Here is a 56,556-nt window from a genome sequence, read left to right as displayed (position 1 = left end):
GCGTGCCCCTCGGGTCGAACAGCCGCTTCACCTGGCGCATCGCCTCGTACAGCTCGTCGCCGAAGATCTCACGGTTGAACTCGCTGCGCGCGAGGCCGTCGCCGTGCTCACTGGAGTTCACGCCGCCGTACGCGGTCACGAGGTCCTTGACCTCCTCGGCCACCGCGCGCATCTTCTCCACCCCGCCGGGCTCGGTGAGGTCGACGAACGGGCGGATGTGCAGGCAGCCGACGGAACAGTGCCCGTAGAACCCGGCCTCCATCTCGTGCCGGTCGAGGATCTCCTTGAACTTGGTGGTGTACTCCGGCAGGTGCTTCGGGTCCACGGCGGTGTCCTCGACGAACGCCAGCGGCCTGCGAGCCCCGACACTCGCGGCCATGAGCAGGCCCAGGCTGGACTTGCGGACCTTGAGCAGCGAAGCCTGCTGCTGCGGGGTCACGGCCTCCAGCGTGTGGTAGCCGTGCCCGTGCTTGCGCCACGCCGCGGTCAGCCGCCGCAGCCTGCCCACGAGCTCGTCGAGGTCGTCGCCGGTGAAGCTCACGAAGAGGAGCGCGTCGGGATCGCCCTCCAGGATCGAGCCGAGCGAGGCGTACTCGATCTTCTGGCGGGACAGGTCGAGGATCGTGCGGTCCATCAGCTCGACCGCGGAGGGGTCGCAGGCGAGCGCGTCCTCGGTGGCCGCGATCGCCGCGGGCGTCGAGACGAAGTGCCCCACCGCGATCACCGTGTGCTTCGGCTTGGGCACGAGGTCGACGAGCGCACTGGTCCCCACCACGAGCGTGCCCTCGGCGCCCACCACGAATTTCGCGAGGTCGAACGGCGTCGGGTCGGCGAGCCGGTCGAGCCGGTAGCCGGTGGCCCGCCTCCAGAACTCGGGGAAACCACTGGCGATCGCGTCGCGGTTCTCCTCGACGATCTTCGGCAGCTCGCGGTAGAGCGCGCCCTCGAGCGTCGGTGCCGCGGCCCTGCGCGCCAGCTCCGCCTCGTCCACCGGCCCAAAGTGCGCCGTGGTGGCGTCGGAGAGGACGACGTCGAGCTCGCGAACGTGGTCGATCGTCATGCCGTAGCGCACCGAGCCGCTGCCGGCGGAGTTGTTGCCGATCATGCCGCCGAGCGTCGCGCGGTTGCTGGTGGAGGTGTCGGGTCCGAACATCAGCCCGTGCTGCGCCGCCGCGCGGTTGAGCTGGTCCTGCACCACACCCAGCTCCACGCGGGCGGTGCGCGCCTCCGGATCCAGTTCCAGGATGCGGTTGCAGTGCCGGGAAAGGTCGAGCACGATGCCGGGCCCGACGGTCTGGCCCGCGAGACTCGTGCCCGCGCCCCGGGGCACCACCGGGACATCGTGGTCGCGCGCGGCGGCCACCGCGGCGGCGACGTCGTCGGCGCCACGGGGGAACACCACGCCCAGCGGGCGGATGGAGTACATGCTCGCGTCGCGCGAGAAGAGGTGCCGAGTGTAGTCGTCGAAGGCCACCTCGCCCGCGAGGTCCGCGGCGAGGCGCCGTTCCAGCTCGCTCGTCATGCGCCCGCCTTCCCGGTCAGTACCCGCAGGGCCGCCGCGACACCGCCCTGGTCGATCGGCACGCCCGCCAGTTCGAGGCCCATCTGCACGCCGGAAAGCGTTCCGGCCAGCGCGACGTCGTTGAAGTGCCCGAGGTGCCCGATGCGGAAGACGGTGCCCTTGAGCTTGCCGAGGCCCGCGCCCAGCGACATGTTGAACGAGTCGAGGATCAGCTCGCGGATCTTGTCGGCGTCGTGGCCGTCCGGCACCACCACGGCCGTCAGCGCGGCGGAGTGCTCGCGCTCGTCGAGGCACAGCACCTCCAGTCCCCACGCGCGCACCGCCGCGCGGGTCGCCTCGGCGTGCCGCAGATGGCGGGCGTACACGTTGGACAGCCCCTCCTCGTCGAGCAGGCGCAGCGCCTCGCGCAGGCCGTAGAGCAGGTTCGTCGCCGGAGTGCTGTGGAAGAAGCCGCGCCGGTTGGCCTCCAGTATCGCCTTCCAGTCCCAATAGGACCGTCGCAGGCCAGCGGTCTCGCTCACCCGCAGCGCCTTCTCGCTGACGGCGTTGAAGCCCAGTCCCGGCGGGAGCATCAGGCCCTTCTGCGAGCACGAGATCGTGACGTCGACTCCCCACTCGTCGTGCCGGTAGTCGATGGAGCCCAGCGAGGAGATGGTGTCCACCAGCAGCAGAGCGGGATGCCCCGCGTCGTCGAGCGCGCGCCGGATCTCGGCGATCCGGCTGGTCACGCCGGTCGAGGTCTCGTTGTGCACCACGCAGACGGCCTTGATCCGGTGCTCACGGTCGGCGGCGAGCCGATCGGCCGCGGCCTCGGGGTCGGCGCCGTGCCGCCAGTCGCCGGGGACGAATTCCACCTCGAGGCCCAGGTTCTCGGCCATCTCCCGCCACAGCGTGGCGAAGTGGCCGGTCTCGAACGCGAGCACGCGGTCGCCAGGGCTGAGGGTGTTCACGAGCGCGGCCTCCCACGCTCCGGTGCCCGACGACGGGTAGATGACGACCGGTCCCGTGGTCCCGAAAACGGGCTTCACCGCCTCGAGCAGATCGAGCGTCAGGCTTGCGAACTCGGGGCCGCGGTGGTCGATCGTGGGCGCGGACATCGCGCGCAGCACCTGCTCGGGAACGTTGGTGGGGCCGGGAATTTGCAGGAAGTGCCGGCCGATCGGCTGTGCCATCGGATTCTCCATCGGTCTATTCAGGACTCTTGACGGTCAAAAGTGTCGCGCGCCATACTTCCTCGGTGCGAGACCACGCTTTCGCATTGCGGAATCACTGAATTCCGTCGCGGCCGCGAGCCAACGCCTGCCTCGAGGAGCCACATGTCCATAGAGATTTATTCGATCATCGGCCTGGTTCTCATTTTTCTCCTCGCGACTCTGCGATCGGTGAACATGGGAGCGGTGGCCTTTCTCGGTGCCTTCCTGATCGGTACCTTCATTTACGACGAGTCCGCGGACGATCTGTTCTCCGGCTTTCCCGGCGACCTTTTCGTCGTGCTGGTCGGCGTGACCCTGTTGTTCGCCATCGCCAAGGGGAACGGCACAGTCGACTGGCTCATCCACGCCGGCGTCCGCGCCGTGAAGGGAAGAATCGCGCTCATCCCGTGGGTGATGTTCCTGGTCACGAGCCTGCTGACCATGGTGGGCGCCGTGGTGCCCGGCGCGGTCGCCATCATGGCGCCGATCGGGCTGAACTTCGCGACGCGCTACCGCATCAACCCGATGCTCATGGGCCTGCTCATCATCAACGGCGCCAGCGCGGGTGGTTTCTCGCCCATCAGCATTTTCGGCAGCATCACCAACGGTGTCGTGGAACGCAGCGGCCTTCCCGGGAACCCGGTTCTGCTGTGGGTGAGCTCGTTCCTGTTCAACGCATTGCTGAGCGTCGTGGTGTTCTTCCTCTTCGGTGGCAAGCAGTTGCTGCGCCGGCGAGTCACCACCGACGAGGAGGGCGGCGCGCCCGTCGACGAGCCGGGCGGCGCCGGCGAGCCCGTGGGCGGCGGCGGTGGCGGCGGCGCCACGACGGCGACGCGCACGAGCACCCAGCCCGTCACCCAGGTGACGACTCTCAACGCCCAGCGCACGGTGACCCTGGTCGGCCTGGTGGTGCTCGCGGTCGGCGCGCTGGCGCTGGAGTTCGACGTGGGCCTGCTGGCACTGAGCATCGCCACCGTCATCTGCCTGCTGTCGCCGAAGGAGACCAAGACCTGCTTCGGCGAGGTCGCGTGGCCCACCGTGCTGCTGATCTGCGGCGTGGTGACCTACGTGGGCCTGATGGAGCGCGTGGGCACCATCGAGTTCCTCGGCGACAGCGTCGCCGGCATCGGCGTGCCACTGCTGGCCGCGTTCGTGATCTGTCTCATCGGCGGCGCGGTGTCGGCGTTCGCGTCCACGACCGGCATCCTCGGCGCGCTCATCCCGCTGGCGGTGCCGTTCCTGCAGACCGGTCAGGTCGGCGCGGTCGGCATGATCATCGCGCTGGCGCTCTCCTCGTCGATCGTCGACTCGTCGCCGTTCTCCACCAGCGGCGCCCTCGTCGTGGCGAGCACGCCGCAGGAGCACCGGGACACGATGTTCCGGCGTCTGATGATCTGGGGCATGAGCATGATCGCCGTCGCGCCGGTGGTCACCTGCCTGATCTTCGTGGTGCCCGGCTGGCTGTGAGCCGTGGGGAGCCCGCCGGTGTCGGCGGGCTCCCTCCGCTCCATTGGCGGTTAGACTTCGGTCATGAGTGAGGGAATGCGCACCGTCCTCTCCGCCTTCCGCGTGCTGGAGGAGGTCGCGTACACGCAGCCGGTCGGGGTCGGCGAGCTGGCCCGCAGGCTGCGCCTGCCCAAGAGCACCGTGCAGCGCGCCCTCCGGACACTGTGGACAGCGGGCTGGATCTGCCCCGACGGCGCCGAGGTGACGCGCTGGGTCCTCACCACGCGGGCGCTGCACATCGGCCAGCGCGCGATCGCCGACCTCAGCGTGCGCGACGCCGCGACGGCGATCATGCACGAGCTGCGCAAGGAGACCGGCGAGACCTCGCACCTGATGGTGCGCGAGGGCGACCGCGCCGTGCTCATCGAGCGCGTCGAGACCGAGCACCCGATCCGCGCGGTGATCCCCCTCGGCAGCGCCGTGCCCCTGCACGGATCCTCCAACGGCAAGGCCATGCTGGCGTCCCTGCCGCGGGAACAGGTGCGCGAGATCCTCGGCGGGAAGCTGGAACGCTACACGGGCAGGACGATCGTCGACTGGGACGAGTTCTTCGCCGAGCTCGACCGCGTGGCCAAGCGCGGCTACGCCTCGAACGTCGGTGAGTGGCGCACCGACATCACGGCCGTCGCCTCGCCGATCTTCGACCACGACGGGACGCCCGTCGCGAGCATCTCGATCTCGGCGCCGGGCAGCAGGATGACCGAGGACCTCAGGGAGGGCTACGGCGAGCTCGTGATCGAGGCCGCGCAGCGGATCAGCGCCACGCTCGGCTACCGGCTTCCGGTGTGAGCCGCGCACGGCCCGTCACCGGCCACGCCACTGCGGGGTGCGCTTCTCGGTGAACGCGGCGACGCCCTCCTGGAAGTCCTCGCTGCCGTAGCACATCGCGATCAGGTCGTCGCCGGGCGGCAGCGCGTGCTCGCGCAGCCGCCGCAGCGCGATCTTCGCGGCCAGCATGGTGAGCGGCGCCTGCGTGGCGAGCTGCTCGCACAGCGCGGTCACGCGATCGTCCAGTTCGGACTCGGCGACCAGCTCCGAGACGAGCCCGGCCCGCTCTGCGTCCTGCGCGCCGACGAAGCCCGCGGTGTAGACGAGATGGATGGCCCGCGTCGCGCCGACGAGCTGCGCGAGGCGCGCGTAGCTGCCCATCGAGAGGCAGTTGCCGACCGTGCGGGCGATGGGCAGTCCGAACTTGGCCTTCGGCGTGGCGATGCGCAGGTCGCAAGCCGCCGCGATCGACAGCCCGCCGCCGGTGGCGTAGCCGTCGATTGCGGCGATCGTCGGCACCCGCACCCGCTCCAGGCGCGACAGCACGCCCTCGATGCGATTCTCGTAGGCGAGCCCGTCGTCGGCGCCCCGGAACTCCCGGAACTGCGCGATGTCGGTGCCCGCGACGAACGCCTTGCCGCCCGCGCCGCGCAGCACGGCCACGCGCGCGTCCTCGTCGGCGTCGACGCGTTCGCAGAACTCGACGAGCGCGTCGTACATCTCCCACGTCATCGCGTTGCGCGCCTCGGGGCGGTTGAACGTCGCGACCGCCACCGGGCCGCGGAACTCGGTCAGTACCTGGTCGGTCATCCCACGGCTCCCTCGGCTCGCAGCGTGGCGATCTCTTCGTCGGTCCAGCCGGCCGCGCGCAGCAACTCGTCGGTGTGCTCGCCCAGCGCGGGCGCGACGCGGCGGATGCTGCCAGGGGTCCCGCTGAGCTTCACCGGGATCCCGAGCGAACGAACCTTCCCCTCCGTGGGGTGGTCCAGCTCCACGACCATCTCCCTGGCGAGCGTGTGCGGATCCGAGCACGACTGCGCGTAGTCCCGGATCGGCCCGGCGGGCACGCCGGCCTCGAGCAGCGCGTCCACCCACTCGTCGGTGTCGCGCTCCTTGAGCGTCGTGCTCAGCTCGGCGGCGAGCTCCTCGCGGTGCCGCACGCGGTCGGTGTTGCCGGCGAAGCGCTCGTCGGCCAGCAGGTCCTCCCGGCCGAGCACGGCGCACATCCGCTGCCAGAGCCGGTCGTTGTTGGCGCCGACGGTGAGGTGGCCGTCGCGCGTCGGCAGCGCCTGGTACGGCGCGTTGACCCGGTGCGCGGAGCCGAGGCGTCCCGGCGCCTCACCGGTGGCCCACAGCTCGGAGGTCTCCCAGATCGACAGGGCCAGCGCGGCGTCGTAGAGGGAGGTGTCGATGGCCTGGCCCTGGCCGGTCACCTCGCGGGAGAGGCACGCGCTGAGGATGCCGACCGCGCAGAACAGGCCCGCGGACATGTCGGCGACGGGCACGCCACTCTTCACCGGGTCGCCGCCCGCGTCGCCGGTGACGCTCATGACGCCCGACATCGCCTGCGCGATCAGGTCGTAGCCGGGGCGGCCCGCGTAGGGGCCGGTCTGGCCGAACCCGGAGATCGACGCGTAGACGATCCGCTCGTTGACCGCCTTCAGCGAGGGGTAGTCGACCCCGAGCTTCGCCGCGACGCCGGGCCGGAAGCTCTCCACCACGACGTCGGCGTCGCGCACCAGGCGGTAGAACGCCTCGCGGCCACGGTCGCTCTTCAGGTCCAGCGCGATGCTGCGCTTGTTCCGGTTCACGGCGAGGAAGGCCGCGCTCTCACCGTGCGGCAACCGGTGGCCGGTCGCCTGGCGGGTGGCGTCGCCCTTGCCGACGGGTTCGACCTTGACGACGTCGGCGCCGAGGTCGCCGAGGAGCTGACAACAGTACGGGCCGGCCATGACCTGGGTCAGGTCGATGACCTTCAGGTGTCCCAGCGCGAACGCCATAGTCCCTCGCTGACTGTGCCGTGTTACGGCACGGTTGTCGCCTTACGGCACGACTGTACGGTCGTGGCGATCGGCCGGTCAAGGGAGTCGCGTCCCGGCCGCGCGTGCGGCATCGTGGGTGGGCATGACGTTCGAGTCGATGACGAGAAAGCGCCCGATGGCCGGCGCGACCGCGGTGACGCTCGCGGGCAGGCCCGTGCGGCTGCTCGACCGGGCACGGATCTACGCGTGCGGCATCACGCCCTACGAGGTGACCCACCTCGGTCACGCCGCGACGTTCGTGTGGGTCGACACGCTGCGCCGGGTGCTGCGCGTGCTCGGCGTCGAGCCCATCGTGTGCCGCAACGTCACCGACGTCGACGACATTCTCGTGGAGGCGGCGAGGCAGACGGGCGCCCCGTACGACCAGCTCGCGGCGTTCCAGCAGTTCAACTTCGAGGGCGACATGGCCGCGCTCGGCGTGCGCGCGCCGGACTTCGAGCCCAGGGCCCACAGCTACGTCGACGCGGTGCTGCGGCTCGCCGCGGCACTGCTCGACGCGGACGCCGCGTACGAGCGCGGCGGCGGCGTCTACTTCCGGGGCAGGCAGGTCGCCGAGCGTGCGGGGCTCACCGAGGCGGAGGCGCTGCGGCTCGCGGCCGAGTACGGCGGCAGGCCCGACGATCCCGCCAAGGAGCATCCCCTGGACGTCGCCGTGTGGCAGGCGGGCGAGCCCGGCTACCCGGCGTGGGACTCGCCGTGGGGACCGGGACGGCCAGGCTGGCACGCCGAGTGCGTGGCGATGTCGGAGTCGGTGTTCGGCGTTGGCGTGGACTTCCACGCGGGCGGCGCCGACCTGCGGTTCCCGCACCACGCCTACCACGCGGCGATGGCCGAGGCGCTGTCCGGCGTCACCCCGTACGCGCGTGCGTGGCTGCACGTCGGGACGGTGACCGTCGACGGCGTCAAGATGGCCAAGTCCACGGGCAACCTGGTGTTGCTGGAGGACCTCCTCGCGCGGTACCCGGCCTCGGTCGTGCGGCTGGCGATCATCGACCGTCCGTGGGCGCGGAGCTGGGACTACACGCCGGCGGTGCTCGACGCCGCCGCGACGCGGCTGGAGCGGCTACACCGCGCGGCTGGGCGCCCGATCGAGGCGGGCGACGCCGACATCGAGCGCATCCGTGCCCTGCTCGCCGACGACCTCGGCGTCTCGGCGGCCCTCGACGTGGCGATCGAGGCGGGCGGCGGCGCCGCCCGCCTGCTCACCGCCGCCCTAGGCCTGACCTGAGCGAACCGCGACCGCGAGTCCCCCGCCCCGAACGGCGAGTCCCCCGTTCCGGACAGCGAGTCCCCCACTCCGGACAGCGAGTCCCCCGCTCCGAACGGCGAGTTCCGCGTTCCGAACGCACGACTCGCCGTCCCCAACGCAGCACTCGCCGGACCGGGCGGACGACTCGCCGTCCTGAACGCAGAACTCGCCGTCCCGAACGCAGCACTCGCCGTCCTGAACGCAGAACTCGCCATCCCGGGCGGGCAACTCGCCGTCCTGAACGCAGAACTCGCCGTCCCGGGCGGGCGACTCGCGGGCGGGCGTCAGCTCGCCGGCTGGACGTTCGGGATGCCGTTCTGCGGAGGGCCGGCGTGCTGCTCGGTGTACTCCGTGATCTCGGTGTCGCCGTTGCCGGTAACCAGCACCTGGCTGAGGTCCTCCGTGGCGTCGCCCTCGATGCGGACCACCTTCACACCGGCTAGGCCGGCGTGCGAGTCGGCCGAGTACCGGTACGGCACGAAGGCCGGACCACGCAGCTCGCCGCCGATCTCCTCGAGTGCCCGCACGATCCCCTCCCGCGTCGGCTCCGGGCCCGCCGCCTGCAACGCCTGCACGAAGGTGTACGCCTGCGACATGCCGTAGATCCGGTAGTTGGTCAGCTCGCCCCTGCCGCCGTGGGCGTCCCACACCTTCTGCCACAGCCTCGTCCACGGGTTCTCCGGTGCGTCCACGCCCGGCAGGTACTCCGTGGTGATCGCGCCGTCCAGCATCGCCGCGTCGGTCACCTTGCCCTCGGAGAACCGGCTCAGCAGGGACCCGACCAGCGCCGGGTCGGAGCCGACGTTACTGTAGATCCACTGTGGACGGTAGTTGAGCCGCATCGCCGTCAGCTGGCTCAAGGCCGTGTAGGACGGCACGTTGAAGCCGATCACGACGTCGGCGCCGGCCGCCTGCAGCGCGGCGATCTGCGGCGCCACGTCGGTGTTGCCGGGCGCGTACCGCTCCGCCGCCACGATCTGGTCGCCGATGTAGGCCCGCGCGCCCTTCTCGCCGTCATCGCCGAAGTCGTCGTCCTGCAGGAACAGCCCCACCTTCGCGTCCGGCATGTGCTGCTTGACGTACTGGCCGATGATCTTGCCCTCGACCTCGTAGTCGGGCTGCCAGCCGAACGTCTGCGGGTTCTTCCCCGGCTGGTTCCACAGCAGGGAGCCGGACGACACGAACAGGTCCGGCACCCCTTCGCCGTTGAGGAAGTCGAGCACCGCGCTGTGGGTCGGGGTGCCGAGCCCGCCGACCATCGCGAAGATCTCGTCCTGCAGCACCAGCTCGTTCACGACCTGGCTCGTGTTGGTCGGGTTGTACGCGTCGTCGCGGTAGACGTAGTCGATCGTGCGCCCGTGCACGCCCCCATTGGCGTTGACGTAGTCGAAGTACGCCTTCGTCCCGGTGGGGATCTCGCTGTAGCCCGGCGCGGCGACGCCGGTCAGCGGGAAGTGCGCGCCGACCTTGACGCTCTCCGCGGTCACCCCCACGTCGGAGGCGCCACCGCCCTCACCGTCCTCCGGTCGTCCGCCCGCGCCGCACGACGAGATCAGCAGCGCCGCGATCGTCGCCAGGGCCCCGATCGCGAGACCGCGATGTCCCGGTCGCCTCATGTGCTTCCTCCTTGGTTGATTCCCCGACGCCAGAGCCGGCGGAGCAGTCCCATCACCCCGCCGGGAGCGAGCAGCATCACCACCACGAGCACCACGCCGTAGACCAACGGCGCGAGCTGCGCCGCCTGCACGCCGGTCAGGCCCGCACCGGTGCCCAGGTTCGTCACGGCCGGCGGCAGGAACACCAGCAGCGCACTGCCCAGCAACGCGCCCGTGAGGCTGCCGAGCCCGCCCACCACCACGGCGGTCAGCAGCGACAGCGAGAGCACGATCGTGAACCCGCTCGGCGCGGCGAGCCGCACCACCATCGCGAGCACCGAGCCCGCGAGACCCGCGCACGCGGCGCTCACCACGAACGCGAGGATCCTCAGCCCGCCGAGCCGCATGCCGGCGAGCTCGGCGGCCACCTCGTCGTCGCGCACCGCCCGCCACACCCGCCCGTACCGGCCCGCCATCAGGTTCGCCAGCAGGAGCACCACCACGAGCAGCGTGATCCAGCCGACATACGCGAGGTACTTGGCGCCACCGAGCTCGCCCGCGGTGAGGAAGTAGTGCGCGTCGGCGAACCAGTCGGGCGGGCGCGGCGAGCGCACGCTCAGTCCCTGCTCACCACCGAGCAGGCCGTCGAAGTAGATCGCCAGGCCCGGCACTCCCACGGCGAGCGCGAGCGTCGCACCGGCGAGGTACGGCCCGTGCAGGCGGGCGGCCGCCGCGCCCACGACGACACCGGCCACCGCCGTCACCGCGGCCGCCGCGAGCATCGCGAGCGGGAACGGCACGGAGCCGCCCTCCAGCAGCAGGGCGGTGGTGTAGGCGCCGACGGCCATCAGCGCGCCGTGGCCGAGCGAGATCTGCCCGTTGAGTCCGGTGAGGACGGTCAGGCCGGCCGCCGCGATGGCGTAGTAGGACATCGTGGCGAACTGCGAGTTCCGGAACGGGCTCGTGGTCTCCAGCACGAGCACCACGACGACGAGCCCGGCCACCACGCCCAGCAGGTTGCGCAGCAGCAACGACCGGGGCACGAGACGACGCAGGACGGCACGCATCAGACCCTCCTCTCCGCGACGCGGCTGAACAGCCCGCGCGGGCGTACCAGCAGCACCGCCACGAGGATGCCCAGCGCCGCGAGCGTCACCAGCTCGCTGCCGAGGTAACCGCTCACATAGGACAGTGCTAGCCCGGTGATCAGCCCGCCCGCCACGGCACCCCCGGGGCTCTCCAGCCCGCCGAGCACGGCGGCGACGAAGCCGTACACGATCACCGCGTCCATGTACGCGGGATGCACCAGGTTGCCGCCCGCGATGAGCAGCCCGGCGAGCGAGCCGACGACGGCGGCGAACGCCCAGCCGAGCGTGAGCATCCGGCCGACGCGCACTCCGAGTAGCCGCGACACCTCCTGGCTGAACGCCGACGCGCGCATGCGCAGGCCGAGGTCGGTGAACCGGAACAGCGCGGTGAGCGCGAGCATCACCACCAGCACCGAGCCGATGACGAAGACGCTGAACGGCGTGAACGCGATCGTGAACTCCCCGACGGTGAACCCGCGCAGCCCGAACGGCGCGGGGAACGACTGGAACGTCGCGCCGAACAGGATCGCCGCGAGCGCCTGGAACGCGACGAACAGGCCGAGCGTCACGATCACCGCGTTCAGCTCGGGACCGCCCTCCACGGGCCGCATCACGATCCGCTCCACGAGCGCGCCGAGCACCAGCCCGGCCACGAGCGCCGCGGCGAAGCCGACCCAGTAGGACTGCCCGCTCTCGATGAGGGTCAGCGCGAGGTAGGTGGTGAACATGGCCATCGCGCCCTGCGCGAAGTTGATGATCCTGGTCGCCCGCCAGATGAGCACGAGCGCCAGCGCGAAGGCCGCGTAGATGGCCCCCTGGCTGAGCCCGTTCAGCGTGATGTTGACGAACTGCTGCATGGTCTGCGTCGTCCTCCCTGCCAGACGGCTAGAACCCGAGGTAGGCGTGGCGGAGGTCGGCGTCGCCGGCGAGGGAGGCCGCGTCGGCCGCCGCCACGACGCGGCCGAGGTTGAGCACGAAGCCGGTGTCGGCGATGGACAGGGCGCTGCGCGCGTTCTGCTCGACCAGCAGCACCGTGATCCCCTCGCGGTCGACGAGATCACGGATGAGCGCGAAGAGCTGCGCCACGATCCGGGGCGCCAGACCGAGCGACGGCTCGTCCAGCAGCAGCACTTCGGGCGCGGACAGCAGCGCCCGGCCGATCACGAGCATCTGCCGCTCACCGCCGGAGAGCGAGTTGGCCTCCCTGCGCCGCCGCTGTTCCAGCGCGGGGAACATCTCGTACACCGTGTCGAGCCGGTGCTCCCTGCCGCCCTTCCCCCTGCGCGCGGTACCGAGCAGCTCGCCGAGTCGCAGGTTCTCCTCGACGGTGAGCTCGGTGATCACGCCGCGGCCCTCGGGCACGTGCGCGATCCCGGCGCGCGCGATGGTCTCCGCCGACGCGCCGGTGAGGTCGCGCCCGCCGAGGAGCACGCTGCCGTCGGCGCCCTTGACGAGGCCGGAGATCGTGCGCAGCAACGTGGTCTTGCCCGCCCCGTTCGCGCCGAGCACCGCCGTGACCCGCCCCGGCGAGGCGGTGATGTCGACGGCGTCGAGCGCGGTCACCGGGCCGTAGCGGGCGGAGAGTCCCCTGATGTCCAGCGTGCCGCGGGGCTCAGCCATGCCGGGCCTCCTCGCCGAGGTAGGCGTCGATCACCGCGGGGTCGTCGCGAACCTGCGCGGGGCTGCCCTCGGCCACGACCCGGCCGAAGTCGAGCACGGTGATCCGGTCGCAGACGGACATGACGAGGTCCATGTGGTGGTCGACGAGGATCACCGTCATCCGCTCGGTCAGCGCGCGCACGAGCTCGCCGAGCTCGGCCATGTCGTCGGCGCCGAGCCCGCTCGCCGGCTCGTCGAGCAGCAGCAGCTCGGGATCGGCGGCCAGTGCCCGCGCGAGCGCGACACGCTTGCGCACGGGGTAGGGCAGGCTGCCCGGATGGCGGGCCGCGTAGTCCTCCACACCAACCTCGCGCATCGCCGCGGCCGCGCGCTCCCGCAGCCGCCGCTCATCGGCCCCCGCACGGGGCAGCGCGAACAGCGCCGAGGCGAAACCCGTGCGGCGGAAGCGATCCGCGCCCACCATCACGTTCTCCGCCACGGTGAGGCCCGCGAACAGCCCGAGCCCCTGCAGCGTGCGCGCGATGCCCATCCCGGCCAGCTGCGCCGGCCGCAGCGCGGGCACCGGTTCGCCCCGCCACCACAGGGTTCCGGTGTCGGGCCTGACGAACCCGCAGCAGACGTTGAAGAACGTGGTCTTGCCCGCGCCGTTCGGCCCGATCACGCCGTGCACCTCGTGCGGCTGCGCGGCGAGCGACACGTCGTCGAGCGCGACGAGCCCGCCGAACCGCACGGTGACGCCGTCGGCGGCGAACAGTGGTGCCGGGTCGGACCGGGCGCTGGGCAACCTCGTCTCGGATGTTTCCGGCAACGTCACGACTCGCGCCTCCCACCGTTGGGGTTTCGAGGGTCCTAAGGGTGATGCGCGGCGCCCAATCGCGGCCATAGGCGCCGCGCCCAAAGATGTGTCCGATTTATGGGCTGTCCGCCCGGAACGGCTGGACCTCGTGCCGCGGTCCGTGCCAAGGTCGGCGAATGAGATCGTCGGCCGAGGGCACCGGAGCGCTCGACTGCCCCGAACCCGCGAAGGACGCGCTGCACAAACTGAGCCGCGTGCTGCTCGACAACCTCGAGGCGCTCGCGGACCGGCTGACGATCATCGTGCTGCAACGCGAGCCTGCCTACGCGCAGCTCGGCATCGCGGCCCCCGACGAGCTGCGGGAGAACCTGCGCGGCAACATCGAACGTGGCCTGCAGTCGCTGGGCGGCAACGTGCCCACGGGCGAGGACCCGCAGGACACCTCCCGAGAGACCGGCCGCCTGCGCGCCCGGCAGAACGTGCCGCTGGAGGCGGTGCTGCGCGCCTACCGGCTCGGGGGCCGCGTCATCTGGGAGGGACTGCTGCAGACCTCCCGGGAACGGTTCGCCGGGTACTACGACCACGCGCTGCTCGACGCGGCCGGGTACGTGTGGCGCGTGATCGACTCCAGCTCGTCGGCGCTCGTCGACGCCTACCGGCTCGAGGAGGCGCGGCTGCGCAGCCAGGAGCTGAGCAGGCGGCACGCGTTCCTCAACGCGCTGCTGGAGGGCCGCGGTGGCGACCCGGCGCTCGCCGAGGAGGCCGCGACCGCGCTGGGACTGCCCACGAGCGGGCCGATGCTGTGCGTCGTCGCCCCGGTGGACTCCCCGCGGGACGACCCGCTGCGCTCGCCCCGCGACGTGCTGGCGGCACACGGGATCGTCTCGTCGTGGCACGTGCGGCCCTCCGACATCGTGGGCCTGGTCGCGCTGGGCGACCGCTCCCCCGCCGCCGTGCTCGACGCGCTCGGCCCCGCGGTGGCGGGCCGGGCGGGCGCCTCACCGGTGGTGCACCGGCTCGCCGAGGTCGCCGACGCCTACACACTCGCCCAGACCGCGGCGCGCACCCTGCGCGAGCCCGGCGTCGCGTTCCTCGACGACCGGCTTCCGGAGGCGCTGCTCGTCGGCAACCCGCACCTCACCCCCCGGTTGCAGCAGGTGGCCTTCGGCGGCCTGCTCGACCTGCCGGAGCCGGAGCGGGAAACGATGTTCAAGACACTGGAGGCGATGATCGACAGCGGCGGCTCTCCCACGCACGCCGCGCAGCGCCTGTACTGCCACCGCAACACGGTGATCTACCGGCTCCAGCGCATCGAGTCGGCCACCGGGCGCAAGGTCGCCGAGCCTCGCGACCGACTGCTGCTCGCGCTGGGGCTCATGGCGCGCAGGCAGCACTGAGTCCTTGGTCCGGCATCCCTCATCCTGCACACGGAATGAGCCGCACTCGTGTGCACTGTGTCCATGGAGCGTGGTGCCCGCCGCTCCGTAGCTTCGGTGACGACAGCAGACCTACGGCCAGAAGGTGATCACATGACCGAACTGCTATCGCACGCGGAGTTCCGGGCCGCACTCGAGGACGCCATCAAGGGCCGCGAGGCCAAGAACGCGTCGTTCAGCACGGCCTGGGCGGAGGGCAGGCTCGAACGGCACCACTTCGCGCGCTGGGCTGAGAACCACTACCACTACGTCGGACCGTTCGCCGACTACCTCGGCTACATCTACGGCAACACCCCGGACTCGTGCACGGGCGCGAAGGACTTCCTCCTGCAGAACATGTACGAGGAGGAGCTCGCCGACATCCGGCACACAGACCTGCTGATCCGGTTCGCCGAGTCGTGCGGCACCACGCGCGAGCGCATCGAGAACCCGGACAACATGAACGCGGTGACCCGTGGGCTGCAGGCCTGGTGCTACACCGTGTCCATGCGGGAGCACTTCGCCGTCGCCACGGCCGCGCTCGTGGTGGGGCTGGAATCGCAGGTGCCGAGCATCTACAAGAAGCAGATCGTCCCGCTGCGCGAGGTCTACGGCTTCACCGAGGACGAGATCGAGTTCTTCGACCTGCACATCACCTCCGACGAGGTGCACGGCGAGCGCGGGTTCCAGATCGTGCTCGACCACGCCGACACACCGCAGCTGCAACAGCGGTGCCTGCGGTTCGTGCGGTGGGGTGCGGAGATGCGGTTCGCGTACACGAAGTCGCTCTACGACACCTACGTCGCGCCCGACCTCGTCGCGGCCTGACCGATGGCCGCCGGTGAGCGGTGGGTGTATCTCACCGACCTGAGCGAACTGATGCGGCGCAAGAAGAAGCTCGTCGTCGCCGACGGCGAGAGCATCGCGCTGTTCCTTGTGGACGGTGAGGTCTACGCCCTGCACGACGTGTGCGTGCACAAGCAGCGCTCGCTGAGCAAGGGCACGGTGCTGCACGGCCGGGTGGTGTGCCCTGGGCACCAGTGGAAGTTCGACCCGGCGACGGGCAGGGCCGAGGACCAGGAGCTGTGCCAGCCCACGTACGACGTCCGCGTCACCGACGGCCGGGTGTACGTGAACCTGGTGCAGCGTCAGCGAATTCCCGTGGAATCGAGGTAGCAGTGCTGAGAACCGTCGTGGTGGCAGGCGCGGGCCAGGCCGCCGCGGTGGCCGCACGAACGCTGCGCAGGCGCGGCTTCGACGGCCGGATCGAGCTCGTCGGCGACGAGTTCGACCGGCCGTACCAGCGGCCCCCGCTGTCCAAGGAGTACCTGGAGAACACCGTCGAGGAAGGGCTGTGGCTGCTCACCGAGCAGTGGTGCGAGGAGCAGGACGTGCGGCTGCGGCTCGGCACGAGCGCGGTCGCCGTCGAGCCCGGGCTGGTGCGTCTCGCCGACGGAACCGGGCTGCCCGCCGACGCCGTGCTCATCGCCACCGGCGGCAGTCCGCGCACGCTGCCCGGTGTCGCGGGCGAGCACGTGCACACCCTGCGCACGCGGGCCGACGCCGACCGCCTGCGGGAACGGCTCCGGCCCGGTGCGAGGATCGTGATCGCCGGAGCCGGGTTCCTCGGCTCCGAGGTGGCGGCCACGGCGAGGGCGCGCGGCGCGGACGTCGTCGTGCTCGACCCGCTCGAGGCGCCGCTGCTGCGCGTGGTGGGCGCCGAGCTGGGAGGCGTGTGCGCCGAGCTGCACCGGGCGAACGGGGTGCGGCTGCGGCTGGGCGACCCCGTCGAGTCGGTCGCCGAGGGCCGCGACGGCATCGGCGTGCGGACCGCGAGCGGCGAGCGCCTCGAAGCCGACGCGCTGGTGGTCGCGGCCGGCATCGTGCCCGCCACGGAGATCGCCGAGCGGTCGGGAGTCGCCGTGGACAACGGCATCCTCGTCGACCCCTCCGGCCGCACGAGCCTGGCGAACGTCTACGCGGCGGGTGACGTCGCCAACCACGACCACCCGCTCTTCGGTGAGCGCATCCGCGCCGAGCACGTCGAGTCGGCGAACAGGCTGGCGACCGTGGTGGCCGACACGATGCTGGGCAGGCAGGCCGTCTTCGCCGACCCGCACTGGTGCTGGTCGGACCAGTACGGCGTGAACCTGCAGTTCGCTGGGCACGCCGCGGGCTGCGACGAGATCGTCGTGCGCGGCACGCCCGCCGAGCTCGACTTCTGCGCGTTCTTCCTCCGCGCCGGGGTACCGAGGGCGGCCTTCGCCGCCGAGCGCGGCACCGACGTGATGGCAGCAAAGGAACTGATCGCGCAGGCGGCCCCGGTCGACCCTGCCGTGCTGCGCGACGAGGACACCGACCTGTTCGACCTGGCGATGGAAGGGGTCTCGTGACCGCGAACCTGATCGGCGGCGAGTGGACCGGCGCGTCCGGTGGCCGGCTCGTCGAACGGCGCAACCCCGCGGACACCCGGCAGGTCGTGGCCTCCGCACCGGACTCCACGGCGGCCGACGTGCACGACGCCGTGACCGCCGTGGCGGAGGGCTATGACGAGTGGGCGCAGGCGGGCCCCGAGCGCAGGGCCGAGGTGCTGGCCGCCGCCGCGGCCGTGCTGGAGCGCGATCCCGAGAAGCTGGCGGCCGAGCTCGTGGCCGAGGAGGGCAAGACCCTCGCGGAGGCGCTCGGGGAAGTCCGCCGCACGCCGGCGAACCTGCGGTACTACGCGAGCGAGGCGGTGCGCATGACCGGCCGGACCTACCCGGCGGCGCGGGGCCTGGTCTACACCACCCGGCAGCCGGTCGGGGTCGTCGCGGCGATCACGCCGTGGAACTTCCCGCTCAACATCCCGTCTCGCAAGCTCGGTCCCGCACTCGCGGCGGGCAACGGCGTGGTGTTCAAGCCGAGCGAGGTGACGCCGTTGCTGGCGCGGCGGCTGGTGGAGGCGCTGCTGGAGGCGGGTCTGCCGCCGGGTGCGATCGCGCTCGTGCACGGCGGCGCCGAGGCCGGTGCGGCGCTCGTGGCCGACGACCGGGTGGCCGCGGTGACGTTCACCGGGTCCACCGCGGTCGGCGGGCGCATCCACGGCGCCGTGGGTCCGGCCAGGCGCTGTCAGCTCGAGATGGGCGGCAAGAACCCGGTGGTGGTGCTGGAGGACGCCGACCTCGACCGCGCGGCGGGCCTCGTGGTCGCCGGCGCGTTCGGGCTCTCGGGTCAGGCCTGCACCGGCACGAGCAGGGTGATCGCCCACGACGCCGTCCACGACGAGCTGCTTGCCCGGGTCGTGCGCCGCGCCGAGGCGCTGCGGGTCGGCGACGGCATGTCCGAGGGCGTCCACCTGGGGCCGCTCGCCACCCGCGAACAGCTCGCCACGGTCGCGGGGTACGTCGATCTGGCCATGCGCGAGGGGGCGCGGCTGCACACCGGCGGCACGCCGCCCGGGGGTGACGCGGTCGCACACGGGCACTTCTTCCGCCCCACCGTGTTCTCGGCCGTGGAGCCGTCGTCGCGGCTGGCCCGGGAGGAGGTGTTCGGCCCGGTGCTGGCGTTCCTGCGCGCCGGCTCGTTCGACGAGGCCGTCCGGCTGGCCAACGACACCTGCTTCGGGTTGTCGGCCTCGGTCGTCACGCGTGATCTCGGCCGGGCCCTGGAGTTCGCCGAGCGTGTCGACAGTGGACTGGTGAAGGTCAACCAGCCCACCACCGGTATGGCCATGAACGCGCCGTTCGGCGGTGTCAAGGGCTCCAGTACGCAGACGTTCAAGGAACAGGCGGGCGAGACCATGTCGCACTTCTACACCGTCGACAAGACGGTCTACGTCGGCAACGGATGAGGGGAAGAGCCATGGAGTACGTCAGGGTCGCCCGTTCCGGCCAGGTGCCGGACGGCTACGTCCGCCGGTTCTTCGCCGGGGAGCTCGAGATCGCGGTGGCGCGCCTGCGCGGCAAGCCGTACGCGACGTCCAACTACTGCACGCACCTGGACTGCCTGCTCTCGTCGGGCAAGCTCGTCGACGAGGGCATCGGCTGCTCGTGCCACGGCAGCGTGTTCGATCTGGAGACGGGCGAGCCCGTCTGCCCGCCGGCCACCGAGCCGATCCGCACCTACCCGGTGCGGGAGGAGGACGGCGAGATCTTCGTGGGTGTGACCGAGCAGGACGTCGCAGAGGGCGGGCCGCGCAGGCGCAAGGCGGGCCGCTAGTGCCCGCGCGCAACGCGGTACTGGCCGCGAGCCGGATGGTCGTCGCCAGCCACCCCGCGGTCAGCGCGGTGGGCGACCGCGTGCTGGCGGACGGCGGTAACGCGGTGGACGCCACGCTCGCGATGGCGGCGCTGTGCTGGCTGACGTTGCCGGGCCAGTGCGGTGCCGGCGGTGACGCGTTCGCCGTCGTCCGCGAGCCCGACGGTACCGTGTGGACGGTCGGCGGCAGCGGTTTCGGCCCGGACGGAGGCGATCCCGCGTTCTACGCCGAGCACGGCCTCCCGTCCCGGGGTGCCCTTTCGGTCGCCGTTCCCGGCGCGCTCGGCGCGCTGACGGCACTGCACGAGCGCGGGGCGAGCCTGCCGCTGCGGCGGCTGTGGCTGCCCGCGATCACACTCGCCGACCGCGGCACGCCGTGCTCGGCCAAGACCCGGCAGGACGTCCTGGAGCACGAAGCGCTCCTGCGCGCCGATCCTGGCCTCGCCGCGATGTTCCTACGGGGCGGCTCCGTGCCCGCGATCGGTACCCGGCTCACCTTCCCCGACCTGGCGGCGTCGCTGCGCGCACTGGCCGCGGATCCGGGCTCGTTCTACACCGGCGCGATCGCCGAACGGGCCGTGACGGCGCTGCGGCGAGCCGGGGCGCCGTTCTCCGGCGACGAGTGGACCGAGGGCGCCAGCCCGCTCACCGGCCCCGCGATCACCGGTGCCTACGGCGGGCTGACCGTCCACCAGACCCCGCTGCCGACTCCGGGCTGGATGATGCTGCAGCAGGCGGCGCTCTGCGACGGCGTGCTGGCGTCGCTGCCGGCGTTGGGTGCCGAGGCCGTGCACCGGCTCGCGGCGGCGGCGCGGCGGGCCTTCCACGACCGGTTCACCCACTGCGGCGCTGACGACGCCTGGCGCGACCTGCTGGAGCCTGCGGCGGTGAAGGCGGCGCGGGCGGACCTCGCCGCCGGGGTGCTCGCCCCTCCGGCGGGCGCCCGGCCAGACGGCGACACCACCTCGACCGTGGCCGTGGACGCCGAGGGCAGGGCGGTGAGCTTCATCCACTCGCTCGCGTTCACGTTCGGGGCCGGGATCACCGTACCGGGCACCGGGATCGTGTTGAACAACCGGTTCGGCCGCGGCGCCTACCTGCTGCCTGGGCATCCGAACGAGGCCAGGCCACGGCGGCGGCCACTGCACACACTCAACGCGTGGCTCGCCACCGACACGTACGGCAGGCTGCGCTTCGTGGGCAACACGCCCGGCGGCGACGGCCAGGTGCAGTGGAACGTACAGGTGCTCTCCCACCTCGCCGACCACGGGCTCGACCCGCAGCAGGCGGTGTCGGCGCCGAGGTTCACGGTGTATCCCGGCAGCGACGCCGACGCCCTCGGTGCCGAGGCGGAACTGCGTTGCGAGGACCGGCTCGGTCCGGACGTGCTCGCCGGGCTCACCGAGCGAGGACACCGGGTCCGCGCGCTCGGCCCGTGGGAAGCGGGCGGCTCCGCGCTCGTCGTGGGCCTCGACCACGACCGGGGCGTGCTCTCGGGCGGCGCGGACCCGCGCCAGGACGGGGTGGTGCTCGGTGAGTGAGCGGCTCGCGCGGACGATCGCGCAGGGCGACTACCGGCCCGCGATCGTCCACAACGGACTCGCCGTCAGCGCGGGCATGACACCGCGTGTCAACGGCAGGCTGCTGGTGCACGGGCTCGTCGGCCGGGATCTCGGAATACCGAGGGCGAGACAGGCGGCCGCGCTCGCGGCGGGCAACGCCCTGCTGGCCATCGCCGAGGCCGCGGGCGGGCTCGACCGGATCGACCGCTGCCTGCGCCTGACGGTCTACCTCGCGTGCACGCCGGAGTTCACCGAGCACACGGCCGTGGCCGACGGTGCCTCCGGCAGCCTGCGGGCGTGGCTCGGCGAGCGCGGCGCGGTGGTGCGCACCGCCGCCGGGGTCCGGTGCCTGCCCTCCGGCGCGCCGGTGGAGGTGGAGCTCACCGCGGCGGTGCGCTGACCGGTCACGCCACCGGCGTCGCGGCGACGTGCTCGGCGAACGCGCGCAGCGCCGCCGCGCCGACGGCCTTGTCCTGCTCGCCGTTGCCGCCGCTCACGCCGACGGCGCCGACGATCTGGCCCTCGTACTCGACGGGAAACCCGCCGACGAACGTCGCGAACTTCCCGGGCAGCATGTGGCTGATCCCGAACGCCTCGTTGCCGGGCAGCGCGGGCCCGTCCGGCGGCTCGTTGAACTTGTGCGTGGCCCGCTCGTGCCCGGCGGCGGTGAACGCCTTGGCGATCGCGATCTCCACGCCCGTCAGCCGCGCTCCCGGTAGCCGGTGCAGCGCGATGACGTTACCGCCGTCGTCGCAGACGCAGATCGTCTGCCGGACGCCGATCTCCTCGGCCTTCGCTCGCGCCGCGGCGAGCATGGGCAACGCGTCGTCGAGCGTGATCCGGTTGACCGTGTGCACGTCGGGTCCTCCTCGGCTGTAGCGGTGTCGTGACCAATCTGCCGCTTGCGCTGACGGGGCGGCAATGGTCAAGCTGCCGTGACGACGCCGCGAAAACCTGTGCAACTTGTCCATGAGGGGGCAGCGTTGACGACCACCCCGAACCGCGAGAACACCGGCACCGCCACCGAGCTGACGCTGGCGAGACTCCTGCAGGAACGGGTGTTGCGCGAGGCGGGTGTCGCGGGTCCGACCGAGCGGGTCGTCACGTGGTGCCTGCCGTGGGAGCAGGCCGCCGCGGGCACGTCCTCGCTCGCCGGTGTCCTCGTCTTCGCCCACGAGGCGCAGCTCGATCCCGGCGAGCTCGCCCGGCTGTGCCGCCGCGAGCCCGCCGCCGTGCTGGTCTCGGGTACTCCGGACGCGGGGCGCTGGGCGGCGGTGACGGATCCGGTCCCGGTGGTCTCGGCAGGCGAGCACGTGAGCTTCCGGGAGGTGGGCAGGCTGGTGGCCGAGCTGGCGCTGGCGCACGAGGCCCACGTGCTGCGCTACGGCGTTACCGTCCACCGCGCGCTGGCCGAGCTGCTCTACCGCGGCGCCGGGATCTCCGCGCTGTGCCACCAGCTGTCCCGGCTCTCGCACTGCGCGGTCGCCGTACTCGACGACCGGCGCCGGGTGCTCGCCTTCGTCCAGCCCGCCACCGGCACCCTCGACGCGGACGAGCTGGGGCGCGTGCTGGCCGACGAGCCGCCGGAGCTGATCGGCGCCTCTCTCGGCGGGCACGGGCCGGCGGTCGGCGAGGCCGAGATCGGCGGCGCCACCGTCACGTGCGTCGTGGGCCCGATCGTGCTCGGCGGGCGACACGACGGCTGGGTCGTGCTGATCGAGCCGGCGAGCCCACCGCACCCGCACGACCTCGCTCAGCACCGCGTGGTGGTGGAGCAGGCCGTGACGATCGTCGGCACCGAGATGCTGCGGGTGCGCAGCATCTCGGAGGCCGAGGAGCGCGCCAGGGGCGACTTCGTGCACGCCCTGCTGCACGGGCGGTTCGGCAACGCCTCCGACCTCGAGGCCCGCGCCGCGCACTACCGGTTCCCCACGTCGGCGACCTACGGGGTGCTCGTGGCCGAGGGCGACGCGCTCACGACCGCGTCCGCGCTCGCGCGGGAGGCGAGCAGGCTGACCCCGCCCCAGGGCACCCATACCCTCGCGGCGGCGATCGGGGACGTGCTCGCCGTCGTCTACCAGTTCGACCTGCCCCGACGGGCCGCGCCCGACGCCGCCGGCCGGATGGTCGCCGAGTTCGCGACGGCGCTGGAGCGCGACCTGTCGCAGCGTGCGGGCGCGCCGGTGCGGCTGGCCTACGGGCGGCCGGTCAGCGGCGCCGTGCGGATCACCGGCAGCTACCGGGAGGCCCGGATCGCCCTGCGCCTGCGCACCCAGCTGGGTATCGAGACCGCGTGCGGCTTCCACGAACTGCGGGTCTTCGCCGCACTCGCCGACCTCGCGGGCAGCGAGCAGGGGCGCACCTTCGCCGAGGACCTGCTGGCGCCGCTGCGCTCGGCGGGCGCGAGCGGTGCCGAGCTGAACCGCGCGGTGCTCGCCTATCTCGAGTGCGGCGGCAACGTCAACGCCGCCGCCCGCAGGCTGCACGTCCACCGCAACACGATGCTGTACAAACTCGACCGCGCGTCCCGGATCCTGCACTTCGACCTGCGGGAGGCCGAGCACCAGTTCGCGCTGTGGCTGGCGTACAAGCTCGACCTGCTGGCCAGGACCACTGCGGAGGTCGACCGGGAACTGCGCCCGGAGTGAGGCCTCAGCCCGGCGCGGGGTTCCGGCCCGCGAAACTCACGGCGAGGCCGGCGAGCGCGAACACGGCACACCCGCCGAAGAGCACCGGCGGCGAGACCACGGGGTACATCAGGCCGACCCACGCCACGCCGAGGGCCGCCCCGCCGAAGCGCAACGTGTTGAACAGGCCGAGTGCGGCACCCGCGCTTCCCGCTGCCGAGCGGGTGGCTCCGGCGGCCGCCGGGGTCTGCACCAGCGCGACCCCGCAGCCGATCGCGGCCAGCAACGCCGCCACCGCCGCGAGGCTCTGGCCGCGGGCGCCGACGTAGCAGCCGATCGCCATCTCCGCGACCACCAGCAGCGCCAGCCCGGCGCGGAGCACCCAGCGGGGCCGGGTGCGCTCGCTGAGCACGCCGACCACGCCGGCCAGCACCGCCATGGTAAGCGGCAGCGCGAACACCAGCAGGCCCGCCATCGCCGTGCGCAGTCCGAGCGAACCCGTGGCGTACAACGGCATCGCGACCAGCGTCGCGCCGAGGCAGAACATCTGTGCGCATGCGGCGAACCCGCTGCGCAGGAATCGGGTCTCCGTGATCAGCCGGGGCGGGATGAACGGGTCCGCGACGTTGCGGGACAGCAGGGCGTACGCCGTCAGCAAGCCGGTGCCCGCGGCGGCGAGCCCGGCCAGCACCGGCAACGGGATCGTCGCGCCCGGTGCGAGGGCGGCCGCCGCCATGAGCAGGGCGGTTCCCAGCGTGAACGTGATCGTGCCCGGCCAGTGCAGGCGCGCGGGCCTGGCCGGCTCTGCGGGCACCAGCCACGCGAGCGCGGCCACCAGCAACACGCTCACCGGCGTGAGTACCCAGAAGATCTCCCGCCAGCCGAGTGATTCGGCCACGAGCCCGCCGAGCGGCGGGCCGAGTGCCTGGCCCACGCCGTTGGCCGCCGCCCACGCGCCCATCACGCGGTTACGCCGCCGGGGGCCGTAGAGGCTCGCCAGGAGCCCCATCACGCACGGCGGAGCCGCCGCGCACGCGAGCCCCTGGAGTCCCCGGCACACCGCGAGCACCGGCAGCGACGGCGCGAGCGCGGCACCCGCCATCGAGCAGGCCATCAGCACCTGCGCGACGAGCAGCGTGCGCGTGCGGCCGACACGGTCACCAACCCAGCCCACCAGCGGCATCGTCACGGCGAGCACCAGCGCGAAGGAGCTCACCGCAAGCACACCCGCGGGCAGCGGCACGCCGAGGTCGAGCGAGATCTCGCGCAACGGCACGTTGAGCACGTTGTTGCAGACGGTGCCGAGCAGCGTCACCGCCAGCAGTGTGCACAACACCCGGGCACCGGGCGTGCGGACTTCCCCCACCGGAACGGACCTCCAGGACTCGCGGGCGAGCACGCACCGGGCCAGTCCATGTCGCGCGGCGGTTACGGTGCGGTTGCGCCGAGATCCATTTCAGACTGCCCCGGTTACAACCGGTGGCACCAGGGCAACGTGCACAAACTTGGCCCCGCGCGGTGTGCACATGACTGGTAGACGGGACACCGCCCGCACGCGGAACCTCTTCCGTTAACGCCATGACTTCCAGCCGAAGGGAAGCCCATGCCACTCACAGCCGCCCACTGGATATACCTGGCCGGTGTCATCGTCATTCTCGGCACGATGATGGCCAGGAAGAACATCGTCGTCCCCGCCGTGGCGGCGACGTTCCTGACCGCGCTGGTGTTCTCCGGCAGCCTGATCACCGGCATCACCGCGGTGTTCGACGCGAGCCTGGTCGCCGCGACGAACCTGTTCAACATCTTCCTGATCATCGCGCTCGTGACCGCGATGCTCCATTCGCTGCAGGTTCTGGGCGCCGACCGGAAGATGGTGGCGCCCTTCCGCCGGGTGATGCGCAACGGGCATCTGGCGTTCTGGGCACTCCTGGTGGTCACCTACTTCATCTCGCTGTTCTTCTGGCCAACGCCCGCGGTGCCACTGATCGGCGCGGTCCTCGTGCCCGTCGCGATCCGCGCGGGCCTGCGGCCGATGGCGGTGGGCATGGTGATGGCGTGCGCGGGACAGGGCATGGCACTGTCGTCGGACTACGTCATCCGCGTCGCACCCGGGCTCTCCGCGCAGGCGGGTGGCATGGACCCGAACGCGGTGGCCGACAAGGCGATGGTGCTCTCGCTGGTGGTCGGCGGCGTGGCGCTGCTCGTGGGTTACGCGCTCGAGTTCCGCAAGATGCGCAAGCCCTCGGCGCGGCTGCTCACCGAATGGGAGGCGAGCGGCCGGCAGTTCGCCACGCCGGAACCGCGCCAGGCCGCCGAAACCGCCGAGGCAGCGCCGAGGCAGCGCGAGCTGGTGCCCACCGGAGCCGGGGCGCGTGTGGCCTCTGACGGCGACGGCACGGAACCTCCGCCGGCCGCACCGCTCCTTGGCGGCTCACCGGACACTGTGGACGGTGGTGACCCGGCTTCCGCCGATCCGGCACGGGAGTACCCGAGGGCATCGACGTTCTTCGCCGTCTTCGTGCCCCTCGCCTACCTGTCCCTGATCGGCTACATGATCGTCGCCAAGATCTCACCGAGCGTGCCCGACCTGGAGTCCGGCCAGGCCGCCGGGCTCGTCGGCGGCGTCGCGGCGCTCATCGTCTTCATGGCGGCCCTCGTCGGCGACGGCCGCGGCTTCCTGGAAACGTCGGCAACCCACGTGGTGAACGGGCTGGTCTTCGCATTCAAGGCGATGGGGATCGTGCTGCCCATCGCCGGCTTCTTCTTCATCGGCAACGCCGAGTTCGCCTCCCAGATCCTCGGCACCGAGATCCGGGGCCAGGGAATCCTGTTCGACCTCGTGGCCGCGGTGCAGGACCACATTCCGGAGAACGGGTTCATCGCGGCTTTCGCGATCCTGCTCGTCGGCGTGGTCGCCGGTCTCGACGGCTCCGGTTTCTCCGGTCTGCCGCTCACGGGCGCGCTCGCGGGCAGCCTCGGCGCCGGCGCGGGCATCGACGACACGACCCTCGCCGCGCTCGGCCAGATGGGCAACATCTGGTCCGGTGGCGGGACGCTCGTCGCGTGGTCGTCGCTCATCGCGGTGGCCGGGTTCGCCAGGGTGCCCGTGCTCGACCTCGCCCGCCGCTGCTTCCTCCCCGTCATGGCGGGGCTCCTGGCCGCCACCGTGTTCTCCGTGGTGTTTCTCGGCTGACACGCGCTACAGCCGTCCACTCCAGAGGGTCACGCTCGCCCGGGAATCGTGATTGAATCCTGGCAGCGGGCACGGATGGGCGGTGGTGACGACGAGCGCGAGTCCGGAGGCGGAGGGCCCAGCCCGGTTGCTGATCGTCTCGGCGACCATGGGCGAGGGCCACAACGCGACCGCGCGCGCCCTGCGGGCGGCGGCGCAACGGGTGTGGCCCGGCATCGAGGTGGAGTGGGCCGACGTGCTCGACGTGATGGGCCGCGGCACCGGACCGGTGTTCCGCTGGATCTACGCGACGAGCGTCGAGCGGCTGCCGTGGCTCTACGAGTTCTTCTACACCTCGGTGTGGCACCACCGCTGGTTCGCGAAAGCCGCCAAGCGGGTGATCGGCGCGTGGAGCGGGCGGCGGCTCGCTTCCGTCATCGACGCGGCCCGCCCCGACGCGATCGTCTCCACCTACCCGATGGGCAGCACCGGGCTGGAGTGGCTGCGCAGGCACCGGGGACTGTCGGTGCCGACGGCGGCGTGGGTCTCCGACATCGCGCCGCACCCGTCGTGGGTGCACGAGGGCGTGACCGTAAACATGGTCATGCACGAGGTGGCCGTGGAGGCCGCACGGCGCAGCGTGCCCGGCGCGCCGGTCGCGGTGTCCGCTCCCCCTGTGCCAGGACGGTTCGCTCCCGGTGACCGCGGCGCGGCACGGGAACGGCTGGGGCTTCCGGACGCGGGGCCGCTGGCCGTCGTGTCGTGCGGCTCGCTGGCCTTCGGCGACCCCAGCGGCGCCGTCCGGGAGCTGCTGGGCGGCGGCCCGGCCGCGTGCGTCGTGGTGGTGACCGGGCGCGACGAGCGCCTGCGGCGCCGGCTGGAACGCGGGTTCGCCGGCGACGAGCGCGTACGGGTGCTGGGCTGGGTCGACGACATGGCCACGCTCATGACCGCGGCCGACCTGGTGGTGACCAACGCGGGCGGCGCGACGGCGCTGGAGGCGCTCGCGTGCGGTCGCGCCGTGGTGCTGCACGACCCGATCCCGGGACACGGCAAGGCCAACGCCCGCCTGCTGGAGGAGGCGGGACTCGCCAGGGTGTGCGCGGGGCCGGGTGAGCTGGCCCGCACGGTGCGCGAGCTGGTGACCCGGCCGGAGCGCCTGCGCGCGCTGGAGGAGGCGGCCCGCCGGCACACGAGCGCTCACCGGCTCGACGACGACCTGCGCGTATTCGCCCGGCAACCCGGTGCGGCGCGGGCACGTCCGCTGCCCGCGCCCGACGCGCTCTTCCTGCACGCCAGCACTCCAGAGGTGCCGCAGTACGTCGGCACGGCGCTGGTGTTCGAACCGGGGCCGCCGCTCACGCGCAAGGACGCCGCCGGAATGCTCGCCGCGGTGCCGGGCGTCGGCGGCAGGCTGCTCCCGGCGACCCTCGTGCGACGGGCGCGCTGGGACCCCGGCGAGGACGCCGACCCGCTTTCGCTGGTCGACGAGGTCGTGGCCGGTGATCTGGCCCGCTCCGTCGACGCGTTCTTCTCCGTGCCGCTCGACACCACCCGCGCGCTCGGTGCCGCACGGCTGGTGACGGGCCTGCCCGGCCAGCGGCGAGCCCTGCTCGTCAAGCTGCACCACGCGCTGGGCGACGGGATGACCGTGCTGCAGGCCCTGCTGTCCGACACCGACACCAGCACCGGGCTCTCCTGGGCGATCCGGCCAACGACCTCGGTGGGCGGCAACGGTTTCCGGCCCGCTCCGGGCAAGCTCGCCGGAGGGCTGTGGGAGCTGGCGCGGGCGGGCAGGGCGCCCGCGACGCCGCTGGACGTCGCGATCACCGGACCCGACCGTCACCACGCGGTCGTACGGCTGCCGGGCAAGGAGGTCCGGCAGGCCGCCCGCGCCCTCGGCGTCGCACCGGCCGACCTGCTCAAAGCGGTGTTCGCCGAGGCCGTGCACGACGTGCTCGGAGCGCAGCCCGGCGCGCGGTTCCGGCTGATGGCGCCGTGGTCCCTGCGTGGCACCGGGAGCCTGCGCGCGGCGGGCAACCACACCGGGGCGGTGTCGGTGGACCTGCCGGTCGGCCCGATGGACCTGCGCACCCGGGCTTCGCTCGTGGCCAACGGGCTGCGGGAGCGCATCGACGCCGGGGTGCCCGAGGCCGCGCACGCCGTGGTGCGCCTCATCGGCAGGCTGCCGCCCCGGCTGCACGCGCTCGCCGCCAGGAGCGTCTACCGAGGCGACTGGTTCAACGCGATCGGCACCGTCATGCCGGGGCCACGGCGGGAGATCCGCTGGCACGGGTCGGTGATGTCGGAGGCCTACCCCGTGCTCGCGCTGGCGCCCGGCAGCGGGCTCGCGTGGGGCGCGATGACGTGGGGGCGCTGGATCACGATGGTGTTCACGGGCACCCCCGCGCAGGCCGCGTTCGTCGACGGGATCGCCGCGCGCACCGACGCCCTCCTCGCCGAGCTGGCCGGTGACCACGCCGGCCCATGACCGGCCAGGACACCGTCCTGGGGATCGCGGTGCCCGCCGCGATCCTGGCCGCGGCGGCGTTCGGCGTGACCGGCGCGCTGCAGCACAGGGCGGCCCGTCGCGTCGAGGGCGGGGGCCCCGTGCGATGGGGGCTGGTGTTCACGCTGCTGCGGCAGCCGCTGTGGCTGGCCTCGCTGCTGGCCAACGGGCTCGGGATCGTGTTCCAGTGGCTGGCGCTCAGCACCGCGCCGCTGGTGTTCGTGCAGCCGCTGCTCGTGACGTCGCTGGTGTTCGCGGTGTTCAGCAGCAGCGCGCTGCGGCGGGAGCGCCCGGACGGCCTGGTGCTGCTCGGGGCGGGGCTGTGTGTGGCGGGGCTGGCGTTGTTCTTCCTCGTGGCCAGACCGGAGGCCGGGCACGGCACGCTGGAGCTGCGCGACGTCCTGCCGCTGGCGACAGGGCTGGCCGCGATGATCGCCGTCGCGGTCGGGCTCGCGGTACGGTTCGCTGGCCGGGTGCGGGTCCTGGCGCTGGCGACGGCCACCGGGGTGCTGTACGGCGTCACGGCGGGGGTCACCAAGCTCGCCGCCGACGACCTCCGGCGCGGTGTGGTGGCGCTGCTGACGCACTGGCATTTCTACGTCGTGGTGGTGTGCGGGGTGACGGGGTTCCTGTTGAGCCAGAACGCGTTCCGGGTCGGGGTGGCGCTGGCTCCCGCGCTCGCGGTGATCGTCTCGCTCGACCCGCTCGTCAGCATCGGGGTCGGCGCGCTGTGGCTCGGCGAGGAGCTGCCGGGCGGCGCCGGAAGGATCGCGGGGCAGGTGCTCGGGCTGGCGGTCGCCATCGCCGGCATCGCGCTGCTCAGCCAGCGGGCCCCGCAGGTGAGCACGCCGGGAAGGGAGAACGGGTGATCGGAGCCGGAACGACCGCGGTGGTGACGGGCGGTTCGTCGGGTATCGGCGCCGCGACGGCGTCGGTGCTTGCCCGGCGTGGATGTGACGTGCTGGTGACCGGCCGCGACCCCGCGGCGCTGGAGACCGTCGCGCGGCGCACCGGTGCCCGTGCGTGTGCCGCCGACCTCGCCGGTTCCGGTGCCGCCGCGCGGGTGCTGGCCTCCGCGGGCGACGTGGACCTGCTGGTGTGCAACGCGGGCGTCGGCTGGGCGGGACGCCTCGAGGACATGCCGGAGGCGGACGCCGAGACCCTCGTGCGCGTGAACCTGCTGGCGCAGATCCTGTTGGTGCGGGCGGTGCTGCCGGGGATGGTGGAGCGCGGGCGCGGGCATCTCGTGTTCGTCTCGTCGATCGCGGGGAGCATGAGCGTCGCGGGCGAGGCCGTCTACTCGGCGACGAAGGCGGGGCTGGACGCGTTCGCCGCGAGCGTGCGGGGCGAGGTGGCCGGTCGCGGCGTGGGCGTGTCGGTGGTGGTGCCGGGCGTGGTCGACACGCCGTTCTTCGCGCGCCGGGGTACGCCGTACACGCGGCACAGCCCGCGCCCGGTACCCCCGGAGCGAGTGGCGGCGGCCCTCGTCGCCGCCGTCGAGCGGAATCGGGCGGAGGTGTTCGTGCCCCGCTGGCTTCGCCTGCCCGCACGCCTGCGCGGAGTGGCGCCGGCCCTCACCGACGCCCTGCAACGCCGCTTCGCCTGAACCCGCGAGTCCCCCGCTCCAGCCCGCGAGTCCCCCGCTCCGGACGCCGAGTTCTGCACTCCGGACGCCGAGTCCCCCGCTCCGGACCGCCGGCCCTGCGTTCGCGCGTTCGGCAACGCACGACTCGGGGTCCGGAAGGGGCAACTCACGCGCCCCAGCGGGGGACTCGCGGGCCCGAGCGGGCAACTCGCAGGCCCCGAGCGGGCAACTCGCGGGCCCGAGCGGGGGACTCGCGGGTCGGAGCGGGGGACTCGCGGGCTCGGCGTCAGGTTTCGCGGGCCGCGCGGATCGACTCCTTCAGGGAGCTCATGGTCGCCAGTACCGACGTCGGCTCGTACCCGCAGTGCGCCATGCAGTTGGCACAGCGCGGGTCCCGGCCGCGGCCGTACTTCTCCCACTCGGTGGTCTCGACCAGCTCCCGGTACGTCTTCACGTACCCGTCGCCCATGAGGTAGCAGGGCTTCTGCCAGCCGAACAGCGTGTACAGCGGCACGCCCCACGCGGTGCACTCGAAATCGACCTTGCCCTCGAGGAAGTCGAGGAACAACGGCGAGTGCACGAGCCGCCAGCGCTTGCGGTTGCCGTTCGCGAAGGCCTTCCGGAAGAGCTCCCTGGTCTCCTGCACGCCGAGGAAGTGCTCCTGGTCCGGCGCCTTCTCGTAGGCGTAGGCGGGAGACAGCATGAGCGAGTCGATCTCGAGCTCGTCGTTGAGGTAGTCGAGCACGTCGATGACGCTCTGCGGGGTGTCCGTGTTGAACACGGTCGTGTTGGTGGTGACGCGGAACCCGCGCCGCTTCAGCTCCCGGATCGCCGCGACGGCCTCGTCGAACACGCCCTCCTTCGCCACGGCCGCGTCGTGCCGCTCCCGGAGCCCGTCGAGATGCACGGTGAACGCGAAGTACTTGGACGGCTTGAGGTCGAGCTTGTCGATCTTCTTGCGCAGGAGCACCGCGTTGGTGCACAGGAAGACGTACTTCTTGCGCTTGACGAGCTCGTTGACCATCCGGTCGATCTCGGGATGCATGAGCGGCTCGCCGCCCGCGATCGACACCATCGGCGCGCCGGCCTCCTCCACGGCGGCGACGGCCTGCTCGACGGGCATCCGCTGCTTGAGGATGTTGGCCGGGTGCTGGATCTTCCCGCAGCCCCCGCATTTGAGGTTGCAGGCCAGGATCGGTTCGAGCTCCATGATGAACGGGAACTTGTCGCGCTTGCGCAGCTTCTGGGTGGCCACGTGCCTCGCCACGCGGATCGCCTGGTGCAGGGGCATGTTCATCGGTGCCGCACCTCCTTGGGAAGGCTGAAGTTCACGGTTTCGGTCGCGGTGGTGCGCTCCCTCGTCTCCACCGCCCCGAGACCGGCCAACGCGTCGACGATCTCGTCCACCAGTACCGTCGGCGCCGACGCGCCGGCGGACAGCCCGACCGTGCGGGCGCCCACCAGCCAATCGAGGTCGATCTCGTTCACGTTGTCCACCAGGTAGGCCCTGGCGCCCTCACGCTGGGCCACCTCCACGAGGCGGCGGGAGTTGGACGAGTTGCCCGAACCCGCCACGAGCACGACATCCGACTCGCGCGCCACCACGCGCACCGCGTCCTGCCGGTTGGTGGTGGCGTAGCAGATGTCGTCCGAGCCGGGACCCCGCAAAGCCGGGAAGCGGTCGCGCAGGGCGTCCACCACCCCCGCGGCCTCGTCCATCGCGAGGGTGGTCTGCATGAGGTAGGCGACGCGGTCGGGGTCCTCGACCTCGAGTCCCGCGACGTCCTCCGGCCGCTCCACGAGCACGGTGCGTTCCGGCGCCTCGCCGAGCGTCCCCTCCACTTCCTCGTGCCCGGCGTGCCCGATGAGGAACACGGTGTCGCCGTCGCGGGCGAACCGCCTCGCCTCGCCGTGCACCTTGGCCACGAGCGGGCACGTCGCGTCCACCACGTCGAGCCCGCGTTCCTCGGCGGCCTCCCGCACCGCCGGGGAGACGCCGTGCGCGGAGAACACGACGGTCGCGTTCTCCGGCACCTCGTCGAGTTCGTCGACGAACACCGCGCCCCGCCGTTCCAGCTCGCCCACCACGCGCGAGTTGTGCACGATCTGCTTGCGCACGTAGATCGGCGGCGCGTGCCGGTCGAGCAGGCGCTCCACGATCTCCACCGCCCGGTCCACACCGGCGCAGAACGATCGCGGGCCGGCCAGCAGCACCGTGCGGTCGCCGGTCGCGGCCGCCCACCGGCGCAACGCGGGCCCGACCGCCCGCAGCGACCGCAGCGCGGCGATGCCGCCCGGCACGGTCGCCGGGTGCAGCAGCGACCGCGTGGGGGTGTCCACCACCGCCCGCACCACGGCGGCGGGACGGGACCCGATCATGTCCAGCAGCCGCGCGGACTCCATGTCCACGGCGATCGCCCCGTCGAGCGCGAGCCGCGCGCCCTCCGGTTGCCACACCACGTGGTCGGTCTCCACCATCGGTCCGACGTGGACGGTCAGCCCGAGCTTGCGCAGCTGTGCCGCGAGCAGCGGCGCCGACCGGCAGTGGTGCGTGCCCTGCGCGGAGCGGACCTCGCTCGCAACCACCAGGTCCCCCGGCCGGAGGCCGTGCACGAGCGCGCCGGCGACCCCCGCGACGGCCACCGGCCGGTCCGGGTACTGCCGCAGCGCCCGTGCGACGCGTTTGGCCCGGCGCGCGTGCGGTCCCGCGAGCACCACGTGCCCACCGGAGGGACCGCGCAGGCCCCGCCGGACGCTCCGGGCCTCCAGCAGCAGCGGCGAGACGACGATCAGGTCGTCATCCGGTGGTTTCATCGCTGGTCACCTCCACGTATCGGCCGAGCGCCATGAGCGGGAAGACGAGCCGGTACAGGTGGTAGTTGATGTAGAAGTCGCCGGGGAAGCCGGTGCCGGTGAACCAGGGCTCGTCCCAGCCGCCGTCCTCCCGCTGGGTGCGAGTGAGCCACTCGACGCCCCGCACCACGGGATCGCCGCGCTCCCCCGCGGCGAGCAGCGCGAGCAGTGCCCACGCCGTCTGCGACGCCGTGGACTCGCCCTTGCCCACCCAGGCCGGGTCCACATAGGACCGGAGGTCCTCACCCCAGCCGCCGTCGGGGTTCTGGTGCCGCGTGAGCCAGCCGACCGCGCGGCGGATCGCGGGGTGCGTCACCGGGATCCCGCAGGCGACCAGCGCGGGCACGACGGCACCGGTGCCGTAGACGTGGTTCGCGCCCCACCGGCCGAACCACGAGCCGTCCCGTTCCTGGTGCCGCAACAGCCAGCGCACGCCACGCCGCGCGGGCTGGGCGTCCGCCTCACCGCGGGCGGCGAGCATCTCGACGATGTGCGCGGTCACGTCGGCCGAGGGCGGGTCGATCACGGCGCCGAAGTCGCAGAACGGCAGCTTCTCCGGCAGCGTCCTGGTGTTGTCCGCGTCGAACGCGCCCCAGCCGCCGTCGCGCGACTGCATTCCGGTGGTCCACGCCACCGCCCGGTCGAGCGCCTCGCCGAGCCGGGCGGGCTCGGGATGGTGGACGCGGTTCAGGCCAAGCACAACCTCGGCCGTGTCGTCGGTGTCCGGGTAGTGGTCGTTGGCGAACTCGAACGCCCAGCCGGACGGCGTCAGGTCCGGCCTGCGCACGCTCCAGTCGCCGTCGCTCCTGATCTCCTCGCGCAGCACCCAGTCGGTGGCGCGCACGAGCGCCGGGTCGCCGGGAGGCAGTCCGGCGTCGAGCAGCGCGATGATCGCGAGCGCGGTGTCCCACACCGGCGACTGGCACGCCTCCAGCCTCCGCACCATGCCCTCGGCGGTGCGCTCGCGGATCGTGAACCCGTCGAGCCCGTCGAGTGCCTTGCGCAGCACCGGATGGTCCGTGCCGTAGCCACGCAGGTTCAGCGCGAGGATCGAGTACACCCACGGCGGCTGGATGCCGCCCCACCCGCCGTCCGCCTCCTGCCGGTCGAGGATCCACCGTTCCGCGCGGGCCAGCGCGACGCCGCGCAGCGGCTTGACGGGGACGCGCTCGAGCACGTGCAGCACCCCGTCGAGGCGCTGGAAGGCCCCCGCCCACGTCAGCAGCGAAGCCGGCTCCGGTCCCGGCCGTCCGGTGCGCAGTTCCCGCACGCTCACGCCGAGCGCGCGGCACGGCCGCGCCGCGCCGACCACGGTCAGCGGCACCACGGTCTGCCGGGCCCAGCACGCCCAGTCGTAGATGTTGAGCGGGAACCAGTCCGGCAGCAGCACCATCTCCGGCGGCAGCACGGGCAGCTCGTCCCAGGACCACTCGCCGAACAGTGCGAGCCAGATGCGGGTGAAGACCCGGGTGGCCTCGATACCGCCGTGGGCGAGGATGTACTCGCGCGCCTTGCGCAGGTGCTCCGAGCCGACCGGGTCGCCCGCCATGCGGAGCGCGACATAGGCCTCGACGGTGGTGGAGAGGTCGGCGGGACCGCCGTGGAAGTTGGCCCACGTGCCGTCCTCCCGCTGGCACGAGCGGATCCACCGCGCCGACTCGGCGAGCGTCTGCTCGTCGAGGATGCCGAGGAAGCGCCGGAGCATCAGGTCCTCGGCGTCCATCGTCACGTTGGTCTCGAGCTCGCCCTTCCACCAGCCTTCCTCGTGCTGGAGCGAGAGCAGGTACTCGCGGGCCCGCTCGGCCGCCTCCCTCGCCGCGGCGGGGGCCGTCGTCCGCTCGATCACGCCGCTCACCGGTCACGCTCCACGACGAACCGCGTGAGATCGCTCAGCGCGGCGTGGATGGGTTCGGGCGGGGCGAGGCGGTCGAGACACGACCTCGCCTCCACGACGTAGCGCTGCGCCCGGTCGCGGGTCCAGGCCAGCGCGCCGGACCGCTCGATCAACTCTGCCATCGTGCGGAGCTCCTCCTCCGTGGGCGGATCGGGTCTGCCGTACAGCTCGCGCAGCGCCGCGCCGGGCCCGGTGCCGGAGTCCAGCGCGGCGACCACGGGCACGGACTTCTTCCGCACGCGCAGGTCCGCCAGCACCGGTTTCCCGGTGACGTCGGGACTCCCCCAGATGCCGAGAAGGTCGTCGACGAGCTGGAAGGCCATGCCGAGACAGCGGCCGAATTCGGCGAGCAGCCCGGAGGCCACCGGGCTCGCCCTGCCGAGCAGCGCCCCGACCTCGGCGGCACAGCGCATGAGCGCCGCGGTCTTGCCCGCCGCCATCTCCAGGCACTCGTCGAGGCCGACGTCCATCCTAGTCTCGAACCCGACGTCCTGGCTCTGGCCCGCGATCAGGTCCTGCACCGACGCGGTGAGACAGCGGGTGGCGGTGGGGTCGGCGGCGCGTTCGAGCACGTCCACCGCGAGCGTGAGCAGCGCGTCGCCGGCGAGGATCGCGGCCGGCGTGCCGAACAGCCGCCACACGGTGGGCCGGTGCCTGCGCTCGAGGTCGCCGTCCATGACGTCGTCGTGCAGCAGCGAGAAATTGTGCACGAGCTCCACGGCGACCGCCCCGGGCAGTGCCGCCTCGGGGCCTGCGCGGACGGCCTGCGCGGCGAGCAGCGCCAGCGCGGGCCGCAGCGCCTTGCCGCCACCACCGTTGCGCGCCTGGCCGTGCTCGTCGGTCCAGCCGAGGTGGTAGCTGACGATCCGGCGCATCGGCGGGCGCAGCTCGCCCACCGCGTCGCGCAGTGCGGGCTGCACGAGCGCCTGGGTGGCGGTCACCTCGGAGGGCAGCGTCGCGGTCATCGCGCACCTCCCCAGGCGTGTGCGCTGACGAGTCCGGCCGCTCGGTGTCCGCTTCGCACGGCTCCCTCCATCGTGTCGGGCCACCCGGTGGCGGTCCACGAGCCGGCGAGCACGAGTCCGGGCAGCCGGGTCTCCGGCTGGGGGCGCAGCCGCCCCGTGCCCGGCGCCTGCCGGAAGGTGGCCCGCCGTTCGCGGGTGACGAAGAACCGCGTGCATGGCGTGGTCCTGGCGGCGGGCAGCAGCCTGCCCAGCTCCGTCAGGAAGATCTCCCTCAGCTCGGGCACGGGGGTGTCGAGCCAGGTATGGGCCGCGGACAGCGAGATCGTCAGGTACTGTCCCGCGCTGAGCCCGGCGACGTCCGTGCGGTCGAAGATCCACTGCACGGGCGAGCCGGTGGTCGCCGCGAAGGGCAGGTCGGTGACGGGCCGCTCGTAGACAACATGGACGTTCACGATCGGCGCCGCGCCAAGCCCCGCGAGCCGCGCGCCGGAGACCCCGGCCTCGGCCGGGCACACCTTCGCCGAGGGCTCCGGCGGGGCGGCCACCACGACGGCGTCGGCGGTGAGCGTCTCGCCGTCGAGCCGCACCGCGAAGCCGCGATCGCGTCGCTCCACCGCCCGCACCGCGCTGCGCGTGCGGATCTCGGCCCCGCGGGCCAGCAGGTACTTCTCGGCGGGGCGGACGTGCAGGTCCTCCAGCGGCCACCGCGGCACGCCGATGTCGGCGGCGTCGGCGCGGTCGAGCAGCGCGGTGCGGAACACCTTCGCGGCGAGCGCGAGCGAGGCCTCATCGGCGTCGCAGTTGAGCGCCGCCACCGAGATCAGGTTCCACAGCGCGGCGAGCGTGGCGCCGTTCTGCCCGTGCCCGCGCAGCCAGTCGCCGAAGCCGCGCTCGTCGAGCGCGGGGTCATCGGGGTCGAGCAGGCGCATGGCGGCGGCCGCGCGGAAGGCGCGGAGCCGGTCGGTGACCGGCAGAGCGCCGTAACGGGCCAGGCCGGCCACCAGGTGCAGCGGCGCGGGCCCCCAGGTCCGGGTCAGCTCGGTGAGCCGCCCGCCGGGCGCGAGCACCGGCATGCGGAACCGCTCCTGCATCGCGATGCCCTCCGCCGTGCCGAGGCGGGCCAGCAGCGCCCGGTACTCGGTGCAGCAGCGAAGGAGCACGTGCTGGCCGTTGTCGACGGAGAGACCGTCGCGGCGGAACGAGAACGTGGCGCCGCCCAGCCTGCCCCGCGCCTCGAGCAGGGTCACCCGCAGCCCGTCGTCGGCGAGGTCGCACGCGGCGGTCAGGCCGGCGAGCCCGCCACCGACGACCACCACGTGCGCGCTCATGGCCGCGCCCCGGCGAGCGCTCTCGCGGCCACGGTGAGCTTCTCCCAGTCGGGCAGCGACGTGCGGCCGTGCAGGACGAGGCCGGGCCGCAGCGCCATCCGCCGCAGCAGCCGGTGGTAGATGCCCGCCATCGCGGCACAGCACGCGCGGCTGCGCGCGTCGAGGGAGTCCAGCAGCACCAGCCCGCGGCCGTACCACTCCTCCGCCCTGGCGGCCTCGTACTCCAGCAGGGGCAGCAGCGCCTCCTCGGAGTCGGCGAGCCATCCGCCCTCGTCGAGGTCGAGGGTGCAGCCGAACCGGCGCAGGTCCTCGGCGGGCAGGTAGATCCGGCCGTTGCGGCGGTCCTCCAGCACGTCGCGCAGGATGTTGGTCAGCTGCAGCGCGATGCCGAGGTCGTCGGCCAGCCGCGCGTCACGCCGCGGGTGCGCGCCGCCGAACACGGCCAGCGAGAGCCTGCCGATCGACCCGGCGACGCACCGGCAGTAGTGGTGCAGCTCGTCGAACGTCTCGTACGTCGTGCCGAGCACGTCGGCGCGGCAGCCGTCGATGAGCTCGTCGAACGCTCCGAGTGTCAGCCCGAACCGCTCCGCGGCGTCGCCGAGCCCGATGAGCACCGGGTCCCCGCCCGGCTCGTCGAGGCTGTGCAGCGCCTTGCGGGCGTTCTCCAGCGCCTCCAGCCTCACCTCGCCCGCGAGGTCACCGTCGCCGATGTCGTCGATGCGGCGGGCGAAGGCGTAGACGGCGCTGAGCGCCCTGCGCTTGGCGGGCGGCAGCAGCCGGATGCCGTAGGAGAAGTTGCGCGCCTGCTGCCGCGTGATTCTCTCGCACTCCTCGTACGCGTCGGCCACGTTCATCGCGCACCACCCGTGACCAGCAGCCGGACCCATTCCGCGATCGTGCGGCCCTTCGACGGCCTCGGGGTCGTGGCGAGGACGTCGAAGCCCGCGCCGGCGAGCGCGACGGCGGTCGCCCTGCCGCCCGCGACGTAGCCCGCGACGGCGAGCCTGGCCGTGCCGGAGAGCGTGCCGACCAGCGGCTCGCCCTCGTCGAGCAGCGCGACCGCCCGCTGCGCCGTGTAGCCGACGAGCGCGCGCACCTCCCGGCTCGCGCGGCCGGACAGCAGGTCGCCCTCCGCGACACCGAACCGGTCGAGGTCCTCGGCGGGCAGGTAGATCCGGCCCGCCCGCGCGTCCTCCGCGACGTCCTGGCAGTGCTCCAGCACCTGCAGTGCCGAGCAGACCCGGTCGGACAACGGCAGGCGTTCCTCGGTGGCCACGCCGAACACCCCGAGCACCAGCCGTCCCACCGGGTCCGCCGAGAGCGCGCAGTACCCGAGCAGGTCGCCGAACGTGGCGTAACGGCGCACGGTCTGGTCGCGCCGGTTGGCCTCGACCAGCCGCTCGAACGGCTCACGCGGCAGGCCGCATGCGTAGATCGTGGTGCTGAGCCGCTGGTAGAGCGGTTCTGGCGGCGGCGAGCCCGCGTAGATCCGGTCGAGGTCGTGCGACACCGCGTCGAGCAGCCGGAGCCGGTCACCCTCGGCCTCGTCGCCGAGGTCGTCGACCATCCGGGCGAAGGCGTACAGCGCGAGCAGGTGCCCGCGCTGGGCGGCGGGGAGCAGCCGCAGTGCCACGGGGAAGTTCTCGTCCCGGGCTTTGGCGAGCACGCGCCGCAGCGCGGCGGGCTCCTGGAGTGTCGACCGTTCCGCGGGTGTCAATCACGCCTCCAACACGAAGCAGGGACTCGGGAGGTCTGCGGTGGCGCCGCGCCCGGACGGCGAACCGGCCCGGCACGGTCCTTCTGGTTCAGGCCAGGTGGCTGTGCCACCGGCGCCCCGAGGCCGCCGACCGGGTCGTACTCGCCGAGCGCGTCCATCCGAACCGCCTCGTCCCATTCGGCCAGTGCACCGGGCGCCGGAGCGGAGAGGACACCATTGTCGTTCAACGCCCTGACTACGGGCAACTCCCATTCCGGCCCCCTCGGAGCACCGGGACGGAGCACCCGGCGCCTGACATCTGGCGGGTTGAGGGCCCTGCGGGCCCACTATTCCGGCTGCCGCGTCCACCGACCATGATCTTATTTCCCCGGCCGGTCAGCGCAACAGTTTTCCGTGACGCCGACAGGGCGAACTTCGCTCGGTGAAAAGTGTTAACGAGATTGGTCCCGCGAGCTGACACGACCGGCCCGGAAAGGCGTACAATACGTGGAGCTTCCCGGACACGGGTCGCCGGAGCGGGAAGGCCCGGACACGGCGACGCGAGACCCCTGTGTTTTCGTCCACTGTGTACTGACCGGTTACTCGTCATCGGCACGTTCGCATTCAACTGTCCACATCGTTCGAGACGAAGTGCGCGATTGTGTCTTTCGTCGATCCGGGGACCGAATTCCGGCCCCTTGACGCCTCGGATAGGGACGAACGACCCTAGGCTCGCGCCGCCGGGACTGCGAGTGTGGATGCCGCGGCTCGGAGGAGAGATATGGCACGACCTGCCCAGTGGACGATGAGCGTCGTCCTCGAGGAGAACAACGGCACGACTCGAGCGCGAGTGCGGCTCGGAGACGACCGCGGCAACCACTTCGACGGGATAGGGCTCGCCCACCGGGGAGTGGACGTCGCCCGGGTACCGCAGGTGGCCGGCGAGCTCGCCGTGGCGCGCGCGCTGACCGACCTCACCGAGGAACTGCTCACCGCGGTCGCCGCCGACATCGAGTCGGCGATCGGGGTCCCCGCGTTCGGCTCCCCCGCACCGAGCCTGACCCCCACGCCGAAGTAGTCCACTGGCGACGGTATTACCGTCCTTTGTGCACTGCAGGCCCCTCACAGGCCGTGGATCTCGCGGTCCAGCTCGTCCCATTCCCGCTGCCAGCGCTGCCGCCTGGCACGGTCGAGCAGTGCGTGCAGGGCCCACCAGGAGAGCGCGCACACGAGAGTGACGCTCAGCCAGGCCGTGATCGCGACGGCGGCGGCGTTCCAGGCCGCCATGGCCTGCGTGCGCGGCGGCTGCACGCGCTCACCGCTCTCGTCGAGCCAGACGCGGACTTCGCTGCCCTTCTCCAGCCCGGCCTCGGCGACGACGAGGCCGGTTCCGGGAGAGCCGTCCGGCCGCTGCCACTCCGCCCGCACCTGCACCGTCTGCCTGCCGCCCGCGTAAATCGTCGGAGACTCCAGCACCGCGTCGGTGAGCAGTACGGCCGTGGACTCGTACCGGGTGCTCGCCTCCAGCTCCGCCGCCCGCGACTCCCTGGCGTAGGTGTCGGACCCGAGCGCGGCGGCGATCGGCAGTGCCAGCAGCGGGACGACGATCGCGAGCAGCAGCACGGCGGCCTCGATCCGGTCCGAGGTGCGGGCGACCGGGTTGCGGCCGGGGAACAGGCTCCGCAGAAACCGCCCCAGGCAGGTCGAAGTCGTGGAGTCGCTCATCGTGGCCGACCTCCTCCCGTCCTCACCCACCAGGATGGACCGGAAGGCGGCCGCACGCGAAGAGTCCTTCGACCTCAACCGCGCTGGGCGGCCCAGCCGTTCCACAGTGGAGCGATCCGGTCACGCTCCGTCCGCCGGCGGCGTCACCACCGCGCGACCGGTCAGCTCGCCGCGCGCCAGCCGCGCGTAGGCCTCGGGGGCCTCGTCGAAGGCGAACCGCGTGACCGTGGTGCGCAGCAGCCCGCGTGCGGCGAGGTCGAGCACCTCGATGAGCTCCGGCCTGCTCCCCCAGTACGTCGTCTGCACCGAGAGCTCATAGGGAAGCGTGAAGAACGACACCGGGAGGGTGCCGCCGCCGATCCCGACGATCGTGAGGTCGCCGAGCTGCCGCGCGCAGGCCGCGCCCAGCGCCAGCGTCGCGTCGTTGCCGACACAGTCGATTACCACGTCCGCGCCCACACCGCGCGTGACGTCCCTGATCCGCGCCGCCGTGTCGTCGCCGGAGGGCAGCGCGAGGTCGGCGCCGAGTTCTCGCGCGTGGGTCAGAGCCTCCTCGCGCGCGTCGACACCGATCACCCTGGCCGCCGTGGTGGCCTTGACGATCTGCAGCGCCAGGTGCCCGAGCCCGCCGACGCCGATCACCACGGCGGTGGAGCCGGGGACGAGCTTCGGCCACGACCGGCGCACCGCGTGGTACGGCGTCAGCCCCGCGTCGGTGAGCGGCGCGGCGAGCACCGGGTCGAGCCCCTCCGGCACCGGCACGACGTGCCGGGCGTGCGGGACGAGCATGAGCTCGGCCATCCCGCCGTCGACGCCGAGGCCGCCGCCACCGCCCGGCGCGGGCGCACCTTCCGGGTTCTCGCAGTAGGTCTCGACGCCGACCCGGCAGTTGCGGCAGACCCCGCAGCCCCACGGGCCGTACACGGCGACGGGCTGTCCCGGCGCGAGCCCGGTGACGCCCTCGCCGAGCGCGTGCACCCAGCCCGCGTTCTCGTGGCCGAGCGTGAACGGCGGCCCCCACGGCAACTGTCCGGGCTCGAAGTCGTGCATCAGGTGCAGGTCCGAATGGCAGACGCCGGCGCCCGCGATCCGCACCACGACCTGGCCGGGGCCGGGCCTCGGCTCCTCGACGTCGGCGAACTCGGGCTCGGACTTCCAGGCCAGGAGACGCAACGCTCGCATTCCGACACCCTTCTTCGTCGCGGGGTCGAGCCCTTCCGCCACCACCATCGGACACTTTCCGGTGCCCCGCCACCGAGGGACCTTCGACTCTTCACCAGGGCGTCCGTGTGGCCGAGCATCAGCGGTAACCCACCTGGAGGGAAGAACCATGGAGTTCGAGAACCGCCGGGAAGCCGGCCGCGAACTCGCGGGCCGACTGGGGTACCTCCGCGGACGCCACCCGATCGTGCTCGGGCTTCCCCGTGGCGGTGTCGTCGTGGCCCGGCAGATCGCCGACGCCCTCGGGGCACCGCTGGACGTGCTGCTGGTGCGCAAGATCGGCGCGCCGGGCCGTCCCGAGCTGGCCATCGGGGCCGTGGGCGAGGGCGGCGTGCTCGTCACCAACGCCGACATCCTGCGCAGGCTGCGGCTCACCGCTGAGGAGGTGGACGAGGCGGCCCGGCGGGAGCTCGCCGAGCTCGACCGGCGCGCCCTCGTGCTGCGCCGTGGCCGCGCTCCCCTGCCCGTGACCGGCCGGACCGTCGTGCTCACCGACGACGGCATAGCCACGGGCGCCTCGGTGAAGGCGGCACTGCGGGTGCTGCGCGCCCGCGGCGCCAGCCGGATCGTGCTCGCCGTCCCCGTCGCTCCCGCCGACGTGCTCGAGGAGCTCTCCCACAGCACCGACCACACCGTCTGCCCGAACCGCCGCGTCTGGATGCGCGCGGTCGGCAACTGGTACCGCGACTTCTCCGAGGTGTCCGACGCCGACGTGGTCGCCCTCCTGCCCGACCCCGCCGACGACGTGCCGGAGCAGGTCACCGGCCGCTCGCGAGACCGCTGAACCGATCACCCGCCTTGCCCCGGCCCGGCCCGCCGATGATGATCGGGGCGTGAGCGGAAGGTGGTGAGGCCCGGATGGGCAGGCAGCGCTGGACGGGTGGCGTCGTCGTGCAGACCAGGGGCGAGGTGCTGGACAGCGCGCGGGACTACGTGCGCAAGCAGATCGCCGGACTGGCACGGAAGCTGCCGGACCGGCTCGTGTCCGCGCGCGTGAAGCTGGTCGCGTTCGCGAAGCCGAGCGCGCCCGTTCCCGCGCTGGCACAGGCGAATCTCGACGTCGCGGGGCGGGCGGTGCGCGCGCAGGTCGCGGCCGCGTTCTTCGCCGAGGCCGGCGGCCTGCTGCGGGCCCGGCTGCGCGAGCAGGTGGCGTCGCTCACCGGGCCGAGGACTTTCCGGCCGTGGCGCGGGGCTGCCCCGGAGGTACCCGCGGCGCGGTCCCGGGGGCCGAGGGAGATCGTGCGGTGCAAGGAGTTTCCGCTCTGCCGGTGCGACCCCGCCGAGGCGGCGTTCACGATGGACCTCCGCGACTACGACTTCCACCTGTTCGTCGACGCCGACACCGGCGAGGACAGCGTCGTCTACCGCGCGGGCCCCACGGGCTACCGGCTGGCCCGCCTGCACTCCCCCGTGCCACCGCGAGACCGGCCTGCCGTGCCGCTCACGGTCCGGCCGCGGCCCGTGCCGGTGGAGAGCGCGGCCGGGGCGGCGGCGGGGCTCGACCGCACCGAGCTGCCGTTCGCCTTCTTCCGCGACCACGAGACGGGCCGGGGCTCGGTGGTCTACCGGCGCTACGACGGGCACTACGGGTTGATCACGCCCGCCTGAACCGCGACCCGGCCGCAGTGAAGGCCACCTTCCCTGCGTTGAACGCAGGCAAGGTGGCCTTCACTGCGGTTCACCGCGGCCGGAAGGGCTCCGGCCGCGGTCAGGCCCTGGTGCCGCTCACCTCCAGGTTTCGCAGCCTGCCGATGTTGTCGAACGAGCCGAAGCCGACGCGGCCCGAGGCGAACGTCGTGTCGACCGCCGTCATCAGCGGGTTGCGTGCACCGTCGACGTACACCGCGATCTCACCGGTGGCCGCGCAGTGGGTCACGCGCACGTCGTGCCAGCTGGCGTCGGTGATCGCCGGGGCCGCGCCCCGCGAGACCGTCGCGTTCCACTGGTCGTCGATGCGCTCCCGGTCGGCGTTGTTCACCTTGAAGATGCCGTTGTGCGGGTAGATCGAGTTGTCCGATGACAGATGCGCGTAGTAGAACTCCGTGTCCGAGCGGTACCCGAAGACGATGATCACGTCCCGGTTGGCCTCCGTCACGGGGGTGTCGAGCCGGACCTCCGCGTCGACGCGCACCGAACCGTACTCCCCGCCCTTGGTCAGCACGGCGTACTCGAAGGGCCTGCGCGGACCCGGCCGCGCCTCGCCCGCCTCGGCAAGGACCACCTCACGCCCGGGGAACCGCCACTTCTCCGGTGTCACCGGAGCCCAGCTGCCGGCGTCCATCGCGTCGCCGACCCCGGCGCCCGCCGTGCCACAGCTCGAGAACTTCCGCGCGCCGGTGACCTTCCAGATCTTGCCGTTCGCCTTCGCCAGCAGATACAGCTCGCCTTCGGCGTCGCGGCCGAAGCGGAGGTCCACGCGGGCGTCACCGGCGAGCTCGGGCGTGCTGACGCGGTTGCCGTGCTCGTCGTAGATCATCAGCGTGTGGACGGTGGCCGGGTCGTGGCCCCGCTTCATCTGGTTCTGCTCGGTGTAGAACACCCTGCCGTCCACCAGGTCGGCGAAGAGGTACTTGCCGCGCAGCTCCGGGATGTCGCCCCGGTACACGAATCCGCCGCTGATCGCGCGGCCGACGTCACCGCAGTCCCAGTCGGGCGGCGGGTTGTGGTCGTACTGCGCCACGGGGTAGACGTAGCCGTACTTGTCGTCGTCCTCGGGCAGCGGGTACAGCCAGCAGCCGTCGCCCCGCTCGTAGCGGAACGTTCCCTCGCGCTCGCTCCAGCCGAGGTTGTCGCCCTCGCGCACCTCGTAGACCGCCTCGATCGCGTGCTGGCCGATGTGGCCCAGGTACATCCGGTGCGGGCTCCTCGGGTCCCAGCTGAACCGGTGCGGATCGCGCATGCCGTAGGCCCAGATCTCGCCGAGCGCGCCCTCCTGGCCGACGAACGGGTTCGCCCTGGGCACGCCGTACTGGCCGTTGCCGCTGCCGGTGCCGTCCGGGTCGATGCGCAGGATCTTCCCGTGTGGCGTGCTCAGGTCCTGCGGCTCGGTACTGGACACGCCGAGCCCGCCGTCGCCGACGGCGACGTAGAGCAGGCCGTAGTCCTCGTCGTGGCGCGAGGCCGTCGGGTTGAAGTCGATCTGCTGGATGCCGTGGATCTGCTGGGCGAACCCGAACCGCAGAACCTCCCGGTGGGTGCCGCTGAAGACGTCGGCCTCCGGGTCGTCGGCGATCCACTCGGTGACGATGCCGTGGTACCGCGTGCCAGGCTGCGCCGGGTACGTCGTCGGCTTCTCCAGCGCCGCACCGGCTTCGGTGTGGACGGTGTAGAACTTCCCGTTGCGCTGGAACCGCGGGTCGAACGCGACGAACCCGAAGCCCTGCCCCATCCCCCTGCCGGAGAAGAAGTCCGGGAACCTGGCCTTGACGTCGAGGTAGACGTACGGATCGTCGTCGTCGGAGAGGAAGTACAGGTTTCCGTTGAGGTCGGGCACGTACTGCCTGCCCGAGCCGTCCGGCAGCTCACCGAGGTAGTTGATACGCGCGTGCCGCATCAGGCGCGGGTCGGTCGGAGCCGGTGTCGGCTCGGACTTCGGGAACTGGGCGACCTCCTCGACCGTGAGCCCGAGCCCGGAGGTCACTGGGTCCTCGGGGATCGGATCCATGATGGGCGCGTCGGCCTGCGCGGCCGCCTGCGTGCCCGACAGCAACGTGCCCACCAGGGCGACCGTTGCCAGTAAAGACCATCTCGGCTTTGACATCACACTCATCCTCGAGTCCGGGTCCGCCTTGAAAGCGCTTTCCTGAAAGCGCTTGCAGACTCTACAGCCCGTGGGCGCGGGTAAGCAAGCAGTGACCGGGTTCGGTCACAATAAGGCGCATGGTCCGGCTCGCGTTCGCCGTGCGCCCACCGGAGGCGGTGCGCGCGGTCGTCGCCGCCCTTCCCCGGCCCGAGCTGGCGCGGACCACTTGGTCACTACCGGAGCAGTGGATCGTGAAGCTGCGGCCGCTTGGCCACGTGCCGTCGTCCCTGCGCGAGCCGCTGCTCGGCGCCGCGGCAGCGGCGCTCGACGGTGCGCCGGCACCGCTCGCGAGGCTCGGGCCCGCCACCCACCGGCTCGCGGGCCAGTGGCTGTCGGTGCCCGTCAACGGGCTCGACGAGCTGGCGGCCGACATCTTCGCGGCGACGGAGCCGCTGGTTCCGGTGACGCATCCGCAGCCGTTCCGGGGCGAGCTGGTGCTCGCGCGCGGACGGCCGCCCCGGGAGCTGTCCGGGACGGCCATCGAGGCGGCGTGGCGGGTGACCGAGGTGCTGCTGGTCGCCGACCACTCCTCGCCGAGGGGACCGCGCCTCGAGGACGTGGGCGCGATACCGCTAGGTGAGTGAGTCCAGGTGGGCGCGCACCGGGCCGGAGAACGAGCCGCCGCTCGCCGCGTCCCAGTTGACCGACCACGTCATCACGCCGCTGAGCCCGGGAAACGGAGTCTCCGGCACGTAGGACCCGCAGCGGCTGCCCGTGGTGAGGCAGTCGAGGGCGGCGGTCACCACGTCGGGGCTCACGTACCCGCTGCCCGCGGCCGACGACGTCGCCGGCAGGCCGAGCGAGACCTGATCGGGGCGCAGGCGCTGGAGCAGGATGCACGCCTGCGCGGTGATGAAGTCGACCGTGCCCTGTGTGACGACCTGGCCGTGGCAGCCGTTCATCGACCCGGAGTTGTAGTACTGCGTGTGCACCACCGTGATCAGGTCCTTGACCTGGTCGATGAGCTGGAGGTAGGCCCCGCCCGGCTGCACGTCGAGGGTCTGCGGCGCCATCGTGAGCAGGAAGCCCTCGCCCATCCGCTCGCGCAGCCGCTGGATCGCGCTCGCCATGTTGGCGACGTCGAAGCCGTGCTCCAGGTCCACGTCGAGGCCCTGGATGCCGTACTCGGCGGCGATGGCGGCGAACGAGTCGACGAAGTTGGTCACGTTCGCGGGGCCGCCCAGGTCGACGTCGCCGCGCTCGCCGCCGATCGAGAGCACCACGGATTTGCCCTCCGCCTTCTTGGCGGCGATGTCGGCCTTGAGCGCGGCCTCGTCGTAGCCGCCGAGCGCGCTCGACAGGCCCGGGTCGACGCCGAAGGTGACCGCGCCCGGGCGCGCCGGGTCGGCCTCGGCGAACGCCAGCACGATCACGTCGTAGGCGGCGGAGACGTCGGCGACCCGCAGCGGGGTGGCGCCGTTGACGAAGTTCTGCCAGTAACCGGTCAGCTGCTTGCCGGGCAGCGCCCCGGCGGGCGTCGGCTCCGCCGTGGCGGTGGCCCCGGCGAGCAGCAGCGCGGCACCCGTGGCCGCGGCGGCGAGCAGCCGGGAGAATCGGCGCGGGATCCTCATCGGAGGTCCTTTCCTAGAACGGGGTGAGGGTGACGGTGACCGAGGCCGGCGCGGGATCCTCGATGTAGGAGGCGAACCCGGCGACGTCGTCGAACGCGAAGCCGTAGGCCTTGCCGTCCACCGTGTTGGCGTGCAGGACACGGGCGTAGTGGTTGGTCACCGCGTGCCCGTAGAACGAGCCGGGGTCGGTGCCGGGCTGCGTGGACCCCGTGTGCAGGATCGAGCGGTTGAACCCGGCGCCGAGCACGGCCGCGACCGGCCCGGTCACGCCGTCGTTGGGCGCCGCCAGCGCGCCGTCGCAGAACAGCACGTCCCGCGTCGACGGTTTCGCGAAGGGCCGCGTGGTCTCGCCGGTGTCCTTGGTGAACACGAAGTTCCCCGCGCCGTCGACGCGGCCGGTGAAGCCGCCGCCCTCGGTCTCGATCCGCAGGTCGGTGCCCGAGTAGCGGTTCCACACCTCGTCGATGTAGGTGGCGAAGTAGTCGGCGCGGAACCGCCCGGAGTCGAGCCCGTGGCCAGGTGCGATCACGCGGAGGTCGTCGACCACGAGCGAGCCGAAGTCCTGCTGGGCGGCGAGGTCGGCGAAGATCCGGTCCCGTCCGCCGTCGGCGAGCGTGCCCGTGGTCTGCGAGCGCTCGCCGTCGAGCCGGATGGCGAGCGGCACGCTGAACTGGTCGACCATCGTGGTGTTGCAGTACATGCCTGGCCGCAGGTTCGGCGTGCCCGGTGCGACGTGGGTGAACTCGACGAAGTCGTGCAGCACCGGGAAGTTCGGGTCGGATTCCACCCAGCCGGCGGGGTACTGCAGGGCGGCCCGGCCCGCGCCGTCCCCGACGGCCTTGAACCTGAGTTTCCGGCCGAGCGCGACGTACACGCGACCGGACATGGTGGGCAGGTTCAGCCGGGTGGGGCCGCTCGCGGCGAGCGGGATGGCGTAGTCGGTGAACCCGTCGGACCCGTTGTCCGACAACGACACCGGCACCGCTCTGCCGTCCGGTGTCACTCTGCATTGGACGTTCGAGACCAGGTCAGTGCCGACGATGTAGACCCAGACCGAGCTCCCGGCGAACTCACCGGACTCGTTGACGATCGTCAGCGGGAGGGTGGCCTGCGCGGTCCCGCGCGCCCACGCCGTTCCCGTGGGCAGGGCGAGCGCCGCGGCCCCAAGCCCGGCGAGGAAACTTCTGCGACCCAGCATTGGTATGAACCCTTCGTAGCGAAGTGGTTCGAACCAATATGCGGGCATAGGGGACCCGCCGCAAGAGAAAGGCGAAAAGTTGTCGCGTCTTGTCAGCGATTGTCCCCCACACGGACCGCATCGATCAGCCGGTCCTCGGCGTCGGCCCCCGGCCCGATCCGCGGCAGGCGCAGCACGAGCACGACCCCGGCCAGCCACCACAGCCCGACGATGACCCACTCCCATGGCCAGATGAGCTGCGCGGGCATGCCGGGCAGGAACAGCACGCCCGTGCCGAGGCTCAGCACGATGGCGAGCACACCGACCGTGCGGCCGGCCGGCACGCGGAACGGGCGCGCCATGTCCGGCTCACGCCTGCGCAGGACGAGGAAGCTCAGCGCCACCATCAGGTAGGCCGCGATGATGCTGAGGCTGCCCGCGTCGACCAGCCACACCAGCATCTGCTCGCCGAACAGAGGCGCGGCCACCGACAGCCCGCCGACGAAGAGCACAGCGTTGGAGGGCGTGCCGAAGCGAGGGTGCACCCTCGCGAACCAGCGCGGCAGCATCCGGGACGACGCCATCGCGAACAGCAGCCTGCTCGCGCCGATCAGGAAGCCGTTCCAGCTGGTCAGGATGCCCGCGATCCCGCCGAGCACGAGGACCGTGCCCATCGCGGGGCTGTTCCAGAGCGCGGACATGGCGTCGGCGGTGGGCAGTTCGGCACCGGCCAGCTGGTCGCGCGCGAGCCCGGAGCCGACCGTCAGCATGATCATCACGTACCAGGTGACCGCGAGCAGCACGGAGACGATCAGCAGTGTGCCGAGCCGGCGGGGCGGCAGTTTGATCTCCTCCGCCGACTGCGGGATCACGTCGAACCCCACGAACAGGAACGGGGTCGCGACCAGCACGACCAGCAGCCCGGACAGCCCTCCGGAGAACAGCGGCTCCATGTTCGCCGTGGACCCGCCGACGAAAGCCCCGATGGTGAGCAGCACCCCGACCGCGAGCAGGAACAGCACGGCGATGCCCTGGAAGACCGCCGCCGGCCGGACCCCCACGTAGTTGAGGGCCGTGATCACGACGGCGCCTGCGACGCCGACGGCGACCCACGTGGCGTAGACGTCGTAGCCCGCGATGGACCACAGCCTGCCCGCGGGCAGCTCGGGCACGAGGTAGAGGAGCGTCTGGGGGAGCGCGACCGCCTCGAAGGCCACCACCGACACATAGCCGAGCACGAGCGTCCAGGACGTGATGAACCCGGGGCGGGAGCCGAGGGCCCGCAGCGCGTAGTTGTGCTCGCCGCCGACGGCCGGCATGGCCGACACGAGTTCGGCGTAGGTGAGCCCCACGAGCGCGACGACGACGCCACCGAGTACGAAGGCGAGCGCGGCACCGAGGCTGCCGGCGTCCTCGAGGAAGCCGCCCGTCAGCACGATCCAGCCGAACCCGATCATCGCGCCGAAGGCGATCGCGAGCACGTCCAGCCTGCCGAGCACCCGGACGAAGCCGCCCCTGGTGGTGTGGTCGGTCATGTGCCCACATCCCTTCCGTGCCGCCGGAGATCAACAGGGTGCTGATCCCGGCGGCTCGCGTCAAGGGCGCGGGCGGGTCACATCGGTGTCAGTTCGAAATGGACGGTCCGGCCGGTCTTGGCCCGGGCCAGCCGGTGCGTGAGTGGCACGACGACGCCGTGCAGGAGCGGGTGCTTGCGGCGCAGCATCCTCGCGGCGTGCCGGTTTTCCTCCCCCGTCAGCCTGCGCATCTTGCCGGAGACGGCGGGCCCGGTGGGCACGCCCCTGCCGGTCGAGGGAGCGAGCTCCACCCTCGGGTCCCTGGCCAGCCGCCGGGTCTTGAGCGACTTCTCGAAGCTGCGCACGTAGGCGTGGTCACCTTCCACCGCGATGCTGACGGGGCTCGCGCCCGGCCTGCCGTCGCGGCGGTAGGTGGTGAGGCTGACGGTCTTCTGGTCGGCGAAGGGGACCAGCGCGGGAACGGTCGCGGCGGTCACGGCGCCGACCACGTAGCCGCGCCAGCGCAGCCGCAGCACCAGCGCGGCGGCCACGAGCACCGACACCACGCCCAGCGCCGCCGCCTGCGCGACGTTCCCGCCCAGGTCCAGGTCGGTGCCGTGGTTGACGGTGTGGATGGTGTTGGCGAGGAGGAAGCCCGCCAGCACGGTCGCGAGCGCGTCGGCCCAGATCAGCGCGAGCAGCAGGCCGGTGCCCAGCCCGATCTGGAACGCGCCCGCGTCGTGCAGGAAGTGCACGTGCGACGAGGATCCGGTGAAGCCGGTGAAGTCGGCGAATGAGCCCGGCGCCGCGAGTGCCCAGATCCCGGCGGCCAGCATCCCCAGCCCGGCGAGTACGGTCACCACCTCGACGAATACCTGTGCCCCGCGTTGCCGTGCGGTCATCGCTGCTCACCCTCCCGTTGTCCCGACGGTGTGTGAGGCGTTGACGAGACGGTGGCGGGGAATGTGACGCCTCAGGTGCCGAGGGAGGCGAGGTAGGCGGCCCCGCGCGGGGAGATGCGGTAGCCGACGTCGAGGCTGTGGGTGAGGCCGAGGTTCTTGAGCTTGCGGATGTCGAGCTTCAGCTCGTCCTTCTCGCGGCCCAGCAGTTCCGCGAGGTCTGCGGCGCGCAGGCCGGGATGCGCCGCGACGGCCCGCAGGACCTCGTGCGTCCACGGGCTGTGCCGAACTCGTCGGTCGAGCCGCGCGAGGCGGGCGGCGATGTCGGCGAGCTGTTCAGGCGTCAGGTCGGTCTCGGCGCTGAGCGCGTGCCGGGGGTCCTCACCGCCCCAGCCGACGCCGATGCGGAACACCGGCGCGTCGGCCGGGCCGCGCAGCGACGCCAGCACCGCACGCGCAGACGGCTCCCCCGCCTCGGCCGCGTCGGCGTCGGTGATCGCCGAAGGGTCCACCGGGGTCACCGACTCGATCCGCACGACGCCCCACGCCGTCGTCAGGGTGTCCCCTGGCCGCACGCGGGACCGGGTCCACCGGCGGTAGACGGCCGTGACGGTTCCCTCGGCGACGCCCCTGGTCACCGCGTGGGTGAGGATCACGCCGGCTCCCCTCTCCCCCGGGCGGCCGAGTACAGCCCGATGCCGATCATCAGCGCCGCCGCGCCCGCGGCCAGCCAGCCGTAGGAGGCGAAGGCGACCACCACGCCCGCGAGCGAGCCCCCGATCGCGGCCGACCCGTTCATCACGAGATCGGACACGCCCTGCGCGGCGGTGCGCGTGGGCGCGGGCACCGACTCCGACAGCAGGGCCGAGCCCGCGACGAGCCCGCACGACCAGCCGAGGCCCAGCAGGAAGAGCCCGATGCCGAGCTGGACGGCGTTGTCCGCGGCCGCGGCGCCGCTGACGGCCGCGGCGGCGGCCGTGATCACCGCGCCCGCGACGATCACGGGGACGCGGCCCGCCCGGTCGGCGAGGTAGCCCACGAGCGGCGAGAAGCCGTACATGCCGAGGATGTGGACGCTGATGACGAGCCCGATGACCGTCAGCGAGACGTCGACATGGTGCATGTGCACGGGCGTCATGACCATCACCGACACCATCGCCACGTGCGACGACGCGATGGCGCACAGCCCGACGAGCGCCCTTGGCCGGGCGGCGATGTCGCGCAGGGACGCCGCGAAGCCGGTCCGCTCGTGCCCGGTCGCTGCGGCGCCGAGCCCGGCGAGCCGCAGCGGGTCGGGGCGCAGCAGCGCGAACAGCAGCAGTGCCGCCACGGTGAAGGCGACGAACGTGACGAGGAACGGTCCCGCGAGCGGAGGGAGGCCGATGACCGTGCCGAGTCTGCCGGCCGGTTCGGTCAGGTTGGGGCCGAGCACCGAGCCGACCGTCGTCGCCCACACGACCGTCGACAGCGCCCGCGCCGCGCGGCCGGGCGCGGCGAGGTCGGTGGCGCCGTAGCGGGCCTGCAACCCCGCAGCGGTCGCGGCGCCGAACAGCAGCAGTCCCAGGAACAGCAGCGGGAGCCAGCGCAGCGTCGCCGCGGTGACCACGAGTGCCGCGCCCGCCGCACCGGTGAACAGCCCGGACACCAGGCCGGTACGCCTGCCGCGGGTCCGGGTGAGCCACGCGAGCGGCACCGCCGCGACGGCCGCGCCGAGCACCCCGAGGGTCTGTGCCAGTCCCGCGACACCGTCGGTGCCGGCGATGTCGGCGGCGATGAGCCCGCCGACGGCGATGCCGACCGCCACGCCGAGCCCGCCCAGCACCTGCGCGGCCGAGAGCACGGCCACCGTCCGCCGCTGCACGGCCGCCCGCTCGGCGGGCACCACCGCGCTCACGCGCCCGCACCGGCCGCGGGCACCGCGGCGGCCAGGTCGGTGACGACGCGTTCCAGGATCGGCCTCGGGGTGGCGAAGTTGAGCCGGGCGTGCCCGCGCCCCGCCTCGCCGCACTCGGGGCCGTCGACGAGCACGACGCGCGCGTGCTCGGCGAAGAACGTGCCCGGGTGGTCGCCGAGCCCGAGCTCACGGAAGTCCAGCCACGCCAGGTAGGTGCCTTCGGGCAGCGTGCACCGCACACCGGGCAGGTGCTCCGCCAGCAGCTCGCCGAGCGCGGCCCGGTTGTGGCCGAGGTAGGCGAGGACGTCCGCGAGCCACGGCTCGCCCTCGGTGTAGGCGGCGGTGTTGGCGACGACGCCGAGGTTGCTCGCGCCGTGCATGGCGAACATGCCGACCTCGGCGAAGCGGGCCGCGTCGGCGTCGTTGCTCGTGATCAGCTGGGCGCACTTGAGACCAGGCAGGTTCCACGCCTTCGACGCCGAGGTCGCCGTGACCGTGTGCGCGGCGGCGGTCTCGGACAGCGACGCGTACGGCACGTGGCGGTGGCCGGGGTAGACGAGCGGCGCGTGGATCTCGTCGGAGAACACCCGCCCGCCGTGGGCGTCCACCACCTCGCACAGGGCGGCGAGCTCCGCCTCGGTGAACACGCGCCCGACCGGGTTGCCGGGGTTGCAGAGCACCAGCAGGTTCCCGCCGGCGCGGAACGCGGCGGCGAGCGCGTCGAGGTCGAACACGTACCGTCCGCCCTCGCGGGCCATCGGCACCTGGAGAAGCCGTCGGCCGAGCAGTCCCGGCACCTCGAGGAACGGCATGTACGCCGGGGTCGGGAGGATCACCGGGCTGTCCGGCGCGGAGAAGTGCGCGATGGCGACCTCGAGGCCCTTGACCACGTCGGGCAGCGGGAAGATCCGCTCGGCGGGCACGGTCCAGCCGTAGCGGCGGGCCTGCCAGCCGGCGCAGGCGCGGGCCATCGGCTCGGCGAGCCCCGGCGAGAGGTAGCCGAAGTTCATCCCGTCCACGGCGGCGTGCAGCGCGGCCAGGATCGGCGGGGCGGTGCCGAAGTCCATCTCGGCGACGAAGGCGCCCAGGTGGTCGTCGCTGTGCAGTGTCCACTTGACACCGCCCCGCGCCCGCAGGCTCTCGACGGTGACGGTGTCGAACGGATGGCTCACACCAGCGATCGTGTCACCGCGACCGTGACGGCCACAAGCGGGTTTGCCGGTAACGAGACGTCACGGCACCGCGATAACGGGTCGCCAACCCGAGGGAAGGGGGCCTTAGCTGTCCACATAGGACGATCGCGCCGTGGTCCCGGCCCGGCCGCAAGGGGCTCGCGCTCGCGTCGCTGGTGCTCGGCACTGTCGGTCTCGTGCTCGCTGGACCTGATCGTCACCCCATCGTCTTCGCGCCGTCGATGGCCTCGCGGATGATGTCGGCATGCCCGGCGTGCTGGGCGGTCTCGGCGATGAGGTGCAGCAGCACCCGCCGGGCCGACCAGCGGGCGCCCGGCTCGAACCACGGCGCCTCCGGCAGCGGGTGCGAGGCGTCGAGGTCGGGCAGGCTCGCCACGAGCGCGTCGGTACGGCGTCCGGCCTCCTCGTATGCGGTGAGCAAGCCCGTGAGCGTCTCGCCGGGCAGCATGCGGAACCCGTCCTCCCAGCCGTCCCCGCCGCCCGACATCGCCTCGGGTCCGCGTTCGACGAAGTCGAGCCAGCTGTGCACGACGGCGGTCACGTGCTTGATCAGCCCGCCGATGGACAGCTCGCTCACCGTGGTGCGCGCGGCGGCCTGCTCGTCGGTGAGGCCGCGGGCGGTGAAGGCGAGGAAGAACCGGTGCTTCCCGAGCGTCTCCAGGAGGTCCGCGCGCTCGCCGGTGACCGTCTTCTCGATGGCGATGGTGGTCATGGTCCCGTCCTCTCGGTTCTGGCTGACGACCTGAACACTACGGGCGATTCCGGCCACTTTTCGTCCGCAATCGGAAGAGGTTTTTCTCCCTCTCGGGAGGGGCGCGGGACCCGCTCCGGCGGGAGGCCGCGCCCGGCGTGCGCGACGACCGTGGAACCCATGACCACAGCTCTCGCCACCGCCGACCCGCTCGCTCGCGACGGCCGTCCAGCCCCGCGCTGGGCGGTGGTCGCCGCGCACCTCGTCCCCCTCGTCACGCTGCCGTCCGGGCTCTGGCGGATCCTGCTCGGGCTGGGCCTGCCACTCGGGCTGCGCGACGGTGGGCAGGAAGTGCACCTGCACGGCGCGGACACCGCCTACGTGATCGGCCTCAGCATCGGTATCGAGCTGCTGGCGTTGCTGACGCTGGGCCTGGTGCGGCCGTGGGGCGAGCGGCTGCCGCATTGGGTGCCGGTGCTCGGCGGCAGGCGGATCAGGTCGCCGCGATCGTGCCCGCCGCGCTGGGAGCGGTGGCGGTGGAGGCGATCTGGCTCTTCGCCTTCCGTGACCCGACCCTTGCGGGCCTGGAGTTCACCGGCGACGGCTGGAAGGCGCTGCTGCTCGCCTGCTACCTGCCGCTGCTGCTGTGGGGACCGCTGCTGGCCGCGGTCACCGTCGCCTACTACCGGCGCCGGTGCCGCGGCTGACCCGTCCGCAGTGAAGGCCACCCTGCCTGCGCCCGCCCGTCTCCCTCCACCACCCAGACGGAGGCGCTCCGCGCCGCTGAGTCTGATTCCATGCAGTGATGGTGGCCTTCACTGCCGAGCTGATGGGTCACCCCGCGGCCCGGCGCCGGAACAGCCGGCCCGCGAGCGGCACGACCACGACGATGATGCCCGCCCACCACACCACCGCGAGCCAGGCGGCGTCTCCCACCGGCGCGCCCGTGAACAAGGCCCGCACCGCGTCGGCGACGTGGCTCACGGGCTGGTTCTCCGCGAACGCCCGCAGCCCGTCGGGCATGGTGCTCGGCGGCACGAGCGCGCTGCCGACGTACGGAATGAACACGAGCGGCATGCTCAGCCCGCTGGCGCCCTCGACCGTCTTGGCGACAATCCCGAGCACGGCGGCGATCCACGACACGGCGGTGGCGAAGAGCAGGAGCAGCCCCAGCGCCGCGCACCACTGCCCGAACCCGGCCTGCGGCCGGAAGCCGACCAGGAAGCCGACACCGATCATCACCGCGATCGAAATGACGTGGCGCACGAGCGCGGCCACCACGTGCCCGACGAGCACGGCCGATCCCCGCACCGGCATCGACCGGAACCGCTCGACGATCCCTTCCTGGAGGTCCGAGCACACCGCGACGCTCGTGGCGGTGGCGTTGAAGGTGACGGCCACCGTGATGATCCCGGCGAGCACGTAGTTGACGTAGGAGACGCCGCCGGTGCTGATCGCGCCACCGAAGAGGTAACGGAACATCAGCAGCAGCATGATCGGCAGGAAGAACATGAGCATCAGCTGCTCGGGGCTGCGCGCGATGTGGCGCAGGCAACGGCCGATCAGCGCGCGCGAGTCGTTGAGCGCCCAGTACGCCGAAGGGCCGGCAGGGGCGGGCGGGGTCACGGTGGTCATCGGGTGCCTCCGG

The 56,556-nt window shown here is 72.5% G+C and carries 52 protein-coding genes (2 of these 52 cut by a window edge); 21 read left to right on the top strand and 31 right to left on the bottom strand.

The genetic code is table 11. The features are described 5' to 3' along the window. Window positions 1–1,522, bottom strand: partial view of an FAD-binding and (Fe-S)-binding domain-containing protein gene (locus FCN18_RS13650; protein WP_137095276.1) — the 5' portion only. Its footprint begins 1,367 nt before the window's first position; the window shows 1,522 of its 2,889 coding nt (coding positions 1–1,522); the start codon lies at window positions 1,520–1,522; the stop codon falls past the left edge of the window. Then, window positions 1,519–2,694, bottom strand: coding sequence for a pyridoxal-phosphate-dependent aminotransferase family protein (locus tag FCN18_RS13645; protein ID WP_112268875.1), 1,176 nt, complete (start codon window positions 2,692–2,694; stop codon window positions 1,519–1,521). The genes FCN18_RS13650 and FCN18_RS13645 overlap by 4 nt, the downstream gene beginning before the upstream one ends. Window positions 2,695–2,838: 144 nt before the next feature. Between FCN18_RS13645 and FCN18_RS13640 the strand changes: the two genes are divergently transcribed. Beyond that, window positions 2,839–4,182, top strand: a complete 1,344-nt coding sequence (locus tag FCN18_RS13640) for an SLC13 family permease (RefSeq protein ID WP_137095274.1) — start codon at window positions 2,839–2,841, stop codon at window positions 4,180–4,182. Window positions 4,183–4,245: 63 nt separating this feature from the next. Next, window positions 4,246–5,010: an IclR family transcriptional regulator gene (locus FCN18_RS13635; protein ID WP_199543413.1), complete on the top strand. Its 765-nt coding sequence runs from the start codon at window positions 4,246–4,248 to the stop codon at window positions 5,008–5,010. A 15-nt stretch (window positions 5,011–5,025) separates the two neighbouring features. Here the strand turns inward: FCN18_RS13635 and FCN18_RS13630 are convergent, their stop codons facing one another. Next, complete coding sequence (locus FCN18_RS13630; RefSeq protein WP_112268869.1) at window positions 5,026–5,799, bottom strand: enoyl-CoA hydratase/isomerase family protein; 774 nt, start codon at window positions 5,797–5,799, stop codon at window positions 5,026–5,028. Then, window positions 5,796–6,989 (bottom strand): CaiB/BaiF CoA transferase family protein, encoded by a 1,194-nt coding sequence (locus FCN18_RS13625; RefSeq protein WP_137095272.1) that lies wholly within the window; start codon window positions 6,987–6,989, stop codon window positions 5,796–5,798. The genes FCN18_RS13630 and FCN18_RS13625 overlap by 4 nt, the downstream gene beginning before the upstream one ends. A 124-nt stretch (window positions 6,990–7,113) precedes the next feature. Here FCN18_RS13625 and FCN18_RS13620 point away from each other — a divergent pair, with 124 nt between their 5' ends. After that, the gene (locus FCN18_RS13620; RefSeq protein ID WP_112268865.1) at window positions 7,114–8,259 is read left to right on the top strand and encodes a cysteine--tRNA ligase; all 1,146 of its coding nucleotides are present in this window, start codon (window positions 7,114–7,116) and stop codon (window positions 8,257–8,259) included. Between the two features lie 305 nt (window positions 8,260–8,564). Here the strand turns inward: FCN18_RS13620 and FCN18_RS13615 are convergent, their stop codons facing one another. Genes FCN18_RS13615 through FCN18_RS13595 form a run of 5 tightly spaced genes read right to left on the bottom strand, consistent with a single transcriptional unit; the run spans window position 8,565 to window position 13,397 of the window. After that, entirely contained in the window at window positions 8,565–9,896 is a 1,332-nt protein-coding gene (locus FCN18_RS13615; protein WP_137095270.1) for an ABC transporter substrate-binding protein, read from the bottom strand. Beyond that, complete coding sequence (locus tag FCN18_RS13610; protein WP_112268861.1) at window positions 9,893–10,942, bottom strand: branched-chain amino acid ABC transporter permease; 1,050 nt, start codon at window positions 10,940–10,942, stop codon at window positions 9,893–9,895. The genes FCN18_RS13615 and FCN18_RS13610 overlap by 4 nt, the downstream gene beginning before the upstream one ends. After that, a complete protein-coding gene (locus FCN18_RS13605) occupies window positions 10,942–11,820 on the bottom strand; it encodes a branched-chain amino acid ABC transporter permease (RefSeq protein WP_112268859.1) in 879 nt (292 codons plus the stop codon). The genes FCN18_RS13610 and FCN18_RS13605 overlap by 1 nt, the downstream gene beginning before the upstream one ends. Window positions 11,821–11,848: 28 nt before the next feature. Next, on the bottom strand, window positions 11,849–12,583 hold the full coding sequence (locus tag FCN18_RS13600) for an ABC transporter ATP-binding protein (RefSeq protein WP_137095268.1): 735 nt from the start codon (window positions 12,581–12,583) through the stop codon (window positions 11,849–11,851). Further along, on the bottom strand, window positions 12,576–13,397 hold the full coding sequence (locus FCN18_RS13595; protein WP_407675777.1) for an ABC transporter ATP-binding protein: 822 nt from the start codon (window positions 13,395–13,397) through the stop codon (window positions 12,576–12,578). Before FCN18_RS13595 ends, FCN18_RS13600 begins: the two co-directional genes overlap by 8 nt. Window positions 13,398–13,555: 158 nt before the next feature. Between FCN18_RS13595 and FCN18_RS13590 the strand changes: the two genes are divergently transcribed. The 8 genes from FCN18_RS13590 to FCN18_RS13555 all read left to right on the top strand — a co-directional run bounded on the left by FCN18_RS13590 (window position 13,556) and on the right by FCN18_RS13555 (window position 20,992). Next, window positions 13,556–14,776 (top strand): PucR family transcriptional regulator, encoded by a 1,221-nt coding sequence (locus FCN18_RS13590; RefSeq protein ID WP_137095265.1) that lies wholly within the window; start codon window positions 13,556–13,558, stop codon window positions 14,774–14,776. Between the two features lie 132 nt (window positions 14,777–14,908). Then, window positions 14,909–15,622, top strand: a complete 714-nt coding sequence (locus FCN18_RS13585; RefSeq protein ID WP_112268851.1) for a TenA family transcriptional regulator — start codon at window positions 14,909–14,911, stop codon at window positions 15,620–15,622. A 24-nt stretch (window positions 15,623–15,646) separates the two neighbouring features. After that, the gene (locus tag FCN18_RS13580) at window positions 15,647–15,970 is read left to right on the top strand and encodes a Rieske (2Fe-2S) protein (protein WP_233520402.1); all 324 of its coding nucleotides are present in this window, start codon (window positions 15,647–15,649) and stop codon (window positions 15,968–15,970) included. Window positions 15,971–15,972: 2 nt separating this feature from the next. Further along, window positions 15,973–17,187, top strand: a complete 1,215-nt coding sequence (locus FCN18_RS13575; RefSeq protein ID WP_137095263.1) for an NAD(P)/FAD-dependent oxidoreductase — start codon at window positions 15,973–15,975, stop codon at window positions 17,185–17,187. Beyond that, window positions 17,184–18,623 (top strand): aldehyde dehydrogenase family protein, encoded by a 1,440-nt coding sequence (locus FCN18_RS13570; RefSeq protein WP_137095261.1) that lies wholly within the window; start codon window positions 17,184–17,186, stop codon window positions 18,621–18,623. Before FCN18_RS13575 ends, FCN18_RS13570 begins: the two co-directional genes overlap by 4 nt. Before the next feature lie 11 nt (window positions 18,624–18,634). Further along, window positions 18,635–18,991, top strand: coding sequence for a Rieske (2Fe-2S) protein (locus tag FCN18_RS13565; protein ID WP_113644682.1), 357 nt, complete (start codon window positions 18,635–18,637; stop codon window positions 18,989–18,991). After that, on the top strand, window positions 18,991–20,571 hold the full coding sequence (locus FCN18_RS13560) for a gamma-glutamyltransferase family protein (RefSeq protein WP_228713932.1): 1,581 nt from the start codon (window positions 18,991–18,993) through the stop codon (window positions 20,569–20,571). Before FCN18_RS13565 ends, FCN18_RS13560 begins: the two co-directional genes overlap by 1 nt. Beyond that, a complete protein-coding gene (locus tag FCN18_RS13555; RefSeq protein WP_112268841.1) occupies window positions 20,564–20,992 on the top strand; it encodes a RidA family protein in 429 nt (142 codons plus the stop codon). The genes FCN18_RS13560 and FCN18_RS13555 overlap by 8 nt, the downstream gene beginning before the upstream one ends. A gap of 4 nt (window positions 20,993–20,996) precedes the next feature. Here FCN18_RS13555 and FCN18_RS13550 read toward each other — a convergent pair whose 3' ends face one another. After that, on the bottom strand, window positions 20,997–21,449 hold the full coding sequence (locus FCN18_RS13550; RefSeq protein WP_112268839.1) for a GlcG/HbpS family heme-binding protein: 453 nt from the start codon (window positions 21,447–21,449) through the stop codon (window positions 20,997–20,999). A gap of 126 nt (window positions 21,450–21,575) precedes the next feature. Between FCN18_RS13550 and FCN18_RS13545 the strand changes: the two genes are divergently transcribed. Continuing rightward, the gene (locus FCN18_RS13545) at window positions 21,576–23,240 is read left to right on the top strand and encodes a PucR family transcriptional regulator (protein WP_137095259.1); all 1,665 of its coding nucleotides are present in this window, start codon (window positions 21,576–21,578) and stop codon (window positions 23,238–23,240) included. Window positions 23,241–23,244: 4 nt separating this feature from the next. Here FCN18_RS13545 and FCN18_RS13540 read toward each other — a convergent pair whose 3' ends face one another. Next, complete coding sequence (locus FCN18_RS13540; RefSeq protein ID WP_137095256.1) at window positions 23,245–24,585, bottom strand: MFS transporter; 1,341 nt, start codon at window positions 24,583–24,585, stop codon at window positions 23,245–23,247. Window positions 24,586–24,822: 237 nt separating this feature from the next. Between FCN18_RS13540 and FCN18_RS13535 the strand changes: the two genes are divergently transcribed. From FCN18_RS13535 to FCN18_RS13520, 4 genes are all read left to right on the top strand, one after another. Next, window positions 24,823–26,412, top strand: a complete 1,590-nt coding sequence (locus FCN18_RS13535; protein WP_113644678.1) for a hypothetical protein — start codon at window positions 24,823–24,825, stop codon at window positions 26,410–26,412. 82 nt (window positions 26,413–26,494) lie between these two features. Beyond that, entirely contained in the window at window positions 26,495–28,882 is a 2,388-nt protein-coding gene (locus FCN18_RS13530; protein ID WP_137095254.1) for a wax ester/triacylglycerol synthase domain-containing protein, read from the top strand. Next, window positions 28,879–29,769 (top strand): DMT family transporter, encoded by an 891-nt coding sequence (locus FCN18_RS13525; RefSeq protein WP_137095252.1) that lies wholly within the window; start codon window positions 28,879–28,881, stop codon window positions 29,767–29,769. The genes FCN18_RS13530 and FCN18_RS13525 overlap by 4 nt, the downstream gene beginning before the upstream one ends. Beyond that, window positions 29,766–30,506, top strand: coding sequence for an SDR family NAD(P)-dependent oxidoreductase (locus FCN18_RS13520; protein WP_137095250.1), 741 nt, complete (start codon window positions 29,766–29,768; stop codon window positions 30,504–30,506). Before FCN18_RS13525 ends, FCN18_RS13520 begins: the two co-directional genes overlap by 4 nt. Before the next feature lie 265 nt (window positions 30,507–30,771). Here FCN18_RS13520 and hpnH read toward each other — a convergent pair whose 3' ends face one another. Genes hpnH through hpnC form a run of 7 tightly spaced genes read right to left on the bottom strand, consistent with a single transcriptional unit; the run spans window position 30,772 to window position 39,242 of the window. After that, window positions 30,772–31,782: an adenosyl-hopene transferase HpnH gene (gene hpnH / locus FCN18_RS13515; protein WP_112268825.1), complete on the bottom strand. Its 1,011-nt coding sequence runs from the start codon at window positions 31,780–31,782 to the stop codon at window positions 30,772–30,774. Further along, window positions 31,779–33,299, bottom strand: coding sequence for a 4-hydroxy-3-methylbut-2-enyl diphosphate reductase (locus FCN18_RS13510; RefSeq protein ID WP_113644674.1), 1,521 nt, complete (start codon window positions 33,297–33,299; stop codon window positions 31,779–31,781). Before FCN18_RS13510 ends, hpnH begins: the two co-directional genes overlap by 4 nt. Further along, window positions 33,283–35,184 carry a squalene--hopene cyclase gene (gene shc, locus FCN18_RS13505; RefSeq protein WP_228713945.1) on the bottom strand — a complete coding sequence of 634 codons (1,902 nt, stop codon included), beginning with the start codon at window positions 35,182–35,184 and terminating at the stop codon, window positions 33,283–33,285. The genes FCN18_RS13510 and shc overlap by 17 nt, the downstream gene beginning before the upstream one ends. Before the next feature lie 5 nt (window positions 35,185–35,189). After that, the gene (locus tag FCN18_RS13500) at window positions 35,190–36,197 is read right to left on the bottom strand and encodes a polyprenyl synthetase family protein (RefSeq protein ID WP_112268819.1); all 1,008 of its coding nucleotides are present in this window, start codon (window positions 36,195–36,197) and stop codon (window positions 35,190–35,192) included. Further along, the gene (gene hpnE / locus FCN18_RS13495; protein ID WP_137095245.1) at window positions 36,194–37,525 is read right to left on the bottom strand and encodes a hydroxysqualene dehydroxylase HpnE; all 1,332 of its coding nucleotides are present in this window, start codon (window positions 37,523–37,525) and stop codon (window positions 36,194–36,196) included. Before hpnE ends, FCN18_RS13500 begins: the two co-directional genes overlap by 4 nt. Further along, window positions 37,522–38,379: a phytoene/squalene synthase family protein gene (locus FCN18_RS13490; protein ID WP_137095243.1), complete on the bottom strand. Its 858-nt coding sequence runs from the start codon at window positions 38,377–38,379 to the stop codon at window positions 37,522–37,524. Before FCN18_RS13490 ends, hpnE begins: the two co-directional genes overlap by 4 nt. Then, on the bottom strand, window positions 38,376–39,242 hold the full coding sequence (hpnC, locus tag FCN18_RS13485; RefSeq protein WP_112268813.1) for a squalene synthase HpnC: 867 nt from the start codon (window positions 39,240–39,242) through the stop codon (window positions 38,376–38,378). The genes FCN18_RS13490 and hpnC overlap by 4 nt, the downstream gene beginning before the upstream one ends. A gap of 760 nt (window positions 39,243–40,002) precedes the next feature. On the opposite strand from hpnC, the gene FCN18_RS13480 reads away from it, so the two are divergent. Further along, the gene (locus FCN18_RS13480; protein WP_137095241.1) at window positions 40,003–40,299 is read left to right on the top strand and encodes a dsRBD fold-containing protein; all 297 of its coding nucleotides are present in this window, start codon (window positions 40,003–40,005) and stop codon (window positions 40,297–40,299) included. A 44-nt stretch (window positions 40,300–40,343) separates the two neighbouring features. Here FCN18_RS13480 and FCN18_RS13475 read toward each other — a convergent pair whose 3' ends face one another. Both FCN18_RS13475 and FCN18_RS13470 read right to left on the bottom strand, forming a co-directional pair. Further along, the gene (locus tag FCN18_RS13475) at window positions 40,344–40,946 is read right to left on the bottom strand and encodes an Rv1733c family protein (protein ID WP_137095239.1); all 603 of its coding nucleotides are present in this window, start codon (window positions 40,944–40,946) and stop codon (window positions 40,344–40,346) included. Window positions 40,947–41,066: 120 nt separating this feature from the next. Then, window positions 41,067–42,128 (bottom strand): NAD(P)-dependent alcohol dehydrogenase, encoded by a 1,062-nt coding sequence (locus FCN18_RS13470; protein WP_113644702.1) that lies wholly within the window; start codon window positions 42,126–42,128, stop codon window positions 41,067–41,069. Between the two features lie 148 nt (window positions 42,129–42,276). Between FCN18_RS13470 and FCN18_RS13465 the strand changes: the two genes are divergently transcribed. After that, window positions 42,277–42,951, top strand: a complete 675-nt coding sequence (locus FCN18_RS13465) for a phosphoribosyltransferase (protein WP_137095237.1) — start codon at window positions 42,277–42,279, stop codon at window positions 42,949–42,951. Window positions 42,952–43,025: 74 nt separating this feature from the next. Then, window positions 43,026–43,775, top strand: a complete 750-nt coding sequence (locus FCN18_RS13460) for a sigma 54 modulation/S30EA ribosomal C-terminal domain-containing protein (protein ID WP_137095235.1) — start codon at window positions 43,026–43,028, stop codon at window positions 43,773–43,775. A gap of 100 nt (window positions 43,776–43,875) precedes the next feature. Here the strand turns inward: FCN18_RS13460 and FCN18_RS13455 are convergent, their stop codons facing one another. Beyond that, window positions 43,876–45,927, bottom strand: a complete 2,052-nt coding sequence (locus tag FCN18_RS13455) for a PQQ-dependent sugar dehydrogenase (protein WP_137095233.1) — start codon at window positions 45,925–45,927, stop codon at window positions 43,876–43,878. A gap of 119 nt (window positions 45,928–46,046) precedes the next feature. On the opposite strand from FCN18_RS13455, the gene FCN18_RS13450 reads away from it, so the two are divergent. Then, complete coding sequence (locus tag FCN18_RS13450) at window positions 46,047–46,553, top strand: 2'-5' RNA ligase family protein (protein WP_137095231.1); 507 nt, start codon at window positions 46,047–46,049, stop codon at window positions 46,551–46,553. Here FCN18_RS13450 and FCN18_RS13445 read toward each other — a convergent pair. The 8 genes from FCN18_RS13445 to FCN18_RS13410 form a co-directional block, all read right to left on the bottom strand. Next, window positions 46,542–47,540, bottom strand: coding sequence for a chitinase (locus tag FCN18_RS13445; protein ID WP_112268800.1), 999 nt, complete (start codon window positions 47,538–47,540; stop codon window positions 46,542–46,544). The genes FCN18_RS13450 and FCN18_RS13445 overlap by 12 nt on opposite strands. Before the next feature lie 13 nt (window positions 47,541–47,553). Next, window positions 47,554–48,738, bottom strand: coding sequence for a beta-1,3-glucanase family protein (locus FCN18_RS13440; RefSeq protein WP_137095229.1), 1,185 nt, complete (start codon window positions 48,736–48,738; stop codon window positions 47,554–47,556). A gap of 92 nt (window positions 48,739–48,830) precedes the next feature. Beyond that, entirely contained in the window at window positions 48,831–50,252 is a 1,422-nt protein-coding gene (locus FCN18_RS13435) for an APC family permease (protein WP_112268796.1), read from the bottom strand. Between the two features lie 77 nt (window positions 50,253–50,329). After that, window positions 50,330–51,133 (bottom strand): PPOX class F420-dependent oxidoreductase, encoded by an 804-nt coding sequence (locus FCN18_RS13430; protein WP_113644666.1) that lies wholly within the window; start codon window positions 51,131–51,133, stop codon window positions 50,330–50,332. Between the two features lie 71 nt (window positions 51,134–51,204). Then, window positions 51,205–51,786 (bottom strand): ASCH domain-containing protein, encoded by a 582-nt coding sequence (locus FCN18_RS13425; RefSeq protein WP_170200552.1) that lies wholly within the window; start codon window positions 51,784–51,786, stop codon window positions 51,205–51,207. Next, window positions 51,783–53,024, bottom strand: coding sequence for an MFS transporter (locus FCN18_RS13420; protein ID WP_170200551.1), 1,242 nt, complete (start codon window positions 53,022–53,024; stop codon window positions 51,783–51,785). The genes FCN18_RS13425 and FCN18_RS13420 overlap by 4 nt, the downstream gene beginning before the upstream one ends. Then, the gene (locus FCN18_RS13415; RefSeq protein ID WP_137095227.1) at window positions 53,021–54,196 is read right to left on the bottom strand and encodes a MalY/PatB family protein; all 1,176 of its coding nucleotides are present in this window, start codon (window positions 54,194–54,196) and stop codon (window positions 53,021–53,023) included. The genes FCN18_RS13420 and FCN18_RS13415 overlap by 4 nt, the downstream gene beginning before the upstream one ends. A 217-nt stretch (window positions 54,197–54,413) precedes the next feature. After that, entirely contained in the window at window positions 54,414–54,929 is a 516-nt protein-coding gene (locus FCN18_RS13410) for a DinB family protein (protein ID WP_112268787.1), read from the bottom strand. Between the two features lie 422 nt (window positions 54,930–55,351). On the opposite strand from FCN18_RS13410, the gene FCN18_RS39745 reads away from it, so the two are divergent. Further along, window positions 55,352–55,615, top strand: coding sequence for a hypothetical protein (locus FCN18_RS39745; protein ID WP_206077886.1), 264 nt, complete (start codon window positions 55,352–55,354; stop codon window positions 55,613–55,615). Window positions 55,616–55,742: 127 nt separating this feature from the next. On the opposite strand, the gene FCN18_RS13400 is transcribed toward FCN18_RS39745, so the two are convergent. Next, the gene (locus FCN18_RS13400) at window positions 55,743–56,543 is read right to left on the bottom strand and encodes an ABC transporter permease (protein ID WP_137095224.1); all 801 of its coding nucleotides are present in this window, start codon (window positions 56,541–56,543) and stop codon (window positions 55,743–55,745) included. Continuing rightward, window positions 56,540–56,556: the 3' portion of an ATP-binding cassette domain-containing protein gene (locus FCN18_RS13395; RefSeq protein ID WP_137095222.1), read on the bottom strand. It continues 919 nt past the right edge of the window; 17 of the gene's 936 nt are visible here — the last part of the coding sequence; its start codon lies off the right edge, out of view — the gene reads right to left on this strand; its stop codon occupies window positions 56,540–56,542. The genes FCN18_RS13400 and FCN18_RS13395 overlap by 4 nt, the downstream gene beginning before the upstream one ends.

This window comes from Prauserella endophytica, from assembly GCF_005146945.1.
GTDB lineage: Bacteria > Actinomycetota > Actinomycetes > Mycobacteriales > Pseudonocardiaceae > Prauserella_A > Prauserella_A endophytica.
The sequence above is the reverse complement of the archived record's forward strand: the minus strand, read 5'-3'. Positions and strand labels throughout refer to the sequence as shown.

Bases quoted from the DNA above. Each gene is read 5' to 3' on its own strand.
- FCN18_RS13475 (WP_137095239.1), bottom strand. From the start codon at position 40,946: ATGAGCGACTCCACGACTTCGACCTGCCTGGGGCGGTTTCTGCGGAGC.
- FCN18_RS13630 (WP_112268869.1), bottom strand. From the start codon at position 5,799: ATGACCGACCAGGTACTGACCGAGTTCCGCGGCCCGGTGGCGGTCGCG.
- FCN18_RS13480 (WP_137095241.1), top strand. From the start codon at position 40,003: ATGGCACGACCTGCCCAGTGGACGATGAGCGTCGTCCTCGAGGAGAAC.
- FCN18_RS13600 (WP_137095268.1), bottom strand. From the start codon at position 12,583: ATGGCTGAGCCCCGCGGCACGCTGGACATCAGGGGACTCTCCGCCCGC.
- FCN18_RS13490 (WP_137095243.1), bottom strand. From the start codon at position 38,379: ATGAACGTGGCCGACGCGTACGAGGAGTGCGAGAGAATCACGCGGCAG.
- FCN18_RS13565 (WP_113644682.1), top strand. From the start codon at position 18,635: ATGGAGTACGTCAGGGTCGCCCGTTCCGGCCAGGTGCCGGACGGCTAC.
- FCN18_RS13460 (WP_137095235.1), top strand. From the start codon at position 43,026: ATGGGCAGGCAGCGCTGGACGGGTGGCGTCGTCGTGCAGACCAGGGGC.
- FCN18_RS13500 (WP_112268819.1), bottom strand. From the start codon at position 36,197: ATGACCGCGACGCTGCCCTCCGAGGTGACCGCCACCCAGGCGCTCGTG.
- FCN18_RS13465 (WP_137095237.1), top strand. From the start codon at position 42,277: ATGGAGTTCGAGAACCGCCGGGAAGCCGGCCGCGAACTCGCGGGCCGA.
- FCN18_RS13635 (WP_199543413.1), top strand. From the start codon at position 4,246: ATGAGTGAGGGAATGCGCACCGTCCTCTCCGCCTTCCGCGTGCTGGAG.
- FCN18_RS13435 (WP_112268796.1), bottom strand. From the start codon at position 50,252: ATGACCGACCACACCACCAGGGGCGGCTTCGTCCGGGTGCTCGGCAGG.
- FCN18_RS13450 (WP_137095231.1), top strand. From the start codon at position 46,047: ATGGTCCGGCTCGCGTTCGCCGTGCGCCCACCGGAGGCGGTGCGCGCG.
- FCN18_RS13400 (WP_137095224.1), bottom strand. From the start codon at position 56,543: ATGACCACCGTGACCCCGCCCGCCCCTGCCGGCCCTTCGGCGTACTGG.
- FCN18_RS13640 (WP_137095274.1), top strand. From the start codon at position 2,839: ATGTCCATAGAGATTTATTCGATCATCGGCCTGGTTCTCATTTTTCTC.
- FCN18_RS13605 (WP_112268859.1), bottom strand. From the start codon at position 11,820: ATGCAGCAGTTCGTCAACATCACGCTGAACGGGCTCAGCCAGGGGGCC.
- FCN18_RS13440 (WP_137095229.1), bottom strand. From the start codon at position 48,738: ATGCTGGGTCGCAGAAGTTTCCTCGCCGGGCTTGGGGCCGCGGCGCTC.
- FCN18_RS13645 (WP_112268875.1), bottom strand. From the start codon at position 2,694: ATGGCACAGCCGATCGGCCGGCACTTCCTGCAAATTCCCGGCCCCACC.
- FCN18_RS13455 (WP_137095233.1), bottom strand. From the start codon at position 45,927: ATGTCAAAGCCGAGATGGTCTTTACTGGCAACGGTCGCCCTGGTGGGC.
- FCN18_RS13625 (WP_137095272.1), bottom strand. From the start codon at position 6,989: ATGGCGTTCGCGCTGGGACACCTGAAGGTCATCGACCTGACCCAGGTC.
- hpnH (WP_112268825.1), bottom strand. From the start codon at position 31,782: ATGAACATGCCCCTGCACCAGGCGATCCGCGTGGCGAGGCACGTGGCC.
- FCN18_RS13445 (WP_112268800.1), bottom strand. From the start codon at position 47,540: ATGAGGATCCCGCGCCGATTCTCCCGGCTGCTCGCCGCCGCGGCCACG.
- hpnE (WP_137095245.1), bottom strand. From the start codon at position 37,525: ATGAGCGCGCACGTGGTGGTCGTCGGTGGCGGGCTCGCCGGCCTGACC.
- FCN18_RS13610 (WP_112268861.1), bottom strand. From the start codon at position 10,942: ATGCGTGCCGTCCTGCGTCGTCTCGTGCCCCGGTCGTTGCTGCTGCGC.
- FCN18_RS13510 (WP_113644674.1), bottom strand. From the start codon at position 33,299: ATGAAACCACCGGATGACGACCTGATCGTCGTCTCGCCGCTGCTGCTG.
- FCN18_RS13535 (WP_113644678.1), top strand. From the start codon at position 24,823: ATGCCACTCACAGCCGCCCACTGGATATACCTGGCCGGTGTCATCGTC.
- FCN18_RS13430 (WP_113644666.1), bottom strand. From the start codon at position 51,133: ATGACCGCACGGCAACGCGGGGCACAGGTATTCGTCGAGGTGGTGACC.
- FCN18_RS13525 (WP_137095252.1), top strand. From the start codon at position 28,879: ATGACCGGCCAGGACACCGTCCTGGGGATCGCGGTGCCCGCCGCGATC.
- FCN18_RS13620 (WP_112268865.1), top strand. From the start codon at position 7,114: ATGACGTTCGAGTCGATGACGAGAAAGCGCCCGATGGCCGGCGCGACC.
- FCN18_RS13590 (WP_137095265.1), top strand. From the start codon at position 13,556: ATGAGATCGTCGGCCGAGGGCACCGGAGCGCTCGACTGCCCCGAACCC.
- FCN18_RS13470 (WP_113644702.1), bottom strand. From the start codon at position 42,128: ATGCGAGCGTTGCGTCTCCTGGCCTGGAAGTCCGAGCCCGAGTTCGCC.
- FCN18_RS13410 (WP_112268787.1), bottom strand. From the start codon at position 54,929: ATGACCACCATCGCCATCGAGAAGACGGTCACCGGCGAGCGCGCGGAC.
- FCN18_RS13615 (WP_137095270.1), bottom strand. From the start codon at position 9,896: ATGAGGCGACCGGGACATCGCGGTCTCGCGATCGGGGCCCTGGCGACG.
- FCN18_RS13585 (WP_112268851.1), top strand. From the start codon at position 14,909: ATGACCGAACTGCTATCGCACGCGGAGTTCCGGGCCGCACTCGAGGAC.